Origin of the sequence: Turicimonas muris (genome assembly GCF_002221595.1) — a bacterium.
Taxonomy (GTDB): Bacteria; Pseudomonadota; Gammaproteobacteria; order Burkholderiales; family Burkholderiaceae_F; genus Turicimonas; species Turicimonas muris.
The window spans coordinates 1-57,553 of record NZ_NHMP01000005.1; the positions used below are offsets into that span (position 1 = coordinate 1).

The following is a 57,553-nucleotide window of genomic DNA, read 5'->3' on the forward strand; positions in this document are numbered from 1 at the left end:
GGATGGGATGGGCGAAGCCCTCGGGAAGGCAGTTCGCTTGTTCCACTACGTTCCACAAGCGAACTGCCTTCCCGGGAAAACAAACTACATTATGAAATTGGGACAGACACAAAATTTCGGACACTCCCAGAATAACAGGAGTGCAGGTGTTTAGTGCCCCTGTTATTGAATGCCTTCCAGCTCGAATCTTCTTGACAAAGATACAAAAAAATCACCTTCCCCCTCCTGTTTTTCCGGCAAACGGAGAGCGTCTCTCCTTCGCTGCTTTTCTTAGAATGACCATAGTTCTTAACTTGGGTTATCCTTTTGGATAACCTATTAAGGAAATTAGTCATGCGAACAACAACGACAGTGAGAAAACCCAGAGGATCTGCAATTACGACCCTTCCTCCTTTCATAAGTAATTTTTTGAAAGTAGAAATTGGAGACGAACTTTCCTGGGAAATTAGGACTGGTGAGGTCATCCTTACATCATCAAAGACAAGAAGAAAGAGAACGAAGTTGAATGACTTGTTAGACAAATTTGGAGCAACCCAAAACACACAAAGCCTGGAAGACGAACAATGGCTTAACTCCGCTCCTCAGGGAAGAGAACTAGTGTGAAAATTTCTGCTGAGGAGATCTTCGTACGCTCCTCCTCTTTGTGAACAAACAAGACTCCTACCGCTACTACCAAAGCCGTAGCTTGTTATCGCAGAAGGTTCCGGTCGATTCCTGCTGACAACGGCCTTACTGCACCGTTCATTTTGCCGGCTAATCGAGTGCATCGTGCACTTAATGCATTTACAGTTCCCAAAACATCGACATTTTGGAGCCAAAAATCAAACTCTCCGCCTGTTTTTCCACCAAACGGAGAGTTTTTCTTTATTTTCCGAACGGTTAAGTTCTGGTTTTCGCCTCTATACCAATGTGTTCATCTGTCCTGCATAGAGAATAAACAAACGCAGGCACATCATGCCGCCGATGGCGCAAAGACCGGCAAAATAGAATGACATCTTGGATTCCGGTTTAGATCCGGCCACAATGGAAGCCAGTAATGGCACGCCGAAACCGACACACACCGCACCGACCCAGAATACAACAGCCCAGACGCCTTCAGTAAAGGCACTGAATGCCAACTTGGCAGATTCGTTGCCGCTCAGAAGAGCAATCGCAATCATGAACAAACAGAAAGCTTCCGTTGCCATGACCGGCCACTCTGCCTGATGCATTGCGTGCATGTCAGGATCAGTTTCTTTGGCTCCGAAGAACCAAGCCGCCAAAATCTTCGTCGCAGCCATCCCGGCAGAAATACCGGAGGCAACGAACAAGGCAGGCAGCACGGCTGTATTGATAAGAGGGAAACGAATAAGTGCGGAAATCAGGAAACCTGTATAGGCGCAGATCGCAAGGGCTAAAACCATAACAATCGAGTTAATCCAAGTTTTCCACGCTTCCAGCTCTTCGCACACAGGCTTGATCCAACCCAACAGCGGCCAAGTGCTGAATGTATCTGCAAAGCACATAACAAACAACACGGCAACCAGAGGTATGTAGAAAAGCAGCAGCATGACGCCGATACTCATAACGCTTGTCGGGTTGTAATAGACCAAAATTCTCCAGAAATACAGAGGATTTGTCAGGTCAAGGACCAAACAAAGCATACCTAAGAGAATGGTAGCCAAACCAATGATGCTGGCTGACTTCAGGATCGGAGTGACGTCGCTTTTATGCTTAAAGAAATTAAGCATCAAAGCAACTGCCACAGCTCCCCCGGAAATGCCTGCTAGGAACAGATAAACCGCGATTGGCCAAGGCCAAGCAATCCCCTCGGATAAACCGGTCGTAAAAGTAATAGTACCGTCCATTTAGATGCTCTCCTTTGTAACGGGGATGTATCTCACGCTTGGATTTGTTCCAAGATGAGGTTTTACACGGACAGTGTCCTTGACGTTAAGGAGCTTGCTGACATAAGAATTCGGATCGTTGACGTCACCGAATGCCAGAGCGCCGTAACGGCATTTAGAAACACAGGCCGGATCTTCACCGTTAGCCAATTTAGTTTGAAGACAAAAGTCACAGTTTTCAGCGACTTTTGTCGTCGGATTAATGAAGCGGACGTTGTAGGGGCAAGCCGCAATGCAGTATTTGCAACCCACACATCTGTCCGGATCCATCGTAACGATATTCGTGACTTCATCTCTATGTGCAGCCTGTGTCGGACAGACACGAACGCAAGGTGCATCCAGACACTGCTGGCAAGAAACGCGGACGTAAACTCGTTCACAATCACACGGTTCAATCTTTCCGCAATACGGACAGGCTGTTCCGGGAACTCTCGTATTTTGTCTTTCAAGAACCATACGATGAACACCCGGAGGCAGTTTATTAACTTCGCTACACGCTTCTACACATTCACCGCATCCAACGCACTTGTTCTGGTTGAACACCAAAACATAATGAGGATTGGAAGCTGCGTTTTTTTGTGCAGAGCCGGCTGCAGGTTGTCCTTTCGTCTTATCAGCCTCAGCAGCTTTTTGAGATTTATCTCCGGACTTCTGAGGTGTTTCTGATTTTGGAGAACAACCGGCAAGCGTGAGAACGAACAGAGAACCGGCGCCAGCGCCTCTCAAAATTGTTCTTCTGTTTAAAGTACTCACAATGTACCTCCTTGGCGGTTTTAACCGCTTAATCTTCATAAGGGAGAGGTTGGTTCGGGATATGTCCCGAACCGTCCCAACCTTACTTGGCTACGACTTTGGTGTAACCGCCCTTGTCGATGATTTGCTGTGCCTTGGCAATGTAAGCTTTGGCAGTCTGAACGCGGTCAAGCAGGTAATTCTGTGCATGAACGCCCCAAGATCCGTCTTTCTGAATCATTGCTGCAATATCATCAGCCTTGTCCAGCAGCAAACGAGCTTCGGTCTGATCAGCCGGACTTAAGCGGGTAACTTCAAGAAGTTTTCTGATGCGCGGAATGGCGCCTGCAACTTCTTCGTAACCTTCTTTGATCGGAGTCTGCCACTTCATCACTTCGCCGTAGACTTCTTTCTGATCTTGGTAAACGAGACCTTGATCTAGTTTAGAAGTGGCTTCGTTGTGGCATCCCTTCCCTTCGAAGACGGTGTAGTCGGCAGGAGAATTTCTTGCGCAGCTCCACATCAAATCCACAAAGGCGTTGCCGTCTTCATTCTTAGCAAGAACGTAGGCCTTGACTTTGCCTTTTGGTGTGTCGACTTCTTCCTGAACCATTGTGGAAGCGGCCGGATCAACATTGATCTTGTATGTATGCAGGCGTTTGAGAGCCTTTGGGCCAGCAGCCTTTTGATCGGTTGAGTAGTCATCGGCAGAGGCCATATTCGGCATATGGCAAGCGATGCAGTCGATCTTGTCATGAGTATCGGTATGCGCAAAGACTTCGGCTTGAACGGTATGGCAGTCTTGGCAGCTCTGACGAATTGCCGGCTTAGAAACAACGGCCATCCAAGCAACGCCTTGTTTGCCCTTCGGATCGTGACAAGAAACACAGCTCACGCCTTTCTGAGAGTGCACTGTCATAAAGTGCTGATCGGCTTTTTCTTGATAAGCCTGCTGAGTCAGCAATGTCTTTTCTTTCTTAGTCAGCTTAGGCTGCGCATCTTTGGCAATGCCTAAGGACTGCATGAATTCCGGTTTTTCAGGAATATTAATCTGTTCAACTTTGTAGCCGCCTTCCTGGGCAAATACGGCAGAAACTCCAAACGCTGCCAAACAAGAAAGAGCTATAGTGGTTAATTTCGTAAGCATGGTATTTTCGCACCTATGTTGCGGAGCCTGAAATCTCAAAACTCCGGCATTCTTTACTAGAGCATTTCTGCTTCGCCCTGATCCATTTCCTCGGCCAAGAAGTCCGCGTAGGCATCTTCCAAGTAATCGGAAGAATAGAGATACAGAGAGCCGGCTGAGGTTTCGGCAACTCGTATATCCTTTGCCTTCGGGTCCTTAGCGACCTTATCCAAAACATCTTGGATGACTTTCGGGTCGAGGTTGAACGGAGCAAACTCAAAGGAAAAAATTCCAACCGGTCTCGGATACAGCTGCGAGCTTTCACGAACCGTATTCAATATCAGCTGATAAGGATTGTTCTGAGCAGACATGAGTCTTGCGAAAGAACTGGAAAGAAGCGGCAGGAAATGTACATACCGTTTTCCGTCCCAGCTTTCGAATTCCTCAATATTGTTCGGACCTTTCAGAGCTTCAGCGTAGACCTCGTCGAAATATTCCGGAGTGACTTCTCTAAGTTCTTCGGGTTCGCCTTCTTGTTTTTCCAGATCTCTTACGCTCAGCTCTCCGTTAAACAGAGAGTGAAGCATTCTTCTTCTGGAAATCAGTCTGCGGCGTTCCTTTCCTTCCGGACTGTCGTCAGCAGAATTGCGCAGTTCTTTTTCCTTATAAGGAATAGTGTCAATTTCAGTCTTCGCTTCCTCTTCGGTCAGCATTTTCTGATTCGGAGCCCGTTCGAGAAACTCTGCCCGGAGCTCTTCAACAGTGACAAGTTGAACCTTGGAACTGTGTTCTGTGACTAAGTCAACAAGAAATACGATGTCAGATTTGAACTGGCTGGTATTTGTTGAGAGTTTGTTTTCAGGACAATTCATACTATTGCTCTACTTTCCAGGCATTAAACCTTCTTTTTGCATGACAGGGACAACGAAGTCGAGCTGCATTTCTTTGTAGGCCTTTTCAGTCGGGGCACCGGTCTTCGGATCCCAGCCAACCATTTCAAAGAAAATATCAAAGCTCTTTTCGATATCGTCTTTATCCATTCTGATCGTGCCTTTCGTAAATGCAGGACGATTCTTCGGATCTGTGAAAATCCAGTTCGGATAGAAGTCGTGTTTCTTGCGCATATTCAGCTCATTCATCTGACGCATTGTGTAAGCGCGGTGAAGAGTAAATGCTCTGAAACCGGCGTTGTCTAACTGTTGAGCAGTGTCCTTTCTGCCTGTTAAAGCACGATAGACCTTGCCTTCCATGTCATCGTCTCCGATGTAGTTGTCAGACTTGTTCGGAGAAACAACCCACGGAGCCATCCAAGAGCAAAGACCCAACATATCGTGAAGTTCTTTTCTGCAGATAACCCAGCGGAGGCGGCGCATCTTAGCTTCGTTTGTCGGAGTGTAGTCGCCGATCTCATCGACGGCATCTCCGCTACCCCAGAAGCGTTCGGCAATTGTCTTCTTAACGCCGATTGGCAAGCCGCTTCTTGTGAAGTTAACGGTACCGTGGCTCATCGGGTCGCGGTTGTACAGGCAGTTCAAAACAGTTCCGACCTGTCCGTCATCTTCATTAGCATGATGTTTCGGATGGCTCAAAGCCCAGTAGTTCGTAGACTTATCATTTCTCCAATCATCTTCAGGGATGCCGAAGTGATCAAGCATATAAGCGGTACTTTCTCCGAGCCACTTGCCCATTTCGCCTTGTCTGTAAGCGATACGGGTGAAGAGATCCATTAAGAAAGAGGCGTCGCAGTCTTCAATCTTCTGCCATGGAATGGAGTTGTATTCCTTCTCCGGCAGGACCTTCTTCCAACGCCCTTCTACGTACATCTTCTTGAAGTCGCGGTGCAGCTGACCGTAGTTGCACCAAACACCAAGGTCATCCATCACCTGAATACCTACCATGGAAGCTTGGCGGGCTGCCGGCAAATCGCGTTTAGCGGCAATCTTCGGAAAGATCACGCGGCCGAAATACAGAGACATGCAGGTCTGTTCGGTCATCTTATTGATGTGATAGCGGGCAGCAGCTTCATCATCTTCAACGATAGCGTAGCAACGGAGCGGGCAGCCGTAACAGCCGTTATTTCTAACCTTAATCTTCAAACCTTGCGGTTTGCCAAGGAAGAACTGGCTGGCGCACCAACGATAAGAAATGCGGTTAGGACTGCGCATATCTTCAGAAAGAATAATAGGCGGATTAGCCTTCTGCCATACATTACCCGGCATACCGTTCCAACGGCTTCCCGGTGCATAGAACTCAAACAGCGGATTAGGAGCAGACGGAACCACGTGCTGGTTCAAAGAACCGAACAGTTCGATATTTCTTTCGTTGATCTTCTGCCACTCTTGTTTATCGGCGTGAATGTGAATCGGCTGGTCGCCGTTAACTACTACACCTTTGAGCTTCTTAGAACCGAAAATGCTGCCGATACCGCCGCCGGAGTGCTGGCGTGCGCTGATAAGTACAGACATTGGAACGAGGTTTTCACCGGCCGGTCCGATAACGGCTACAGAGGCCGTCGGCTTCGTCTGATTGGCGAGCATCTGTTGTGCGCGGCGTGTGCCTTGGCCCCAAATGCCTTTAGCGTCTCTAATTTCAACTTCGTCGTTGTCGATATAGAGATATACAGGTTTGTCAGATTTTCCTTCAATGATAATGAAGTCATATCCGGCCAACTTCAACTTAGCTGCCAAATCACCGCCGATGTGGGCGCTGGCGATCATCGGAATCGGGTAGATAGTCGGATAGATGGTAGTGATAGAAGTACGGCTGGAGCAAAGAGCACCTGATCCGGAGAATGGTCCGGGAGCAATAACCAATTTATTAGCTTCGTCTAAAGGCTGTGTCTTCGGAGGAACTTCATCCCAAAATACGCGGTAACCGATAGCTGTTCCGCCGATTTCATCTTTGAAACGCGGGAATGTCGGCTCCTTGGTAATCTGGCCGGTTGTTAAATTAACGCGGAGGCCCTGACCGGTATAGCCATATCTTTTTTGTGTGTTGTCCATTTCAGTTCCTTTCAGTTAATTAACCGTGGCAAACAGAACACTGTTTGGTGTTTTCTTCCGGCAGATAACCGTGAACAGGGCGCTTGCCTGGTTCGCCGGAACGATCTTTCCAAGGCAGATAAACGAGAGCAGCGGCCGGACAGGCTTTCACGCACTTCGGATCACCGTCGCATAAGAAGCACTTACTGGCTTTTTCCGCTTCGCGGTCAAAAGTCATCATGTCCCAAGGACAGGCTTTCTGACATAAACCGCAGCCGATGCACTGGTCTTCGACAACGAATCTTGCACCGGTTTCCGGATTAACTTGAATGGCGCCTTGAGGACAGGCATTGGCGCAAGGAACCGGGTGAGCACACTGGCGGCAGGTATCCTGGACGACAGTGGAGTTGCCCCAAACACCCTGCAGAGGACGGTAACCGGAGTTGCCCGGGCCGTACCAAATATTGCGGCCGATCTTAATTCTGGCTAAAACGGGGTCGTTTTTGCCGTCGTTATATTCGGTACAGGCCATTTCACAGCGCTGGCAATCAACACAGAGAGAGGGATCACCAACGATTAAACCTTCCGGTGCCTGCAAAATGATGTAAGGACGTGTTCCGGTTTGGGCTCGTACTTGGTTCATCGCAGCCAATGTAGCAGTCACGGATGCGACCTCGAGGAAACCGCGTCGGGTAATGTCATGGGGTAAATTGACCTTGGACATCAAGTCTTTTAGATCAAACATAATTATTTTTCTCCTGGTGGAGGGACGAAAAACCGTAGTAATCCGTCATAGGGAGAGCTTCTAAAACTCGAGCTTGTGCCGCTTTTTAGAAACTTACTGGCTTTAAGAGTGGCAAAGATTATTTGCTTTGGAGGGACCAGCCGTTGCTGCCGACAGGCTTAATAGTCCATCTTGTGCGTAAGGAAGGGGTAATAAAGGAAAGAACAACAGAACAATCACGCTCGGAGGCGATGCATTGAATTTCCGAATTGTGATTGGTTCTTATGGAACTCATTTTATTTCTCCGCAACAATTAACTGTTGCCGTCTTGGGGAGTACTGCTGAAAACCTTTACATTTGTATGAAACGTAACAGAATGTTAGGAATTTTAACAAATAGAAATAAATAGTGAAAAGGTTTTAAGCTCCTTTTAACAATTTTCCCAGTTAAAAAAATCATTAAATTTATATAATTTATCGACTATGTTTGCATATTAATTAAAATATTTATATTAATTTCAAGTAATTATTTACTCATTTATTTTTTAAATTATTTTTCATGTAACTCAAAAATTATGAGTTGTAAATTTACAAATATCATCCTTTCGGATTAGCTTTATTCGCAATATCGAAAATTTGAATCCGATACAGGGTTCTTAGCGATGCTCCGGAACGAGCGTTCCGCCTGCACGTATAAAGGCCAAAACATCAACAGTGTCAAAGGATATAAATGAATAACAGAGCAAAATCACATTTTCTGTGGAACTCGGTTTTGTCAGTTTTGTACGCTTTACAACTTACATCCTCAAGCACTAGCCTTCATTGGTCTTGTGTACTAACTCTTGCGAACCGTGTCTTGAATTTGGGCACTGATAACTACATCTTTCCTGCGTCCAAAAACTTCAATCAGGAAGGACATCTGAAGAGAGTATCCTCTAGTCTGCATATTTATCTCCTGGGGAACGATTCTTTTTTACTGAGACAATTTTCTGCCAGATAACTGCTCGAGTAGTTTGATATAGATCAAACTTTGGTCACTTTTTTAAGTCAATGAGGAAACAGAGAAGACGACACAGCCAAGAACTTCAAGTTGTATCAGCTCATATTTGCTGATTACTTCACAGATTTATCTGTGTCTCGGCCTAAAATAACGGTTTTAGGTTTATTGCGTCCAAGTCATGAACGGAAATTTTGTACTCTATCCTTTCAGCCGTCCGCCGTTGCCATTTGAAAAAGTCAAAATCACTTCTCCTTTGGCAAATAGTTTTGGTCTTGAACTGGCGGAAGACGTTATCAGCCAAGAAAATATTCCACCCTATGATGTGGCAACCAGAGACGGCTGGGCTATTGCAACCGAAGATAAGCACTATCCGCTTAAATCTCCGGCAATCGTTAACGGCGAAGGGCCGAAGTACTTGGAAGTCGATTCATACTGCTGGATCAACACCGGAGGATATTTACCGGAGAGGGCCGACGCCGTTGTTTCTAACAAAGAGCCGTCCGATCCTGAATTCGGTCTCGACACATATCCACTTGAAAATGTCTTGCCGAAAGGCAGCGAATGGCAAAGAGGCGAGTTAATTCTCAAAGCCGGGACGGTGCTGGCTGCTGCGCAGCAGGCCCTTTTGTTTGAAGCGGGGATTCAAGAAGTAACCGTATACAAACGCCCTTCCGTTGCAATTTTAGCCACGGGACACGAAATTGTTGAAGCAGGTTCGGAGTCAATAGTCAAAAGAGGACGGCATTCGAGCAATGCCACTTATCTCTCTAATCTGCTGAATGGTCTGGGACTAACCGACACAGCCGTCTTTTTTGCAAAAGACTCTGCGGTAGAACTTACCTCGAGGCTCATTTCGTTGGGTCAATATTTTGACTTTATCATTACCGTCGGCGGCACAGGTCAAGGCAAGAGCGATTTGTTGCGCAAAGCTATCAAAATGTCCGGCGGTTCTCTTATCAAGGACGGCACCCGGTTATCCAGTTCCCTTCCGTTTGTATATGGAAAGATGAACAAATCGATTCTTATCGGCCTACCTGGCAATCCGCTCGGCTTTATTTGTCTAGCTCAGCGATTTGTCCTTCCTCAGATTTGGTCTTCCTTCATGACTACACCTTTTCCTGTGAAGAAAGTAGAAGCGATCATGGGCTTCAATTTCCAAGGAAAAGCCGGAGATATCTGTGTTCAGCTTGCTCCTTTGGGTGATCATCTTATTGCCCTTCCGCTGCAAAAAGGAAGCGGTCGTTCTGCGTCATTCAGAGATGCACAGGCCATTATTAAGAATCCAAAAGGACACCACTTAGAAGCAAACCAGCAAGTAGAAGCTGAGCTCTTCTTCAACGGCCTTCACTTTTAGGCTGCAGCTGTCTTCGCAGATAAGAAGAAAAATAGATCTCGGGTGATGAACCTACCGATTTTGATCAAAGAGAGAGCGGTCTCATTCGGCTGTAAACAGCCTGAGCAGCGCAGCTCCCTTCAATAACGAAAGGACGGCAGTTTCAATAGATCTGACCGTCCTTGTGCTGAATTAGATTAAAGAACTAACCTCTGGCTTTTTCTTTAGCGACATTTTCGCCCGCGATCCTGCCAAAGACGAAGCAGTCAAGAAGAGCATTACCGCCGACTCGGTTGGTTCCATGGATACCGCCGGTAATTTCGCCGGCTGCATATAAGCGAGGAATCGGAGTTCCGGTGCAGTCCAGAACTTGAGCCTTGGTGTTGGTATTCAATCCGCCCATCGTATGGTGAACGGTCATGCCTGTGTAGCAAGCCCAGAAAGGTCCTTTTTCAATCTTTCTTGTGAGATTGCGCGGTGCCTTATAGAAGTCAGGATCTTCCTTGTTTTTGATAATAACGTTGTTATATCTGTCTACCGTCTTCTGCAAACCTTCAGGATCCACGCCCATCTTCACAGCCAGTTCTTTAATAGTCGGAGCTGTCCATGCTTCGTTGATTTCAATGCCTCTTTGAACTGCATCATGTACGGCACTGTTGTATGACTCATACTGATTATTATCAACCACTGTATAGCCATAGCGTTCCGGTGTGCCTAATACTGCATCACGGATATGATCGCGCCGTGCGCCTTCATCAACGATACGATTGCCTCGTTTATCTACATAGATGGAACCGTCCACATTGGTATTCAAGATGATCTTCATCTTCTTACCGGCCGGTGCTCCCGGAGTGGACTGGATGAAGTCCATACCAATCAAATATCCGCCGATTCGATTTGCAGCCATCATTACATCACCGGTATGGCCGGGAAGATTGTCAGTGCCGAGGCCGGCAGTTCTCGGATCATGCAGTTCTCTTAAATACTGATTGCCGGAGAATCCGCCGCTGGCCAAAACTACGCCTTTCTTGGCTTCGATATTTAAGACTTGTCCTTTGCTGTTTTGAACTTTTACGCCTAGGACATCGCCGCTCCATGGCTGTTCGCGGTAAATTTCAACGACGGAGAAACCGGTCTTGAAAGGAACGTTTTCTTTCTTCAGGGCTTTAGACAAAACACCTGTATAACCGATGCCTTTCGGAACTGCAGGAGAGTGAGCGCGAGGATAGAGACCGCCGAACATTTGATGAACTGTAGGCTTGAATTCCATTCCTAAGCCTTCAAGCCATGTGATTACGCTATAGGCATTATCACAAAGGACTTTGACGCGGGCAGGATCGCCTCTGAAATCGCCGGCAGCTAAGGTTTGAGCGGCATGCTTTTCAGGAGAATCTTCAATATTTTGCTTCGGTTGACGGACCGGGTCTGCTGCATTAATTTGGCCTTGAGCTGCCATTGTATTACCGCCGGCAAAAAGCAATTTTTCAATAATTACTACTTTTGCTCCGTTTTGTGCAGCCAACAATGCAGCAGCCATGCCAGCTCCGCCGCCGCCAACTACAACAACATCATAGGATTCGTCCCACTTCTGAGGAACGTACGGATTTGCAGGATTTGAGGTCTGGGCAAGAACAGCTCCGGAACCAAAAGCAAGAACACCTGCACCGGCTGTCTTGAAAAGATTTCTTCTGCTAATGTTGGACATAATAAACTCCTTGAAGATTTTGAGAAAAAACTTCCCCTGAGAGGACCTTTTCAGTCCCCTGTGAATTGAATTAACTGTTTAAAAAACTATTGAGAAATAAAGCGTTACGCCTCTATATGCGACATAAACTCTCTTAGTTGTATTAGGTCTCTGACACCGACTTTGTTATAGGCATTGAAGCGATGAGTTTCTACGGTTCTCTCACTCAATCCTAACCTTTGAGCAATCTGGTAGTTCATCAATCCGGCATTAACCAACTTCAATACTTCCTTTTCTCGTTGAGTTAAAGCGTCGTAGAACTCCTGATACCTGACCATTCGATAATCCTTATGCCGTTCTTCATTATCAGTCTTCACGGCTCTTTCAACAGCTTCAAGCAGAACTTCAGCTGACACAGGCTTTTTCAGAATATCAACGGCGCCTTTTCTAAAAGCGGTAATGGCCATGTCTACATCCGCATGAGCTGTAAGAAAGATGATAGGCTGAGAATAACCTTCATGCGCCAGCATTTCCTGAAACTCCAAACCATTCACCAAAGGCATTTGGTAATCCAAAATGATGCAGCCGGGAACTTCCGGATCGTCCTTTTTCAAAAACGAAGCGGTGTCAGAATAAAAAGTGACAAGCCAGCCTTCAGTCTTGAGGATGAAACGGATTGCGTCTCCGAATCCTTCGTCATCATCAACAATACGAACGATTGAATTTTCCTGAAGTTTGCGGTCGATCACTTTTTTCTCCCAAAAGACTAAAAGTTATGACACACACCGAACGCTGTTGTTAAACGAGTCGCCTTGCTTTCAGCATTCTTGAACATTCCTGTTCCTCTGGCATAGCTGCCTACTGCATAGAGCGAGGTTCGCTTGGACAATGGATAGAGGTACTTTAAAGAAGCGACCCAACGATCGCCGTCCCTGTCGGCATCTGTCTTCATGCTTTCACCCTGCCATTTTCCCATATTCCATTTGAAGGCGCCAAAGAGTTTTCCTCCGCCTACAGGATAGCTACCGCCGATAACAAAGGAGTCGGATCTAAAGCCTTTCCTGCTTTCTTTGACCTTAGCTGCGGTTCCAAAACCTAAATCTTTGGCATAAAAGGCATTAGGACCGCCGCTCAGGTTTCGAGAATTCCAAACATGTTGGTATCCGAGGTTTAGGCGAAACTGTCCGAACATCTTATATGCTGTCAAGAATAAGTTATAAGTCGGCTCCGAATCTGCCCCATTATTGGCTCCGGCTTTTCTGTAATCGATCACTGTAAAAACAGTTCCTACGCTAAAGTCAGCTTGTTTGTATTGGGCAGATAGACCATAGTAATGATTGTTTTTACTCCAAGTATCCTCATCAGAGGAGATGCCGTTTGAGTATTGCGCCGTCAAAGTAACTGAATTGGTTGGCTTTACTTGGTAAGTAACAGAATTGTTGAGCATTCCGGAATTAACCAGAGAACCAATAAGAGCAGCATCTAAGAAGTTGCTTGCCATTGGATTGGCACCCATCTTTGGAAACTGCCCAAAGTATCCGGTGGTGCCCATTAAAGAGCCCGAGCGGCCGAAACCAAGTTCGCCCCATTTCCCGCCGACGAGCAGTAAAGAATCTCTGTCGAAAAGCACACCGGCGGTTTGAGGAGCTCCGTTATTCACTTTGATGCCTTGTTCCAAGATGAACTTAACGTAATTCCCACTCCCGAGTTCTTCTTTTCCCGTCAGACCCCAACGACTGGCGGCATTTCCTCCCGAGACGGCTTGAACACTAGTCTGCTGACCTTTGCCTTTCATAACGCCGAAACCCGTATCCACAACACCGTAAACACTCACCGTGCTTTGAGCGTAAACAGTCGGGACCGCGCACAGCAAACAAAAGGTTAATATCTTGTTGGACAATCCTGACACCTTTTTCTCCTTTGTTTTGAGAACTTCCATGGCTCCAAGATAAAGAAACCATCACTTAGGATCCTGGTACCTAAGTACTAAAAAAGGTGAAAATCCTAATAGGCCGGTATGAGATCATAGAGGCAGTGATATGGAGATCTTTATGCCGAAAATTCTCTTGCTTTTATTGCTGCCTTTGGCTTTGTTATCGGGTCCGGCACAAGCCACTTACGTAGTTGGTCTCGGAACCGGTGCTATGTCGAGCAACGAGCAAGAATTCTTTGAAGCAACTAAAAATTATCTGGAACAGAAATTCGGCACGAATGAAATCCAATTCATGCAGCCGGTGTCTCTTACGCACTTAAAGAAACTGATAGAAGAAAAGAAAATCGAGTACTTCATTTCTTCGGCAGGCTTTGCTCGCTCTCTTTCACAAGACGGTGTTCGCGAGCTATTAATCTACGCTCCTACTAAAAAGGGAACAGATAGAAATGAATTAGGCTCGGTCTTTTTAACTCGGCAGGAGATGACCGTGCGCACGCTTGCCGATTTAAAAGGCAAACGCTTTACCTCCAACAATCCTGAGGCTTTTTTTAGCCACATTGTGCCGTTAGCAGAAATCAGTTATGCCGGATACGATCCTAAAAAATTCTTCTCCTCGGTATCTTTCCTCAATAAAAATCCCGAAGATCTTCTGCAGGCTTTAATTGACGGAAGAACCGATGTCGTAGCGCTCCCCGGCTGCTATTGGGAAACCTTGTCCGCACAAAATAAAGAAATTCGAGAGAAGGTAAATCCGGTGTTAGTCTCGAGTACGTCTCCTTGCACCAGCTCTACTCGAACCTTTCCGAATTGGACCTTATCTTCTACAAAAAACAGCGATGCGGCCTTCACACGAAAGTTAGTTACTGCACTTCTTGAGATGCCATTTTCGAAAGGAACCGCTTCATGGTCGGTTCAAATGGATCTCAGCTCAATTGATGGTCTTTTCAAGGAGCTGAAGATAGGCCACTTCTCTGACTACCGGCCTTGGACTCTCAAAGAAATGCTTCAAAAGTACAGTTTTGCAGTCCTTCTTTTTGCAGTTTTCCTTTTGGGCCTGCTTTCTCTGACGCTCTTCCTTTACCTGAAATTAAAAAGAAGGTCTGAACAGCTTGTAGCTACGTTAAGAGCCAAAATCAAAACCGATCGGGCTATGAAAGAGGCCGAAGCCCGTTTGATGGCGTTGCAAAAAATAAGCACCATCGATCATATGAGTTCAATGATTGCGCATGAACTACCTCAACCTTTAGGGGCCGTCCAAGCTTATGCCGAAGGTCTTTTGCGAGCACAAAACAAACAAGCACTTGACAGTCAAACTCTGACCGAGATGCTAATAAAAATAATTTTTCAGACCAAGAAAGTTGAAGATATCGTCAACTCGGTCCGAAATTACGCAAAAGAAAGAAAGTTAAAGAAAACACCATCGAAAGTTAACGGAACAGTAGCGGAAGCTATCCAAGATTTTCGCTTTGCCTTTCATTGTGATAATTTGGCAATCAATTTTTTCCGATCAAATGCTGAGCCGGTTTGCAGTTTGTCGCCTTTGGAATTTGAATTGGCAATCTACAATCTGCTTAAGAATGCCAAGGAGGCTCTCGAAGCTCAAAATGTTAAGAATCCGGAGATCACTCTTGCTGTTAACGAGGACAAAGATAGTTGCAGAATAGCCATTGCAGACAATGGGTCCAAGGTCTCAGATGATGAACTGCAAAGAATCCAAGTATCCATGTCCTCTCGCAAAAGTGCCGGGTTAGGAATTGGTCTTTCCATCGTGAGATCCATCATTCAGAATCACGGAGGAAAATTTTCAATCAAACGAACTGAACTTGGGTCAGGTATTACCTGCGAAATAACGCTTCCGCTTTTCAAAGCAGAGCATTCTCAGGAAATCAAACCTGACCGAACCATAGAGGCTCACACAAAATAACTTACAAGATTAAGCAGCCAGCTTGTAAAGACCAATAATCTGTGCGGAACCGACGATAAAACCGTCCATTTCTCGGAGAACTTCTTTTCTTTGAGGAGGACGTTCAAAAGACAATTCGGTATTAACTGCGTAAAGCTTAAAGAAATACCGATGTGTGCCGATTGGAGGACGAGGGCCGATATAGCCTACTGTACCTCTGTCGTTCAAACCTTCCTTTGCTCCGGGAATTTGTGAGATATCCTGGCCTGCCGCCAATTCCATAGACTGCGGAGGAAGGTTATAAACAATCCAATGGGTAAAAATTAATTTAGGATTTTCCGGATCAGGAGCATCCGGATCCTCCACGATGAGTACCAAAGATTTCGCAGCCTCAGGAATGTCAGAAATTACTAACGGAGGGGAGAGGTCTTCTCCTTCCTGTGTGTATTCGATTGGAATAAATCCTTTGTCAGCAAAAGCCGGAGAAGAAATCTTCATCTTTGGTACCTCAATTTTGACTACGGTCTTTGTGCAATCTCACGAGTCTTAGAGGATTTAACAGCTCGGACGATACTATCAAGCATTACTGAAAGTTCCTCTACGATATTAGAGGCTGTCACAATACCGCTAATCTTACCTTCCTCATCAACTACAGGGAGTCTTCTTATACCCTGTTCCCGCATTCTGGCCAGAGCATCGACCACACCTTCGGAGGAGTGAGCTACAGAAACCGGTGCAGACATAACTTCATCAACCACGAGAGTCTTAATGTCTTTTTCCAAGGCCACTACTTCGATCGTAATGTCTCGGTCTGTCAGCATACCGATCGGGCGTTCGTTCTCATCAACAACCACGAGACTTCCGACATGCAGTTCTCTCATTTCTTTTGCGCAATTAAGAAGCGACGTGCCGGAGGGTATTGTTGCAACCTTATGTACAGCCAAATCGCCGATCTTCATTGAGCGAGCTCTCATATTTACCTCTTACACTAAATAATCTTCGATTATCCGAATAGTCTACAAAAAATCTGTTGTTTTTTAAGCAGTTCCCGATAACTCAGCCGATAAATACCACACTAAATGTGGACACCTTGAGAGTTCCCGGGTCTCAGTTTCTGCAGAGCGAGCTTTGAAAAAATAATTAATTCTGTTCCTTTTCTTCTTGCGGTTGAGCCTTCAAATTAACGAAATCAAAAACTTCCTCATCCATCAGATGAGAAGGTGCTACGCGTCCTAAACTCTTAAAAATATTTTCCACTCGGCCCGGGTGCTCTTTGTCCATTTTCTCAATCAGTTCTTTCATTTCTCGACGGCATTTGTCATCGGCTCCGCAAAGCTTCGGAATGATGTCGTAGTTTTGAACTTTGCACCAGCGCTTCAAGTCCTTTTCGCGAATATAGATCATCGGCCGGATAACAATATGCTCCTTGGCATCGCTCAAAAGTTTCGGCGGCATCGACTTGAGGCGTCCGCCGTAATACATGTTTAGAAGCAGCGTAGAAACCACATCGTCCATGTGGTGTCCAAGGGCAATTTTTGTAACCTTCTGCTCTTTGGCAATACGGTAGACAATGCCTCTTCTCAAACGAGAACATAGGGAACAAAAGTTTCTTGGATCTTGATACTTGGATTTAACAATACTGAAAGTATCCTGATCTTCGATGAGGTATGGAACGCCGATCTTCTCGAGATGATTAACCAATTTATCCAACGGGAAATTGGGGAGATGCTGATTCAGACAAAAAGCAAGAAGTTCAAACTTCACGTTGCTTCTTCCCTGCAGTCTCACCAAAGCATCTAAAAGCGCATACGAGTCTTTGCCCCCGGATACGCAGACCATGACCTTGTCGCCGTCTTCAATGAGATTGAAGTCGATAATGGCCTTTGCGCAAAGTCTGACGATTCTTTTTTCAAGTTTTCTATTCTCAAAAGAAAGTCGCTGACGTGTCACCAAATTTTTTTTATCTTTCGCAGGCTCCATTTCTTCCGCCGAGGTTTCGTCCGACGGCTCTTCGGCCATCAAAGAAAGTACTTTCTCTTTTTCTTGGAGAGAATCTACCGCTTTAATTTTGATCATGCTGTTCAACAAATATCTCTATTCCAAAGGATGCACTGTCTGTCAGAACATCCAATTTTTCTGTCTTAACTTTTACCGCCTTTACCATGGGATTTGAGAGGACCTGTTTAGCCACCGATGCAGCAAGAGTTTCCTGCAGATCAATGTGACCTTTTGAAAGGACTTCTTTTATAGAACCGATGATTTCTTCGTAGTTGTATACATTGGATAAATCATCCTCGACCGGAAGATTTTCAACCCATGCTTCAACATTAAATCTGACAGATTGTTTTCCTTTTCTTTCCGAGTCATAAGCACCTATCGCAACATCTAGGACATAATCTGTCAAATGTATTTTGCGGTATTTGCCGGAACACAGAAGAAAATCTTCTATCCGCATTTATCGTTTTCCTTCGCTGAGTAACATCACTGCATTGATTTATGCCACAATCTAATGCATGCGATGGATTCTTACTATTTTTATAGCTCTCTGTATTCTGTCGTCTGCAATTCCTTGGCTTCAAAAGCTCGGAATCGGACGACTTCCGGGAGATATTAACTTCAAAATCTTCGGAAAAGAGATAAACATTCCGATTGCGAGCACTATTCTCATCGGAACTGTAATTCTTTTGATCGGCAAGTTACTTTGAGAACTTTTCAATTAACAAGCACCTTGCCTCGTCTACCATTTTCGGCACATCCTTTTTATCTTTAACTTTTGCGACAATTTCCTTCAAGTCTAATTGTCTGACAGCGTCAGCAAGTTGTTCCCAATAGTCTCGCTCATCTTTTGAAAGATCTGTCTCATAGCAGTCAAGCAATTGTTTGAATCTTTCAGGCCTTCTGAGCGAATCTGTTTTTTTCAAGAAGAGCAATTTTTCAGAGGAAGATGATGAAACTTTTGGAACCTTCTTTTCATAAGTTTTGGCCAAGACCGCCAGTTCAGAGTACTCTTTCGGCAGTCTAAGAGCTTTCAAAATCTTATTCAGATCTTGAACCGGAACCTCTTCTAAGCTCGCGACAAATCTTTTGAGTCTTGGATCCTTACTTTTAACCTCATCGACTTTTGCTAAAACGGATGGAGAAAGCTTCCAGGCCGGGAACGCCCTCTCCAGGTATCCGGTTTCTCTCAAGACTTCAAAGAATCTGGAAGGCTTAGACTCTTCAAGCGCTCGCAAAAATTCTTGAGTAACTCTTTCTTGGACTAAGTTATCGGACTCTCCCGACGAGACGATAGTCTGCAAAAGAGTCATCGTTTCCGGGGCAATAGAAAATTCCGAGAGTCTTGCAGAGAATCTGGCCACTCTCAGCAATCGAACAGGATCCTCGGCAAAAGCGTCGCTGATATGTCTCAATACTCGATTTTTTAAATCTTCTTTTCCGCCATAGCAATCGATTAGAGAGCCGTCTTCATCAAAAGCCATGGCGTTAATAGTCAAGTCTCGTCTTAGAAGATCCTCTTCTAACGTGACGGAAGGGTCGGCATGAAAGACAAAACCGTGATAGCCCTTCCCGCTTTTTCTTTCCGTGCGGGCGAGCGCCAACTCTTCTCCATTCTTGGGATCGATAAAAACCGGAAAGTCTGCGCCTACGGGAATAAAACCACGCTTAACCATTTCTTCCGGACTGGCACCGACTACGACCCAGTCCTTATCCTGAGGAGCGATATCAAAACCCTCTTCTTTTAAAAGAGTATCTCTGACCCAACCTCCAACTATGTATCTTTTCATAGCTCCAACGATTCTTGAAATCTTTTGAATTTTTGAGAAATAATACATAACCGCCTTGTTAACAAACGAATTCTGAACTGAAAATGCAATCTTCGCTCTTCAAAACCAGTCTCCGAAAAAAGCTCAAACAACTTCGCGATGAGCGTCCCATCGACCATTGTGTATCTGCTGCAGTTATTGATAATTTAAGTAGCTGGATTTCAGAGCAAAGTTACTTCACCGTTGGTTTTTATCTTCCGATTTTTCACGAAGTTGATTTAGTACCGTTCATGACTTCATGGCTTGAAAGAAATCCGGGAAAAAAAGCTGCAATACCGATCATTGAAAACAACCAGATGTTTTTTGCCGAATGGTCTCCGGAAACAAAACTGACCAAAGGCATTTTCAATACTTTGGTTCCGCAAACCATCCGAAAAATTGCTCCAGATCTCTTGCTTGTTCCCTGCCTGGGCTTCGATAACTCAAATTACAGGCTCGGTTATGGAGGCGGGTGGTATGACCGTTATTTATCTCAGACAAATCCCCGGCCATTTACTGTTGGAATAGCGTACTCTCAGTGCAGAATTGAAACTATTGAGCCAGAAGAAACTGATATTCCACTCGGCTTAATAATCACAGATGAGAGCAAAAGCTATAGTAAAGGACGAATTTAATACTGATACAGTAACAGAAAGAGTGAAATGTTATACGAGTACATCAGAAATAAAATTAACCTACCTTTCGTAGACGGCACCATTCGAGAACTGCAGAAACAGGCCAAGAGCATTTATAAGGTCAGAGATAATCCTGTCGAATTAGCAAGCGATAGTATGATATGGGCCCTGGTAGCTCTTGCGGATTCAGTTCCTACAAATAGAAGAAAAGAAATCATAGAAATGTTGGTTGAATTCATCAGAACACATCTTACTTGGAACTATATGGTGGGAGATTTTGATAAACATTTAGAATTAATAGGGCAGAATTTCATAGCCGACGAAATGGAATGGGACGTTTTTCGAGCTGTTCCGCAGGATTTTAGTTATCAAAAATTTTTAAGACAAGAATGGTCAGAAACAATCGTAGTAAAGGACAGAGTTGAGCGGGCGGAATACTTGTTAAATATGATTCTTATCCATATTGCCGAGCTCCTAAGTTATTTACGTGAATTTGATGACGCTAAGAAGATGAACCTTGGCTTTATCGGCTCTTTAATGACTGTGAGTTGTTCTTTAGAAGGTTTGGTTGGTAGTTTTACAGAACTTTTTTATGAACCCAAAAACTAATCATGTTGAAAACAGTATCTCAATACACAAAACTGTCGATTGATAATCCCAGTAACATCTTCTCGAAGGCGTCACTGTAAAAAGAGATCTTGTTCTCAGACAAATATTCATGAATTTCCAATAACGCAGCTTCGTTTAAACTTGTCGCTTAAGAATCTATTAGAGAACTTAAACAAAAATTAGTACCGTATTTTGAGCGTTTCATTCAGCAAAATAACATCCTTCGGCAATTATGTTCTTTTAAGTGTTTTGAAGCACTCTTTCTGTTACGGTATCAGCATTAAATTTTGCCGTTTGCTATAGAGAACTTTCCGGACTTTGACTGTCCCGTAAGAGGCTACATTTCCTCGTGATAATGAAGAAGTCGGAACGTCTTTGACCAGTGTATTTGAACAGCCTCCTACATCCTTATTCGCTATGGGGAAAAACATTCCTCCGTGACACACTGCCACAACACCGATCGCGACATCGTCTGACAGCTCAACAGTCGCGACGACGATTCCTCGGGAATTAGAAAGTTCAACTTTTTCACCGCTCTGTAAGCCGAGTTTTTCCCCGTCTTCTCGATTGATCCTGACTTTTTCGGACACTTTCGGGCCGTCAAAAGTTGCATCCAGATTATGGAGTTGACCATGCAGGCGATCTGAGGCTTTGAGGCTTACCAGAAAGAATTCGTTTTCAGCGGCCCGCAACTCTTCAGGTCTGAAATACATGGGATATCCGCGGCAATCCTCATAGCCGAATGAATCAATGGTCGGACTGAAAAGCTGGAACTTGCCGCTTTCAGTTTTTAGAGGAGTGCCTTCCGGAGAATTTATAAAATCTGCAAAAGCAACATACTCTCCTTCTTCAGGATCCTCCGGATACAACACGTATCCTTGCGTCCAAAATTCTTCAAAAGCCGGAAGCTCAACGCCAATCTTCTTATTAGGCGCCAATGTATCGTTGTAAATTTTTCTGATCCAGCCGGCTTCATCGAGACCCTCGGTGAAAGCTTCTTTCAGTCCCAGCTTTTCTGCCAAAAGCGTATAGATTTCATAGTCTGATTTTGCTTCTCCTGGAGCCTCAACGGCTTTATGCATAGCGACTATGCCATCATTGGTGTAGGTACCTATTCCTACAATGTCGTTTCTTTCAAGTGTGGTTGAGGCTGGCAGAACGAGATCAGCATGTCTTGCCGTCGCACTCCAGACATGGTCAGATACAACCACAGTCTCCGGAATGCTCCATGCTTTCTTAAGCCGGTTAGTTTCGGGCTGATGAGAGAATGGATTACCGCCAGTCCACATCACCATTTTGACTTCAGGATACTTAACTTTTTTGCCGTTGAAATCAATAACCTTTCCAGGATTCAAGAAACAATCCACGAAAGATGCCACCGGTATCTTCTGAGAAAATTCTCCAGGCTTTTTGTAAGGCCAAACCGGAGCAACTTTGGAAGAAATTCCTCTCGGTTGTTTTCCTTTTCGAACAGGAACTCCTCCGTCGGAGTAATGGTAATTTGATCCTATCCCTCCTCCGGGCAAACCAATTTGTCCGAGAACACAGGCCAATGCGTATGCCATCCATGGAAATTGCTCGCCATAACGTGCTCTCTGAGGCCCCCAGCCAATCATCAGCATCGTCCGATGAGTTGCCAAATCTTGGGCAAGATTGCGAATGACAGAAGCTTGAATGCCGGTTTCTTTCTCGGCCCATTCGGCGTTTTTCTCGACACCGTCTGTTGAGCACAAAATGTAGTTTTTCAGTGCATCGAAACCGAACGTATATTTATCCAGGAAACTCTTATTAGCCATGCCGGCTGCAATGAGCTCATGCATCAATGCAAGCATCAGTGCGGTATCAGTACCGGGCTTTGGGGCTATCCAATCATTCTCAAGAAACTTTGAAGTCTCAGGACGAACAGGATTTATGCTGTAGGTCTTGATGGAGGAAGATTTAAGTTGATCTAAATATTTCTGTGCTCGGTGAAGCGGAGCAATCCAATCGATATCTCCGGTCACCAAAGGGTCGCAGCCCCAAAAAACAATTCGTTCACTGTGTTTGAGGATATTCGGCCACGCCGTACTTTTCAGTTCGGAGCTGCCGGTAACGTAAGGAAGAATGGTCGCAATGGCACCTGTCGAATAGCTGTTAGCGCATTCAACAAAACCTCCGCAAAGATTCAACAAACGTTGCTGTAAGGTATGCGCGCTATGAACCAGGCCCGAAGACTTCCAACCATAAGAGCGCCCGAACATTGCCGCAGGTCCAAAGTTTTTATAAATTCTTTTGATCTCGCTGGCTACCAAGTCAAGAGCTTCATCCCAAGTGACCTGAATCCACTCATCCTTGCCTCTTTTTTCAGAACTTGCAGGACCTTTTTCTAAATATTCCTTGCGGACGTAAGGATGCAGAATTCTGTTCGAAGACGTTTGAAGTTTAACTAGCTTTTTAAGATTCTTTGATGGAGCAGAATCTTTCTCGAACGGCTGCACATCAACCACTCTGCCGTCTTGAACGATCGGATGAAAAATTCCCCAATGACTGGCTGATATCAATTGGTTACCACGTACGTCCAGTTGGTTTGTGTTCTTTCCCGCCGACTCCATCCTACCTTTCCTCCGAACAATTCAGCCCAACCAGATTTGATTCTGATTGGGCCGCTTCGAAAACTCTTATAAGTTATTCTTCTTCATGCATTGCCAAGCGAATAGCTTCAATCTGCTCTTCTGTTACTCCGTCAGAAAGCTTGCAGTAGCATTCTTGGAAGGCTTTAAGTCCGTTTGCCTTGAAGCAGCAAAGAAGCTTACCTAAATCTCTGCCGTTCTCTAAACAACCTCCTGTCATAAGAACGTTGCCTTTTTCGTCTTGAAGGTTGAAATAGAACATTCCGTCCTTTTCACGATACTGTTTGAATTTAGGGCAGCTCTTCTTCTTGGCTTTCTTCTGTTCAGCTTTTTCTTGGACCGGCTTGAATCTTCTTAAGCCGACGGCATTTCTGACTTCTTCAATCAATGCCTGACTCATTGGTCTCAAGCGAGCGGCGCCTTCCATAAGAATATCTTCCACAACCTGTGGGTTTCTCATGAGTTCTTCGTATTTAGCGCGTTTCGGACCAATTTCTGCGTTGATTTGCTTGAATACGATTCCTTTTGCCTCGCCCCAGCCGAGACCGTCTCTCAATTTATTAGCAAACTCTTCTTTTTCTGTCGGAGTGGCGAATGCATCATAAAGCTGAGTAAGAGAGGTAGAACAAGGATCCTTTGGCTCTCCCGGTTCTTTACAGTCTGTCACCACCTTGAGAATAGCTGCTTTAAGGGCTTTTTCTCCGCCTTCAAAAAGCGGTATGACGTTGTCGTAGCTCTTGCTCATCTTTCTGCCGTCCAGTCCCGGCAACACAGCTACTTCTTCATCAATAAAAGCTTCCGGCAGCGTGAAGATTTCTTTTCCGTAGAGCTGATTGAAACGCTGAGCAATATCTCTGCACATTTCGACGTGTTGGATCTGGTCCCTACCAACCGGAATATAGTTGGCATTAAACATCAGAATGTCGGCAGCCATCAAAATCGGATAGCAATAAAGGCCCATAGACACATTGTTGTCAGGATCTTCCCCTGCGGCAACATTGTCGTCTACTTTTGCCTTATATGCATGAGCTCTGTTCATCAATCCTTTAGAAGTGATGCAATTAAGAATCCAATTTAATTCAGGGACTTCTAAGATGTCGCTTTGGCGGTAGAAATGAACATGATTAGGATCTAACCCGCAAGCAAGCCAGGTGGCAGCAATTTGCATACGGCTCTTTTCAATTCTGTCAGGATCTCTAGTCTTGATGAGAGCATGATAATCAGAGATGAAATAGAAGCTCTCAGTATTGGGGAGCTTTGCTTTTTCAATCGCTGGCCTGATACATCCAACATAGTTACCCAGGTGAAGGGTACCGCTGGGAGTTATTCCTGTTAAAAATCTTGTTTTCATAATTCAGCCAATTCTTCTTAATACACCGTTGAGGAATTCTATATCGAAAAATCTACCTCAGTAACGACGAAGGTCCTCTCTTCTCCGTTAACCTTCCTCAGTATCATTCTCAAGTTGGAAGAAGCAAGAAAAATAACGGTGTTTTCTGTTCCTGGAATGGACTCTTTCCATCTACCCAGAGCATCTTTCCGCTAAGTACTGTATTAACATTCTGAGTCCAACCGGTAGAGAAACCTCGTCTTGGATTGTGAAGTCTGTTTTATGGTGGCCGTGGTGGTTACAGCCGAATAAGAAGTATCCGGCCTTTCCGCCTCTGTCACGTACTCGCTTAATGAGCCAAGTACAATCCTCAGAAGCTGCTATATCGTTGTAATAGGCCACTCGTTCAACTGACTCAACCTGCTCGGCAATTTTTTGAAGTCGGACAGAGATCTCGTGATCCGTTTCCAAATTAACCGCCGACCCGACCGTCTCAATTCTGGCCTTCACATCAAAAGCTTCTGCGGCAGAATTTACGATCCTGCAGACATGATTGACCATGTACTGATCGAGTTCTCCCGTCTCTCCTCTGGTTTCAATTTCCATTGCTGCGTGTGCAGGAATGACATTTCTACTTTCGCCTGCAATAAGCTTGCCCACGCAAACACGAGTCAAGCCTTTGCTATGCCGTGGAATCCCTGAGATGAGTGTTGCGGCATTACAGGCTGCCAAGAGTGCGCTTTTACCAGCTTCCGGATTTGAACCCGCATGAGCAGGAACACCTTCAAATGTTACGTTCAGTTTCGATGTCGCCAAAAAGCCTTTCTCGCATATCCCGACCTCACCTAACTTACATTTAGTGCCGATATGGAAACACAGCAGCACATCAGCATCGTCCAAAAAACCTCCGTTTGCTACGGCCAAGCCACCACGGACTCCTTCCTCTGAAGGTTGGAACACAAATTTGAATTTCCCGCAAAGATTATCTTGATTTTCAACTATCCATTCAGCGACTGCCAACAAAATAGCGGTATGTGCATCATGACCGCAGGAGTGCATCACCATTGGTATTTCGGAGCAATAGCCTCCCATGACAGACTCATGTGCTTCATCTTGACTTTCTTGGACCGGAACCGCATCAATATCTGCTCGTATTGCAATGGTTGGACCTGGTCTGCCGGTATCAAAAATTCCTGCAACACCCGTGTAACCTTGAGTCTTCTTGATGAAAGTTTTTGGGACTCCATGCTCGAGCGCTCTTTGTATTGCTGTTCGTACTTCCTGCTCATCGCGTCCGTGAACAGAAGCCCGATCCAAAAAATCACCGCCTAATTGAAATTCAATCTGAAGTTTTTCCAATCGCTTCGCGATGAAGTAGGTGGTTTCAAACTCTGTCCAACCTAATTCCGGCCGTTTGTGGATTGTCCTGCGATCCGCAATCATCTGTGTAACAAGCTGAAGAGGCAATTCTTGCATGGTGTTCTTTCCGTCACGAGGTTCAAAGTATTTAGCATAATCTTTTAAATACTCTGGAGTTCAGGGCATTCGGGTTATTCCTTCACTGAAAGAGTGTTTTGGAGAGCTTTGAAAAATTGTCTGAGACAAGTTTTTATTAGGTGAGGAGATCGTAAGAACTTGATCGCAAAAAATCCCATCCTTTTGTTGAGGAATGGGATTTTTTGATTGGTGAGAAAAAATTACTTATCGAGTCCGGCAGCCTTTCTCAATTCTGCAGCCTTGTCGGTACGTTCCCATGTGAATTCCGGTTCTTCTCTTCCAAAGTGGCCATATGCAGCTGTTTTGCTGTAAATCGGGCGCTGCAGATCAAGCATTTTGATGATGCCGGCAGGGCGAAGATCAAAATGTTCACGAACTAATTCAGCGATTTTTTCATCAGGAATGACACCTGTGCCTTCAGTGTAGACCGTAATATTGACAGGTTTAGCAACACCGATAGCATAAGCAACTTGAATTTGGCACTGACGTGCAAGTCCAGCAGCGACAATGTTCTTAGCAACGTAACGGCAAGCATAAGCAGCAGAGCGGTCAACCTTAGTCGGATCTTTGCCGGAGAAAGCACCGCCGCCGTGCGGACAAGCACCGCCGTATGTATCAACGATGATCTTACGGCCGGTTAAACCGCAGTCGCCCTGCGGACCGCCGATAACGAAACGGCCTGTCGGGTTGATCAAGAACTTGGTGTCCTTGAGCATTTCAGGCGGGAATACCGGACGAATAATTTTGTCAATAACTGCCTGAACAAATTCAGGCTTCATTTTTTCTCCGTCGCTCATCTCTGGAGCATGCTGAGTAGACAGAACAACGGTTTCAACGGAATCCGGTTTGCCGTCAACATAGCGCATTGTGACCTGGCTCTTAGCGTCAGGACGCAGATAAGGCATTTCACCGCTGCGGCGCATTAAAGACTGCTGTTCAACAAGTCTATGGGCGTAGTAAATCGGAGCCGGCATCAATGCATCTGTTTCATCGCAGGCATAACCAAACATCAAACCTTGGTCGCCGGCGCCTTTTTCCAAAGGATCGTCCTGAGCGTTGTTGACGCCCTGAGCAATGTCAGGAGATTGTTTATCGTAAGCCACTAATACGGCGCAGCCTTTGTGGTCAATACCGTAGCTGCTGTCGTCATAGCCGATTCTCTTTAAAGTAGCGCGAACGATGTCAGTGTAATTGACGTTGGCTGTCGTGGAAATTTCACCGGCCAGCATAACGGTGCCGGTTGTACACAAAGTCTCGGCTGCGACTCTGGCGGTTGGATCTTGTTCGAGAATGGCATCAAGAATTGCGTCGGAAATCTGGTCTGCCACCTTGTCCGGATGGCCTTCTGAGACGGACTCAGAAGTAAATAAGTATTCGTTTTTAGACATTTGCTGTCACCTAAAAAAATATTTAACACAAAGGAGACAGCGTCATTGAAGAGCTTCTTCAAGACGCTTTAGCGGTTATTTAGCCTTCCGGCAGCGCTCCGCAAGTTGTCCTTTAACTCAGCGCCCGAGAACTATAATCTTTCGCAATGCGAAATACAATCCTAGTTCTTACGTAGAATTGGACTTTAACAGAAAAATATTTCAAAGAACTTAAAAATGGCGAAGAAAAAATCTGCTTTAAACCGTTTCTTTTCTCGGTGTGCTATTGCCATGATGAAGTCAACCTCCGGGTGGAAACAGTCCTCTCGCACCAGAGTTGCTAACTGGCTTGCAGCCGTAGCATGGCATGTCATCCCGAAAAGAAGAAAAGTTACGCTCCGCAACCTGGAACTGTGCTTTCCGGACTGGCCGGCAGAAAAAAGAGAAGAAATCGCAAAAGGCGTATTCAGAAATCTCTTGAGAGCAGCCATTGACCATAGCGTCCTCATTAAGGGTACGCGTGAAGAAGTTCAAAATTACGTTAAGTTTGAAGGGAAAGAAGAGTTTCTAAAACTGACTCAAGAACACCCGGTCATCGTGGTCACTCCCCACTTTGTAGGCTTAGACCAGGGAGGAATCGGCATCAATACGTTCTATCGCGGCTGCTCTCTTTATCAGCCGCAGTCCAATCCGCTTTGGGATAAGGTTTTCTACGATGCTAGAAAAAGATTTTCCGACCCTGTCCTAATCCCGAAATCCAATTCCGCCATGAAGGAAGTAATTCGAGCCATTCGTTCCGGTTTATCTTTTTACTACCTCCCGGATATGGATCACGGCAAAAGAAACTCCATCTTTGTTCCTTTTTTCGGCGTCCCGGCCGCTACCCTACCCATGGTTTCAAAGCTGGCTAAATTGACAAAAGCCAAAGTCATTTGGGGAATTGCTGAAACTACACCGGACGGCTACACTATGCATCTATCGGCTCCTTTGGAGAATTTTCCCACGGATGACGCTGAGGCTGATACGCTTCGAATAACTCAAGAATTGGAAAAATTTATTCTGAAACACCCCGATCAATATCTTTGGTCGCACAGAAGATTCAAAACTAGACCGGACGGTGAACCGTCAGTTTACGAAAACCTATGAAGAACCGCGTCCAAGGCCTTAAAATAGTTGTTTAACTCCCGACTTTTCTAAGAGGTCTTCGTGAAGATTAAGTTTTCAAAAATGCAGGGGGCCGGCAACGATTTTGTCGTTATCGACTCGACTAAAGAACAATTCAGCTTATCGCCGGAAAATATTAGATTTTTAGCCGACAGGCACTTCGGAGTCGGTGCTGACCAAGTCCTAGTCATCGAGAAAACCGAACTTCCAGACGTTGACTTCAAGTACAGAATTTTCAACCACGACGGCGGAGAAGTTGAACAGTGCGGCAACGGCGCAAGGTGTTTTGCACGATATGTTCACAACAAAGGCCTCACGGATAAGAAGAAAATCAAGGTAGAAACCGTCAAAGAAATCATTGAACCGGAGCTATTGGACGATGGCTCCGTTAGAGTCATGATGAATACTCCTTCTTTCCGTCCTTCTGATCTGCCGTTTAATCCTAAAGGTCTTCCCGAGAGAGAAATCAACGGAGAAAAGCAGTGGGCAGTGTCCTTTCAAGGAAAACTTTGGTGGTTCTCGATCTCCTCCATCGGAAACCCCCACGTCACTATTCAAGTTGAAAATTTAGACGAGACTCCGATTAAAGAGCTTGGTTCTTTCATTGAAAACCACCCGGCCTTTCCTGCCCGTGTAAATGTCGGCTTTCTTCAAATCCAAGATCCTCATCACGGCAAATTCGCCGTATGGGAAAGAGGAGCCGGACAGACTTTAGCTTGCGGAACGGGAAACTGTGCCGCTGCGGCTACAGCTATCAAAAACGAGGCGATGGAAAGTCCTGTGGCGCTGGAAAATCTTGGCGGTACCTTAACCCTCGAATGGGAAGGCGAAGGAATGAACATTTACCTTCGCGGTCCTGCCGAAATGGTGTTTGACAGTGAAATCGAAATATAGATGAGGCGCTATGGCAGACGATATTGAACTTCCTGAAGGATTGAATCCTGCTCAGTTTGTCAAAGATTATCTGTTGAAAAATCCGGAATATTTCCGTACTCATTCAGATGTTTTTTGCAGACTGGTACCTCCGCGTCAAAATCGAGAAGGGACTCGAAGCATTATTGAATGCCAAAATGAAGTTCTAAGGGCAAGTCTCACGACTTATGAGCTGCGTGAGGAAGAAATCGCAGCGCGTGAAAGAGAGCTGGAAAGGAAACAAGCCGGCCTGTCAAAGTCTCTCCTTGAAATGGCGGTAGCCCTCGTCTCTGCCACTAAAGACTACGAGATTCCCGCAATCTTGTTGGAGCAATTCAAAAAGTTCTTCAAGGTTCAGAACGGTATCCTTCGTCTTTGGCTTTACCGCACGGAATTCGAAGGGCAGCCCTTTACTAAGCGCTTTTCCGAAGAGGTTGAGTCAGAGATCTCCGAAATGCCTGAAATGTTTATCGGAGAAAATTCAGGTTCAGAAATTGCTTCATGGTTTGGAGTACCAATCTCCGAAACCAAAGGAGTCATTCTCATTCCAATTAAAGCGCCAAATGGAATGACATTCGGTGCAATTTGTCTAGCTTCGTCTGACGTTTCTACATTCAAGGCCTCTGACGTTCAAGATTTCCTGTCAGGTGCGCTGCCGCTTGCTGAGGCAGCCTTGCTGCGTTTAACCAGATAACTCATATGAAAACTAATATTCCTACTTTAATTCTTAAACCCGGAAAAGAGCGTGCTCTTCTCAGAAGACATCCTTGGGTTTATTCCACCGGCGTAGCTAATGTAAAAGGAAAACCTCAGAGCGGCGACACCATCAAAATCGTTGACAACAAAGGCAACTTTTTAGCGTGGGGAGCTTATTCTCCGGAATCAGCCTTACGCGCCCGCTGCTGGTCGTTTAACGAAAAAGATATCATCAATGAAGAATGGATTCGTGCACGCGTATTTGAGGCGATTCGCTCCCGAGATGATCTTAAGAGCCGTACCAATGCCATTCGCTTGATCTTTGGCGAGGCCGATTTCTTGCCGGGGCTTATCGTCGACCAATACGACACACAGTTGGTCACCCAATTTCAGGCTGCAGGTGTCGAAAAATGGCGTTCTGAAATCGGAAAGGCATTGACCGATGCAACCGGCCTCACACAGGTTTTCGACAGATCTGATGCAGCTACACGCGCCCGCGAAGGACTCCCAGAGAGAAAAGAAGTTCTTGAGGGAGAAGAACCTCCGGAAAAAATTCAAATCGATGAAGACGGAATTCTTTACGGCGTTGATGTCCGTATGGGCCATAAGACCGGTTTCTATGTTGACCAGAGGGACAACCGCCGCCTTGCACGCCAATTAGCTGAAACCTTCCGAAAAGTTCACGGCAGAGGCATGCGTGCTTTGAATTGCTTCTGCTATACCGGCGGCTTCTCTCTTGCCTTAGCGAAAGGCGGCGCTGAAGAAGTCATTTCTATTGATTCTTCTGCCGATGCACTTGAAATGGCCAAGTCCAACGCCAAACTCAACGAATTTAACGAATCTCAGATGAAATGGGTTGAGGCTAACGTCTTCGAGCAGCTCAGAAAATATAGAGATGCCGGAGAAAAATTTGATTTGGTGATTTTGGATCCGCCGAAGTTCGCATCCAGCCACCATCATGTAGAAAAAGCCGCCAGAGCATATAAAGATATCAACCTTAATGGTTTGAGACTCTTAAACGAAGGCGGTCAGCTTCTGACTTTCTCCTGCTCAGGTGCAATAGATGTCGACTTGTTCCAAAAAATCGTCGCAGGTGCGGTAATCGATGCAAAGACCGATGCATGGATGATTTCAAGACTAGGGGCAGGATCTGACCATCCTCTCTTAATGACTCATCCGGAAGGCGAATATCTGAAAGGACTTCATTTAGTCAGCCGCGGCGCCAATACCGCCGGTTAACAAAAGCCGACAAAGAAACGGGAGCTGCAAAGCCCCTTTTTCTTGTGTCCGAACTAGAAATAGCGAATCGGGCTGCTCAAATTCTTCAGCAAAGCCAAAACACTTAAGGCCGCAGACACGCTGGACTTCGGATTAGCTTTATCAGGCTTGCTTTCAAAACTCAATGTGGCATTTAGAGTCTCGGACCGCACGCGGATAATATGTTCATTACTGGCACGGCCAGGCTCAGAAACCAAATTTGCCTGAATCTGCTCAGACTCAGACGCTAATTGAGTAGCAATAGCAACATTGACGTTCTTCAGAAAACCTTTAATAGCTTCTTGAGCCGTACCGTCAAATGCAATTTCTCTTTCCGTCTTCGATAGAAGTTTTCCGTGTAGTCCCGGCGAACCTTCGAGTCCTTTCGGATTTTTGCAAGTTTCGATTGAGACTGAATACGGATAATCAGAAAAACTCAAAGTCTGTAGAAAATCCAGGCCGCCGATTGCACCGTTAGCGACATACAAAGCAGCTCCCGACAGCTCAGCCTCAGCTTTGACTTGTTCAAGGGAATGACTATCAGCAAGTGCACCAATAGAAATACAAACGTAGTTTTTGCCGTTCTTTAGGACAGGAATACAAGTTTCTTTGACCGCACCGGCTCCTGCCAGCTCAACGACATATTCGCCGGAGCAGGCAAGAAAATCTTCAAAATCGGTTTTTACTTTGAGGCCAAAACGTTCTTCAAAAGCACTTTTGCTTTTTCCTTCTCTGCCGTAGACGCTGACAAGCTTCCATTCATTGCCGAGCTTCCCAAAATTTTGTACAAAAATCGAAGCTAAGGCGCCGCATCCGATAAGAGAAACAGTTCCCATAATATTTCCTTTAGGTTTTACGGTTAATCTTATTGAAAAAGAAGCTCATCTGAAAAAGTTGTACTTAGAGGTGAGTTAAGAAGAGCTTAGCTTTATAAGGCTAAGGACAAATCAGGTAAAATATGTAACCATTTGCAATCTAGGTTATGCCCGCCCTGCGGGTTCTCACTCAATTTGAGAAGCTGGATTTGTTAAGAGGAAGACGTATTTTTACCTTTAATCTCTTGACAGAGGTAATAGAATTGCTTGCTTGGAGAAGATGTCATTATTTCCTTCAGAAGATATTTATAGGAGAAAATCAAAGGCATCCTTCTTATTGGAGGTTTAGAAATGGACAAGATGATTCCTGTTACTATCATTACAGGTTTTCTTGGAGCTGGTAAAACAACTCTGTTAAACCGCATTCTCAAAGAAGAACACGGTCAGAAAATCGCCGTTATTGAAAACGAGTTCGGTGAAGCAGCTATCGACAGCGATCTGCTCGTCACTAATGAAGACGAAGAAATTATCACCATGAGCAACGGGTGCATTTGCTGCACTATTCGAGGTGACCTCGCAGAAAATCTAATCAAACTCGCTGAAAGAAGAGAAAGAGGCGAAGCCAACTTTGACCGAGTCATCATTGAAACTACCGGCGTAGCCGATCCTGGTCCGGTTGCTCAAACCTTCTTTATGGATGAAGCTGTCAGCGAAAAATACATGGTTGACGGCATCATTACCGTCGTTGATGCAATCAACGGTACAAGAACACTCAACGAATCTGAAGAAGCGCAGTCCCAAGTTGGCTTTGCCGACAGACTGCTTCTCTCTAAAGTAGACATTGCCGACAAAGAAGTCGTCCAAGATTTGACTGATAGGCTACACCATATCAACCCGAGAGCTCCGATTATTGAATGCAACATGGGCAACATTGATATAAACGAAGTACTCGATATCCATGGATTTAATCTTGATGCAGCTCTCGAGCTCGACCCGGATTTCTTAAAAGAAGAAGCACCGGAATGCTGCGAACATGATCACCACGATCATGAAGAAGGATGCTGCTGCGGCCATCACCATGATCATCACCACAATGATGATCATTGCACCTGCGGTCATCACCACGGCGAACACGATGAAGGCTGCTCCTGCCATGACCATCACGATCATCATGCGCACAGCACAAAAGCTCGCTACGATGATGAAATTTCAGCCTTCATGTTCCATTCAGACAAACCGTTTGACCCGGCTCGTTTGGACAGCTATATGAGATCCCTGACAGGAGTCTATGGTCCTGACATGCTTAGATATAAAGGCGTCCTTTACATGGCCGGAACAAACCGCAAGATGATTTTCCAAGGCGTACATATGCTTATGGCCGCCGACTTAGGAAAGCCGTGGGGAGACGAAAAGCCATCTTCCAAGATTGTCTTTATCGGACGCCGCTTGCCTAAGAAATCAATCATTCAGGGCTTAGAAACCTGCTTAGCAGAATAATTTATTAGTAAACATTAGTTATAGGGAAAATAACATGGCAACAAAACGTAGCGCCACAGTTAAAAAAACCGCTGCAGCTGAATCCAGCGTTAAAAAGACGTCTACACAAAAAGCCTTTGAAGACGCTGCCGAAATTGCTCCTTTAGTTCAGACACACAAGTCCAACGGCGGAAACGTCGTCGATGAAAAAGAAGCTCAGAAAGCAGCTGAATTCTTAATGGACTCTATGGCCAATAAGACTCAGGGCGGCATTATTGTTGACGGAATCGAAATCCCGACACTGGCTGAACTCTTAAGCATGCCGGAAGAAGACTACATGAACGAAAGACAGGTCGCCTTCTTCAAGCACCTTCTCAGAGAAAGAGAAGCTCAGCTGAAGGAAAATGCAGGTCAGACCACAGAAAACCTTCGTGAAAACACAATTATTCCGGATCCTTCCGACCGCGCCACTGTTGAAGAAGAACATGCTTTGGAACTCCGCACCCGTGATCGTGAAAGAAAACTTCTGAAGAAAGTTCAAGAAGCGCTTAAGCGTTTGGACAAGGGTGAATACGGCTGGTGCGAAGAAACCGGCGATCCAATCGGTATTCCACGTCTTTTAGCTCGCCCGACTGCAACTCTCTCTTTGGAAGCTCAGCAAAGAAGAGAAATGCGTCAGAAGCTCTACGGGGATTAATCCACGCTTTGCTCTTCGCTGAAGCCAGTCTATCTGTGCTTCAGCAGAAACTGACACAAATGGCTTATTGCCGGCAGGCAATAAGCCATTTTGCTTAAAAGTCGTGGAATAGGACCGTACGGCGGTAACAGCCAGAAAAAATCACTCTTTAAGCACAGAGTCTCAGCCTCAAAAGCGAAAGCTCAAAAACAGCGGAACTATTTCACACATTAATGCAAGATGGTTCACAAGAATTCCAAACCAGACTGTTATTCATCCGGTGTCTTATTAATCATCATCGTGGTGATGATGATGTTTTTTGAAATGCTTCTTGAAGTGTTTCTCCATTTTCTTGTGGTGCTTCCACTCCTTCTCCATATGCTTGTAATAATGTTCATCGTGTCTTGGATGATAGCGAGGACCGTACTCCTGCTCGTACCACGAGTTCTTCACAAAGAAAACAGGACGTTCGCAGGCACCGTATCGTCCACAATACTTCCTCCAAGACTTCCGCTGAAAATTAGGCACCCGCAGATAAATAGGTTCTGCTGCGACAACAACCGGCCCGACGGCAATTACCGGCTGAACATTCCATAACTGAGGGACCATGCCGGAAACCATAGGAATCGGTCCGAAATATCCGGGTGCTCCTACATTCACATTTAAGTCAAAGTGCACGCCGGCGGTTGCATTAAATGCAAGCAGCCAAGAGGCACAGAACAAACTGAACCAGCCGCAAATCTTTCCTAGAACTTTCCTCATTTTGTCCTCTTGGAAAAGTTATCTTGAAACGAGGATATCAAAGAAAATGTTGCTAAGTAAGTGATTATACCTATATGGAGACTAACTTATGCTCAAATTAAGTGACTTCTATCCGGTCAAAATCATTTAAGAAAAAGAAACAAAACCTTCATCCAGGCTAACGAAATGAGGACCTTCCTGTAGAAGAGCGACTTTTTTCCCTTAAATTCGTTTAAATACCAAACTTTGATCTAAAGTTAAGAATAATATTTCATAACTTAGCAAGTTAGTATTTACATTCCCAAGAAGAAAATGTTCGCACAAAATTTTTTGGTTGCCTTCCCTTTGTTTGCTCTGATAGGGCTCGGATTTTTGTGTACTAAACTAAACCTTCTTACGGATTCTGTTGGCACAGGTCTTTCTAAGTATGCCTTTGTCATTGCTCTGCCGATGCTGCTATTTAATGTCATGAGCAATATCACGCACTTGCCTCCTCCGAACTGGTTTATTGCAATTGCTTTTTTTGGGTCTTGCTTCATCGTTTTTGTAATAGGAAGAGTCATCGGCGACAGGTTCTTAAAATTAAATGGAGAAGGGCAAACGATCTTTGGGATGGCTGGAGTCTTCTCAAATAATGTCCAGCTTGGAATTCCTATTGCTATCTCTCTTCTCGGCCAGGAGGCCCTGCCATCGATTGCCGTTATTTTCTCTTTGAACGGTTTCCTGATGTGGACACTGGCCACAATCGCCATTGAAATTAGCAGAAATAAGAGTCCTTCTATTAAAAAAACGATTATTAAAGGGACTTGGTCTACTCTCAAAAATCCGATTGTGGTTGGTATTCTTGCCGGTACGTTATGGGGTTTCACAGGACTTACACTGCCCACCCCCGTTCAAACCGCCGCTAACTTGCTTGGCAACTCAGCATCTACCGTCGCATTATTTGCTGTCGGGATTGGACTGGCCAAGTACAAGCTATCGACCAACTTAGGCTTTTCTCTTTGGATTACCTTATTAAAACTCGGCGTGCAGCCGTTGATTGTTTTGGTTCTCTGCCAACTAATTGGGTTAGGGCCGCTAGAAACAAAAGCCACGTGTCTCATGGCTTGCTTGCCTGTCGGCGTCAACGTCTACATCATGTCTCAAGAATTTAACGTTTTACAAGGCGCAACCGCAAATGCTTTGCTCATCACAACTACTCTGGCCTGTCTCACTGTACCGCTGACTTTGGCGGTATTCGGCCTCATGTAAACTCAAAGAACTCCTCCGGTCCTTGATTCAAGCCTCCGGCATCGGTGCGTAGTGATATTTGTCAGTGATACATAACTGTCTGTGGTATTCAACCGGCTCATCATTTACCGTGTAAGCAATTCTGCGGATTTCTATAACCGGGGTAGGAGACGGCATTGAAAACATGTAGCAAAGATTAGGTGGTAAAAGAGCAGCCTTAATCGTTTCTTCACATCGACCGATAGAGACTCCTAGTTCGGTTTGGTAGAAAGAATATAGAAGCTTTTCTTTGTGATTGAGAAGGTTCTCTTGTGTCAGCTTCTCGAACTCTTTGCCCCTTGCCCAAATTTCATCAAAAGTCACTAAACCGGAAGAAGCCATCAGAGCACGGGCCGTATGGACCACCAAGTCCTCGGATGTCTGCTTCAAAATCGTTTGGATTTCTAAAGGAGCGACAACACGATCGAAGAATAGAAGTTTAGTTGCAGTCGGAACACATTCATCTTTTTCCGGATCATCGGGAACCAGCTTGATGTAGCGCTTTTGAAAGTGCGCCTCATTAGCTCGCATCTCCGCCACAAAAGTTCCTTTGCCTTGACGGCGAATAAGGGCGCCTTTGTCAACCAAAAGATTTAAAGCCCGCCTCATCGTTCCTTGACTAACATTAAAAGAATGGGCTAGCTCGATTTCATTGGGAAGCATCTCTCCGGGGGCCCATTTGCCATGACAGATCATTTCGGCAAGAGTCTTACTTACTTGCTCAAACAGAGTCAATCTTTGCGGAAAAACAAAATCGCTTTCAATCAAAGAGAAATTGTCCATTTGAGCAGCTCCCGAAGAAATTCTTAGTTATTATGTAGGGCAGTTCGTCTTGCTTCCCAGATCTGATTTTACTAATTTGGCAACTTATTAACCACCTGAGCTATACCCTTATAGATCTCAAAGGCATTAGGCAAACTTTGTTCGTCTTGAATATCAAAATTCGAACGGTGATGGCCTTTGTGATTGCAGCCGTAAAGAATAAATGCTGCTTTTCCGCCATTCTTAATTACTCTGCTTAAGAATAAGGCACAGTCCTCAGAGCCTGATGGACAATGGATCCTTGGAACCAGTTTAACGTTTGGGATCTTCGCCATCACCTCTTCGACGGTGTCGAAGAATTCCGGACATGGAGTCAGGGTTATAGATTCACCAGCTAGCTCGACCTTTGACTTAACTCGATAAGACTTATCTATACCGGCGAAAATGTCATAGACAAAATTCTTCATGAAGTCGTTAACCTCTTTAGTCTCCCCTCTGACTTCCATTTGAATCTTGGCATGAGCCGGAACTACATTTCTGCCTTCACCGGCGTGAAGAGTTCCAACAGAAACCCTCGTTGCTCCGTCTCCATGTCTCGGAATTCCTTGCAGCATCATGGATGCAGCGCAAGCTGCCATCAAGGCATTGTTGCCAAGCTGTGGACAGTTTCCGGCATGGGCGGCTTTGCCCTCAATTGTTACATCAAACTTGGAAGAAGCCAGAAATCCTCCGTCCATTACCGCCACTTCACCTAAACCGATGACGCCGCCGACATGCCCTCCCACAAAGTAGTCAACATCATCAACTATTCCGGCTTCTACCATGGCTCGTGCGCCGCGAACACCCTCTTCTGCCGGTTGGAAAATTAATTTGAATTTTCCGCTGAGGTTGTCTTTGTTATCCCAAATCCAATGTGCCAAAGCAAGTCCGACGGCACTATGACCATCATGTCCGCAGGCGTGCATGAAGCCCGGTCTTTCCGAAGCAAAGCCTAATTTATTAGGAAGATGATCCGGGTCCTTAGATTCACGAACCAGCACGCAGTCGATATCGCTTCTGAAAGCTGTTGTAGGGCCGGGCCGACCGGTATCAATCACTGCAACCGCTCCCGTATATCCCGCACATTCATCAATAAAAGCTTGAGGAACACCATGATTTACCGCTCTGGTTATTGCGTCTTCAACGAGCTGAGGATCTCTTCCGAGGACTTCCTTTTCGTTGATGTTAGCTTTTCCAACAGTAACCGGGATACCCATTTTCCTGAGTTGATCGACAATGTAGTAAGTCGTCTCAAATTCGGTCCATCCTTCTTCGGGACGTTTGTGCAGATGGCGGCGATGAGCAACCATTTCATTGACGTAAACAGAGTTCATGATTTTCTCCAAAGTTATTTAAGGCTGAGTGATCTTTTTTTCAAGTACAGATAGAAACAAGCAAAGGCGATTCCAATAACACTGGCGCTCATGCAGATCCAGTAAGCGAGATCGTTAGAGCCGGACTCTTGAGCCCACTTAATGAGTGCCGGACCGGCAAAGCCGCCGACGCTATAGCCCAAGAACATGAGGGAAAGATTGACGCTGTTGTGCTTGCTGCCGAATTCATCGGCTACCAGACTGGGATAGGTGCCGATAAACGCCCCGTAGCAAAGGCCAATTAAAACGATTCCAATGAAGAAGGAACTCACTTTAGACGCGTTGGCCTGAGTCAGCAAAACAAAGCCCACAAGTGCAAGCACAAGCATCACGATCAAGGTTTGGACTCTGCCGAATTTGTCAGAAACCGCACCGGAAATAAAACGTCCGAACGTATTTGCCACAGAAATCACGGATACAGCAGTAGCTGCTGCGCCCAAACCTAAACCGATTTGATTCTGAGCAATCCCGGCGAGACTGGAAATAAGCATCAAACCCATTGTTGAGCCGGTAATAAACAAAGCAAACAGAGGAATGAACAAGGGGGACTTCAACATTCCAACCCAGTTAGTTTCAATGCCGGTACATTTGGAACCGGATGACAGAGCGGCGAAGCTATCTGCAAAATGTTCCGGGCACTTATCGGTGAAAGCGGCGCAAACGGGGATGAATATTCCGGAGAAAATTCCGAAATAGAGGCAAGTCGAAGAAATACCGGACACTTCAATTAATCTATTGATTGCAAACGGAAGCAATGCAGCGCCAATACCCAAAGAAGCCGTCACCAAACCGCCGGCAAATCCTTTTTTGTCTGGGAAAAATTTAACTGCACTGTTGATGGTGCAGCCGTTAACCATTCCGGTACCAATACCGACACAAAGACCGTAGCCGATATAAAGCATGTTCAATGAAGATGAGAAACCGCAGATGATGTATCCGAGACCTATCATCACACCGCCTGCAATTACGACCAACTTTGGTCCGAGGCGATCGTTAATAAATCCGCCGGCCAGCATTAGAAAAGGTGTTACACCGGCAGCCAAGCCAAATACCTGTCCAAGATCCGATGCTGTAAAAGAACTTCCGCTGAGCTCATTTAGGCGAACTGCTAAAGGACCGGCAAAAACACTCCAAATATAAAGAGCACCGGTACAGAAATTAATGGCACAAAAGAGGAAGAGAAATAACCAACGTTTTTTCTTTAAGTCGTTCCAATCGTTCATAGAGATTCCTTATCTGTTCTGAGGGAAAGTCTAGAGGAATGTCTAAACTTAACAATAGAATATTTACTTAAATATCAATTGGTTATTCAATATCCGATATCAGATATCCGACATAAGTTGTAAAACAAAAAACGTACCGATTTTCCGAATGGGCCTGCAAGAGAGCCATTCCTAGACTTGTAAATATCTTCACAACCAATCCCATCAACTACAATTCAGAGGTTTACATGTCACTCAATATTGGCTTTGCTCTTCTGACGGTTCTCGTTACGATTTATGCATTAATAAAGCGCTATGAAACCCGCTTTGTTCTGCTTGCTGCCGGTTTTGCCATGGCTATCTTCTCTCTTAAGCCCATGATTGCGTTCCAGCAGTTTGATGCATCGATGACAAAATCATCTTTAATCATTGCGATCTGCTCCGCAATGGGTTTTGCCGCCACTATCTCTTTAACTAAGTGCGATGTTCATTTAGTCGCTCTACTGACCAGACCACTCCGCAAGCTCGGCGTATTTCTTCTCCCTGCCTGCATGGTCGTGACAAGTTTCTGTGCCGTTGCGATCCCTTCTACAGCTGGTCTTTGCGCTGCTGTCGGGCCGTCTTTGATTCCAATCTTGATTCGTGCCGGTTTTAAACCTGCTATCGCAGCCGCAGCTATCGTTTGCTCCACTACCCCAGCCCTTTTCAACCCCGGCGTAGCCCACAACGTCTTTGTTGCGAAACTTGCCGATATGGAAGTTATGGCATTCATCACCAAGTTCTTCATGCCTTTAGCAGGTTTCTCCATTGCTATTATTGTCGGCTTAACTGTCATCTGTTTCCTTTACCGCGATTACAAAAAGCCGGTAAATACAGGTACTAAAGTTGTCCAAGAAAAAGAAGTCAGCAATCTTCCTGCTAAAGTTAACCTCTTCTATGCCATTGCCCCGCTGGTTCCTGTTGCTATTCTTCTCTACGTCTCTTTGTACACCACAATGAAGATGAGCGTTGCAACAGCCATGCTTATTGGTACAGCTTATGCTCTGGTAATTACGCGCTCCAACCCTGCCGAAGTCACTAAAAAATTCTTTGACGGTATGGGTAAAGGCTACGGGAACATTCTAGGCATCATCATTGCTGCAGGCGTCTTCGCAGCCGGTTTGAAAGCTGCAGGCGTCGTTGACATGCTCGTTGAAGCTCTGACTTCTGCCAATCATCTTGCCAGAATCGGCGGTGCCTTCGGTCCTTACCTCATGGGTGTCCTGACAGGTTCAGGCGACGCTGCGGCGTTTGCCTTCAACGAAGCTGTTACCCCAAACGCTGCTAAATTCGGTCTGCAAATTGCTGACTTAGGCTGGCTCGCCGTCATCTGCGGTTCATTCGGACGACTTTCTTCTCCACTTGCCGGCGGCGTCATTCTAGTTGCAGGTATGGCAGGCGTTAATCCAATGGAAATCGTTAAACGGAGCGCTCCTGTAATGCTCTGTGTCTTATTCGCCGCCTACTTCCTTCTCTAATTATTGAAATCAACCACTATCAGGAACCAATCATGAACTTACATCATTACGCTGCTTCTGCCGGCTTTGCCTTACTTGCTATCTCTACAGCCATGGCATCTTCCGTAACCATTTACGGCAGAATAGACACAGGTGTCGTATACAACAACTACGGCGGCGACACTCATAAACCTTCTACTGTCTCAATGGAATCCGGATTGAATACTGCATCCCGTATCGGCATCAGAGGAATCGAAGAAATCAACTCAGACATATCTGTCCAATTCCGTCTCGAAAACCGTTTTGCTTCTGATACCGGCGCTTTGAAAGGAGGCTCTAAAGGAGACAAAATCTTTGAAGGATGCTCCTACCTTGGCTTGACCAGCAAATCTTTGGGAGAGGTCTCAATGGGCCGTATCTCAGGAATCGTCTCCGGCTCCGGTGCCTATGACTTGGAATTCTTCATGGATTCCTTTGGAGGCGGCACTTACGGGACAGGCCTAACTCCGGTTAAGTCCTCCCGAATCGATAACATGATCACCTATCGCTCACCCACGTTTGCAGGGTTCCAGACAACTCTCCAATACTCCATGAAAACTGACGGCAATGAAGAAGGCAATGAGAATACATCCGCTGTTAACCGTTTCTATGCCGGCGGCATCCGCTATAACCTCAATAAATTAAATCTAGTTGCTGCCTATGAAGAAACTGACTGGGGAAGAAATACTACTGCCAAGGCTTCCACTAGCAAAAAAGTTGCAACCTTAGGCGGAAGCTACCGCTTTGACCCCGTCACGATCTACCTTCAAGGACAATACTTCAACGGCGTCAATAAACTAGATGGCTTCTCAGAGGCCAAAAACATTAAAGGCTTTGGTATCTACGGTGGCACTCAATTCTGGTTCGGACTTTCTTCCTGGCAATCCATGGTTTACTACCGCAATTACAAAGTTGACACCATCAACGGCATTAACCATCATCGAGCTTCTTTGATTGGCGTAGCTACTAAATACTTGTACCGTCCGTCCAAGAGCATCGATATGTATATCGGTGCAGGGTTCTCCCGCTGGGACGGCCAAAACAGTAAAACTAAGAAGTTTACAAAAGACCACAACATTAACGTATTTACTGGTATTACAAAGTATTTCTAAAGTACTTTGAATGGAGGAGGATGCTGTGCAGGCACCTCCCAGCTCCAAGCGATATTTCCATTTCTCCTGATTGAAGGTTGACCTGACTTTTGAGAGCCAAAGTCAGGTCTTTTTTGCTTGCAACGGTCAAAGGAAACTCTACCCTTGAAAAAAATGAAAATTGTTTTAATTACAGAATTAAAATTAACTAAATTAATCAAACGGCTTTCCAGGCCATACTTTTAGCAAATAAGTTTGGTAATTGAGGAATACCCCCATGGAAATCACAGAGCTCAGAACCCCGTGCCTAATTTTGGATGAAAAGAAATTCAGGGACCATTGCAACTGGATGAAAGATAAATGTAAACGTCTCGGCGTTAATCTTCGCCCTCACTTGAAAACGGGAAAAAGCAGAGAAGTAGCCCTTTGCCAAATGATTAGCCAGGAAGGCCCAGCCACCGTTTCTACCTTGTTGGAAGCAGAAAATTTCTTCAGTTGGGGAGTCAGAGATCTAATTTATGCGGTCGGCATCTCGCCGAGTAAATTCAGCCGCGCCGCTGAGCTAATCAAAAAAGGCTGCAGGCTTAAAGTCATTCTAGACAACGTCGAAACAGCCAAAGCCTTAAGCAACTTCTGCGAAAAAAGTCATATTGAAATCCCTGTGCTGATTGAAATTGATTGCGACGGCCATCGTTCAGGTGTGAAACCGGTTTCTCCCGACCTCATTGGAATTGCCAGCGCCCTAACAGACGGTGCAAAACTTGTCGGCGTCCTCACTCATGCCGGAGACTCCTACGGATGTGTGGGAAGCAAGGCATGCAGAAAAGCCGCAGAGAACGAACGCGACTCTATTGTTTTAGCCGCAAACCGTCTGAAAGAAGCAGGGTTCAATATCGAAATTATCAGTGTAGGCTCCACTCCCACTGCCACTTTTGCTGAGAATTGGGCTGGCTGCACTGAGGTTCGATGCGGTGTTTACTGTATCGGCGATTTGGTCATGGCAGGTGTCGGCGTTTACAAGCTTGAAGATTTAGCTTTATCTCTGCTCGTCGAAGTCATCGGGCACCAAAAAGAAAAAGGATGGGTCATTACCGATGGCGGATGGATGGCTCTCTCAAGAGACCGAGGAACCGCCTCCCAGGCTGTTGATTATGGATACGGTGCGGTTTGTGATGTAAACGGCAAGATTCTTGACAATCTCTATGTCAAGCTTGCAAATCAAGAGCATGGAGTTATCGTTAACAGAACCGGAGAGGCAATCTCTCCCGAAGACTTTCCGGTGGGCACCAAACTTCGGATATTGCCGAATCACGCTTGCGCTATGGCAGCCCAGCATCACAGCTACCATGTAGTTAACGATGGAAAGGTTATTGCCGAATGGCCTAGATTCTGCGGCTGGTAATCAGTGAGGTGAACGGTGGACAGGATCTCCGATCTCGAATTTTTTCAAGCACTTTGCCGTTTTGATTCTTTCAAAAGCGCAGCACAATTTTTAGGAATTACGCCTCCGGCCGTCAGCCAGCGCTTGGCAGCTTTAGAACAGAGGCTAGGTGTCAGTCTCATCCGCCGTTCTACCCGCAGCCTGCGGATTACTGAAGAAGGAAAGTATTACCTCGAGAAAGGTTCAGCTCTTCTTGACGATCTATCTAAAATCGAACAACGTATCTCCTCTCTAGGTGATTCTCTTCAAGGCACCATCCGCATCAACGGACCTTTCGGCTACGGCAGAAAGGTCCTTGCCGCCCAGCTCGTTGAATTTAAAAAACTGTATCCGCATATCAAACTTGACCTAATTCTGTCCGATACACATTTGGATATCATCAAAGGTGGTTTCGATGTCGCCATCCGTGTCGGTACTCTTAAAGACAGCCGATTAATCGCGCGTCTTATCAAGCGAAACAAACAGCATTTATGCTGCTCCCCCGACTACCTTCAAAAACATCCCATTACTTGTTTTTTAGACTTATCCGATGTCGACGGGATCATCATTTTGGAAGATGATCTAACCAGCGGGACATGGAGACTCAGCAACGGCTCCCGCCAGGAGCTAGTTAAACCTAAAACCTCGATGCAGACTAATAACGGAGAAGTGGCATTGAACTGGGCATTGAACGGTCTTGGCGTTGTGCTTCGTTCCGACTGGGACATCGAACCTTACTTGAAGACCGGTCAACTAGTCAAAGTTCTTCCTCAATGGTCAGTTACCGCAGACGTTTATGCTGTTTTCGCTTCCGATCAAAGTGCCGCTTATAGAACTCAGCTAGTCATTAACTTTTTAAAAAGCCAAGAGGAGAATAGTAATCCTTGAGTATTCAATAGGAACTTTCTCTTACTAGGACCTTGATCCGGTTAACTCTGAATTAAGTTGAACTTAATTCATATAAAGATTTTTAATAAATACTTACAAAAGCTCAAATCTTAATAACAAAGGAGTTAACTATGATAGGTGTCGTCGTTACGCTATTGGCTATCGGTCTTCTTGCCTACTTCGTCCTCAAGAATTACTATCCTCCGATTATCCTTTTAATCATTGGCTTAGTCCTTTTACTCGTCGGCGGCATGCTCGGCAATGCTCCGGTCGCAGCAAAAGCCTCAACCGGCTTCTTCGGTTTTGACATTGCCCAAGCTTTTACCAATCTAGTCAAAGGCCGTTTACCGGGTTTAGGCTTGAATATCATGGCTATCGCCGGCTTTGCTGTTTATATGGACAGGATAGGTGCCAGCAAGTCTCTGGTTAAGCTTTGCGTCAAACCTCTTCAGGCTATCCGTTCCCCATATGTTTTGTTAGCTATCACCTACGTAGTCGGTCAATTCATCGCCTTGTTTGTTAACTCCGCTGTCGGACTCGGTCTTTTGTTGATGGCTTCCATCTATCCTCTGCTTGTCGCCCTCGGTGTTTCCAGAACTTCCGCCGCGGCCGTTATCGCAACAACATGCTGCTTGGACTTAGGACCTTCTTCTTCAAACGCCATGCGTGCCGCTGATCTTTGCGGGATCGACGTTGTCACATACTTCATCCAAGGTCAAGGCCCAGTCGCTCTCTGCACAATAGCTTCCGTGGCTATCGGGCACTTCTTTGTCCAGCGCTGGTTCGACAAACGCGAAGGCGCCAAAGCTAATAATGTTAATGAAAAAGCTGACGAGCTCGATGTTGATAAAGCTCTCGCCGGTGCCGGCCCCGCTTACTATGCCATCCTTCCGATGCTCCCGCTGTTCCTCTTAATCATCTTCTCCCCGTTGGTCTACAAAGGAATCAAACTCTCTTTGGTCACAGCGATCATTGTTTCTTTGATCGTTGCATTGGTTGTTGATATTCTTACAAGACGAGAGTTCAAGCTCTGCTGCAAAGACTCCCAGGCTATTTTTGAGGGCATGGGCAAAGTCTTTACATCAACCGTCAGCTTGATTGTGTGCGCTGAATTGTTCGCTCTCGGCTTGAACAAAGTCGGCGGTATTACCACAATGATTCAGGCTGCCGCTTCCATGCAAAACGCCGGTTTGTTCGTCATGCTGTTCGTCATGCTCTGCATCATGATTATCGCCACTATCGTTACCGGCTCCGGCAACGCTGCGTTCTTCGCATTCTCCCCGCTTCTTCCTGAAGCCGCCGCTTCCGTCGGCATCCCTACTTTAGCTCTGGCCGTCCCGGTTCAGCTCTCTGCCGGCATTGCCCGTACAATGAGCCCGATTGCAGGCGTTATCATCGCTGTATCCGGTATTACGGGCCTGACTCCTATAGCTCTTATCCGCCGGACAATTCCTGTGATGATCATCGCAATGATTGTTTCTGTAACATCAAGTTTGATTTTCATCTAATTCCTTAAGGAGAATCTAATGCCCCTGCTTATTAAAAATGCTCACGTCTACAGTCCTGACGATCTTGGAATCAAAGATATTCTCATAGTCAACGATAAGGTAGCCACCATCGGAGAAAACTTACAAGTCTGCCTGCCGGAACTTGAAACTCTGGATGCCAAGGGAACGATTTTGACACCGGGCTTTATTGACCAGCACATCCACGTCACCGGCGGCGGCGGAGAAGGCGGTCCGAAAACCCGTACTCCTGAGATTATGCTCAGCGAGTTAATCGAATGCGGTACAACAAGTTTGGTCGGCGTATCCGGAACAGACAGCGTTACTCGTTCCATCGAAAACCTGCTCGCCAAGGTAAGAGCCTTGACGGCTGAAGGAGTCACCGCCTGGATGTACACAAGCAACTATTCTTTCCCGCCAACAACCTTAACAGGCAGCGTCAAAGGCGATCTGTTTATGGTTCCGGAAGTGCTCGGAGTTAAGATTGCTTTGGGTGATCACCGCTCTTCCTTTCCAACTGTCGAACAAGTTCTCCATCTGCTGACAGACATTCGCGTCGGCGGCATGATTGCAGGAAAGATTGGTGTTCTTCACATTCACACCGGTAATGTCCGCGGTGCTTTCGAAATGTATGAAGAAATCATTAAACGTGGCTTCCCGATCCGCCACATTCGCCCCACACACTGCGCCCGCGACAAATACGTCTTTGAAAAGGCTTTGGAATTTGCGAGAGCCGGAGGCCGCATTGATATCACCACAGGCGGCTCTTGCTGCTTCGAAAGCCCCGCTGACGCTGTTGAAGCTGCTTGGGAGGCAGGAATCGAACCGAGCCTTATCACGATGAGTTCGGACGGTCACGGATCCGTTCCGCGCTTTAACGATAAAGGAGAAATGATCGGATTAGGTGTAGGCGGTGTAGCCTGCAACTTAAGAGACCTCAAGAAACTTATTGAACGAGGACACTCTCCCGAAAAAGTTCTTCCTCTCTTAACGAAAAACGTTGCCCGCGGTCTCGAACTGACCGGCAAAGGCGAAATTTACGGCGGCTGTAGCGCCGACCTGTGTTTATTCGATCAAGATTGGAATTTGAAGCATGTCCTAAGCAAAGGCCAGATGATGATGAAGGACAGAGAGCTCCTTGTAAAAGGAACTTTTGAAATCTAGCCGCAAACTAGCTAAAAACCTCGCCTCTGTGAATAGAGGCGAGTTTTTTTTGGCTTCAAAAAATTGAAATTAATTCAGAGCCACGGCTTTGTAATCACCGACTTCGGCAAGAGCTTTATTAACCTTCTCTAAGCTAACGGGTTCTTTAACGGTCAAAACAGCCAGTGCCGGTGACAAAGTAACTTCAACACTTTCTGCAAGCGGCTCAAGAGCCTTCTTGACTCTTGCAACGCAGTGCATACAATTTACACCTGACAACTCGAAACTTTGTTTCATTGGTAATGTCCTCAAATGAATACCTGTATGAGTTTATTCTAACGTTCCTGAATGGTAGTATTCACGGTTATTAATTTCGTGTTCCCATTTTGCTTGAAGACTATGAGTAACCTTAGCAATGCATATGTTCCTCCTCAGCTGAAGGCGGAAATCTTATCGGACGCCTTGCCATACATCCAGAAGTTTCATGGCAAAACGATCGTGGTTAAATACGGCGGCAATGCCATGACCGATGAAAAACTTCAACGCGCTTTCGCACGTGATGTCGTTCTTCTGAAGTTAGTAGGCATGAATCCCGTTATCGTGCATGGAGGCGGCCCGCAAATTGGGAAGGCCCTGAAGAAAGTCGGTAAAGAAAGCGAGTTTATTCAAGGAATGCGGGTGACCGATGCTGAAACCATGGAAGTTGTTGAGTGGGTACTCTGCGGTCAGGTCCAGGGAGACTTGGTCACATTGATTAATAGCTTCGGCGGTCAAGCCGTCGGCCTAAACGGCAAAGACGGCTGCTTAATTAAAGCCAAGCGTCTGAGGCTTCGTGACTATCAGAATCCTGACAAATTTTATGATGTCGGACAGGTTGGTGAAATTGAATCCATCAATCCGGCTGTCGTAAAAGCTCTTCAGGACGATGCGTTCATTCCGGTCATCTCTCCGGTAGGTTTAGGAGAAGATGAGCTTGCCTACAACATCAATGCTGATGTTGTCGCAGGTAAGATGGCGGAAGTTTTAAAAGCTGAAAAGCTCGTGATGCTCACTAATACACCGGGAGTGTTAGACAAAGAAGGAAATTTGATTACCGGATTAACCTCCAAGGAAATCGATGCCTTATTTGAAGACGGTACCATTTCCGGAGGCATGTATCCGAAAATCTCTTCCGCTTTGGAAGCTGCAAAAAACGGAGTGAAAGCCGTACATATCATTGACGGCCGCGTTGACCACTGCCTGCTGTTGGAAATCCTGACTCCTGAAGGCGTGGGAACGATGATTAAATCGGAATAAGAATGGAAGAAGAAATCCAAAAACCAAAAACAAGAAAAGCGAAACCGGGGGAAAGAAAACTGGATATTCTGAAGGCCCTTGTGGACCTTCTCCAGAGTTCTAAACAAAAACACATTACAACGAAGGTCCTGGCCGCTCACCTCGGCCTGTCCGAGGCTGCTCTGTACCGGCATTTTGCCAGCAAAGCTCAAATGTATGATGCTCTAATCGCCTATGTTGAAAGCGCCGTCTTTACAGCGGTTAATCAGATTCAACAGTCCAATCCTTCGGGAATGCACCAGGCGCGCATGATTGCCACAACTTTGATTAGCTTGACGCGCACCAATCCCGGCATGGTAATTCTGATGTGCGGCGATTTTCTGACTCAAGAGGATGAAAGACTTCAGCATAGACTCAATCTCCTGTTCAGCAAGTTGCGTACACAGCTCAAGCAGTCTTTGAGTCTTGCCGTTGCACAGATGGAAATCTTTTCCGACTACGATGTACAGGTTAGAAGCGAACTGCTGTTCTCCCTTATTCTCGGACAGTGGGTTTCTTTCTCTAAAGGCATCCAACGGACAAATACCGAACCGAATTCAGTAGACAAACTTATCTGTACGGCTTTAGGCATCCGTTCTTAGAATCGGTTCTGCTTTCAAGACAGCAACACCTCCTTTCTTGTTTTCACGCAAGGAGGTGTTTCCTTGAGAATCAATACTGCTATTTCTTCGGTTGGTTGATAGGCTCAATCCGCTCTTTAATGCGGGAATTTTTAGCAGGTTTTGTACCATTCGGCTTTTCTTTCAGATACTTGACTGCCTGCTGGAGTTGGTAATCGTCCGGCTCCCCATACTTATAGAACTTGGGAGCAGGTTTCTTTTCTTCTCCCTTCTCATCGACAACCTTCTCCTTAATCTGTCCTGCCGACTTCTGCTTGCCTGCGTCCACGGGAACAGGCTTCGGAGCTGAAGTATCTTCAACCTCCAAGTGGTTAGCTAGGTCAGCTTCGCGGATATCGAAGTCTAAGAAATTTCCTTCCGCCGTATCTTTTACTTCAACGTCAGGAACAATTCCTTTAGCCTGAATACTGCGTCCTGTAGGCGTAAAGTATCTTGCCGTTGTCAGTTTGATGGCCATGTTCTTCGCATCGCCTCTCAATGGGATGACAGTCTGAACTGACCCCTTCCCGAAAGTCTTGGTTCCTAAGATGGCAGCGCGCTTATGATCCTGCAGGGCACCGGCCACGATTTCACTGGCGCTGGCAGAAGCTCCGTTAACGAGGACAACCAACGGGATGTTCTTAATTGCCGGCGGCAGACGCTCAATAAGATCATCTTCTTTAGTTGTCCTATAGTCGGCAGGAACCGTCAAATAATCTTTTTTAGCTTCTTCAACCTGCCCTTTTGTGGAAACGACTTTGACTCCCTTCGGCAAAAATACCGCAGAAACTCCGACAGCAGCATTGAGCAAACCACCCGGGTCGTTGCGCAAGTCTAAAACTAAGCCGTTTTTCAAATTGTCTGTCTTAGCCAGTTCATTGATGGCTTTAGCCAGTTCCGAATTCGTTCTTTCTTGGAACTGAGAAATACGCACATATCCCATATGGTCGGGAAGGGCTTTAAATTTGACAGATTTCACCTTGATGATGGCTCGTGTCAGTTTGATGTTCAAAGGCGCCTTCTCTCCTTTTCTAAGAATAGAAAGATCAATCTGCGTATTCGGCTTGCCTCGCATCATCTTAACTGCATCATTCAGAGGAACGTCACGTATAAGCTTGCCGTCAATTTTGTAAATAACGTCACCTGCACGGACATTGGCATTGGCTGCCGGAGTATCGTCAATCGGAGAAACTACCTTAACACCCGCCGGATCAGAGGTAACTTCGATACCGAGTCCTCCGAATTCGCCCATTGTTCCTTCCTGAAGCTCTTTAAAAGATTCTTCGTCAAGGAAAGCGGAGTGCGGATCCAGCCCATGAAGCATTCCCGAAATAGCTTCCTTCATCAGTTTTTTGTCTGAGACGGGCTCGACGTAGAATTGTTTTACAGCACCATAGATATCGGTGAACTGTCTGATTTCACTTAAGGGAAGAGTCGTTTTTTTATTAGCAACCGGCTCGGCCGTAACGGCGCCGATCACTGCACCTGCAATCATCCCTACGCTGACCAAGATGATGCCGCGGATTCCACTTTTCATAATATTTTTTTAGTTAGCTTCTAGAAAATTATTCAAGATTATCAAAGTTTTAGCCACTTATTCGGATTAATTGGTTTCCCATTGTGACGCAACTCGAAGTATAAAACCGAGAGATCGCTTTCTTTTGAACCAACATGAGAAATAATTTCTCCGGCCTCTACCAAATCCCCTATATCTTTTTCCATCGAAGAGTTGTTACCGTAAACCGTAAAATAGCCCCGTCCATGGTCAATAACCAATAAGTTTCCATAACCTTTTAGATAATCGGCAAAGACCACTTTTCCGGCACGGACGGCTTTAACCGGCTGCTCTTCATTGACGCTGAATACTACGCCTTTCCAATTGCCCATGTTCTTATCTGCTGCACGTTTTTGGCCATAAGATGCGGCGACTTTTCCAAGAACAGGAATACCGGAAGAGACGAGCACAAGTCCGCTCTGTGTCTTTGGTGCGGAAGCCGCAGCCGCTTTTTCTGTCGTGCCTTTCTTTACGACAGGAGGACGATAAGCAGTTTTCTTTTGATTTTGCAACTTCGTCACTAAGCTGGCGAGTCGTTTTTCGTCTTGCTCAAGTTTCTTGAGCGTGGTGGCCTTCATGGCCAGATCTTTTTCCAAACGAACAACCGTCCTTTGGCGTTCTCTTCTTTCGCTTACCAGTTTTTGCTGCTGCTGGCGTTCGCTGCTGACATTATTTCGCAGCTTTTCTCCGGAAACTCGAGATGCATACACAACTTTTTCGAGCTGTTTTTGCTGTTCTTCCAGTTTCTTATAAGAAGTCGCAGAACGCTCCCTTAAAAGTTCGAGCAAAGCCTCAGCCCTAGCTTTCTGATGGGGATCGCTTTTTCCAAGCCAGTCCGGTGCGTCTTGAAGGCTGATTTGTTCCAAGCGTTGTTTGTCGATTTCACTCAAGATTTTTCTTTCCTGAGCCATTGCGTCTTCGATCTTTTGTTTTTGGCGAAGCTGATTTCGAAGATCTCTTTCTACGACACGGCGCTCTTTCTGCAGATTTTGAAGGTTTTGCCGTACTTTGCCGATTTCTTTTTCTGATTTCTGCAGTTCTGCCTGAATATTTGTTCTGTTGGTCTGAGCTTCAGCCATTGAGGCCTGCAACTTCTCGATTCTTTGCTGCGTATTACTTCGTTGTTGTGAAACTTGACTGACAGAAACGTTCTTTGGTGCAGAAGAGGTTCTCTTTTTAGTTGTTTTTTGCTGAGAGGAACGCTTCGTCGCGGTTTGTTTTTTTGCGGTTGTTTTTTTAGCCGTCGTTTTCTTTTTAACGGCAGAATTCTTTTGGACGGCCTTTTTAACCGTTTTGGCTTTCTTTTGACTAGAAGATGACGCGGGTTCCGGACTCTGCGCCGCGAAACCTGTTGTCATCGTACTAAACGAGCATGCTGCCGCCAGCAATAAGACAGCAGCGGTTCTCAAAACAACCTGAGTTTTCAGTTTACTTTCCTGCCTTACCTTGTGCCGCCACTGCAGCCATTGCGTTTTTAATAGCTTCTTGGTCGCCGAGGTAGTAACTCTTGATTGGTTTCATGTTCTCATCTAATTCATAGACAAGAGGAGTTCCCGTCGGGATGTTCAAACCAACGATGTCCGCATCGCTGATGTTATCCAAATGTTTAATCAAAGCGCGCAAGGAGTTGCCGTGGGCTGTAATTAAGATTTGCTTGCCTTCGCGGATCTTCGGAACGATTTCATTTTCCCAATAAGGAACAACTCTTTTCACAGTATCTTTGAGGCATTCCGTCAAAGGCATCAGTTCCGGATCTTCTAAGCGATAACGAGACTGATTAGCCGGCCACATCGGGCTTTCCTTGGACAATGCCGGAGGCGGAACGTCGTAAGAGCGGCGCCAAATCATGACTTGTTCGTTGCCGAACTTTTCGGCCGTTTCTTTCTTGTTAAGTCCTTGAAGAGCACCGTAGTGTCTTTCGTTCAATCTCCAATCTTTGATAACAGGAAGATAGAGTTGGTCGAGCTCGTCTAAAGCAATGCAAAGTGTTCTGATAGCTCTCTTGAGCACAGAGGTGTAGCAAAGATCAAAGACAAATCCTTGTTTCTTTAACAGCTGTCCGGCCAATGCGGCTTCTTTACGGCCTTTTTCGGTCAAATCAACGTCTACCCAGCCTGTGAAACGGTTTTCGAGATTCCACTGGCTTTCGCCGTGTCTCATCAAAACGATTTTGTACATATAGTTTTCCGAAGGAAATTGAAAAATGAACTTCCATTTTACCAGTGCTTGAACTCAAGCCTAGTATTTACAGTCATCTCAATCTTCCCAAAAGTAGAAGTTCTTCTCCTTCTCAAGAGATAGGCCATTAGAAACTACGCAGATTTGGAAATTTCTTCTCTATTTCTCTCGCTTGTTAATTGTCTTGAGCCAAGCCTCGGCTTGATTTGGCGAATATACGCTCTGAGTAATCGGATCGGCTTTAAATGAATCATCCTTGGAAATGATCATGGTCAGTGCTTCGGTAGCTAGCTGTGCCATGGTAACGTACCAAAATTGACCGGCAACTGTCGGGCTATAGAGGTCACCGGATTTCTCTAAGAGGCCAGCTTTAATCCATTGATCCATCACCGGTTTCAAAGGTTTTTCGATGTCAACGTTGAAATTGCCTCCAATCTCACACAAGTTGAAAGGTCCTGATTCCACACTGCTTGCCAATGTCCGCATTAACGTCCAATGTTCTTGAGGCTTCATCATGACAAAAACAGGCTTCAGTCCTTTGTCGACCATATCGCTCCACTTCGCTAGTTTGCGTTCCTGCATCCAGCTGTATCCAAATAATTTTCCGCCGGCACCGCAGCCAAACGGAAGGCAGTCGGAAGGCCCTTTGGCCAGGCGATTATAGAGATTACGTTCCAGTGGCGTTTTGGCCCAATGCGTATTGGTCAAACGATGCCAATCCGGATGAGAAGAAAATTTTTCAACACTTTCTGCATACATGTCAGCGGCTTCTGCCAAAGTAGCTGCAGGTTCGCATAGTCCGGATTTGATGCGGGTGTTCAAAGGAGATTTTTCAAAAACGTTCAGTTGATAACAATCAACCCCGTCAATCGGTAACTCAGCTGCAATTCTCAAATCCTTTGTCCACACCTTTCCTTTCTGTCCGGGAAAGCCGAAGAGAAGATCGATAACCACTGCAAGATTGTCGTGTTCACCGAGTTCTTCTAAACGATGAATAATAAATTCAGGAGAATCCAGACGCTGCATTTCACGGCGGATCTCCGGATTAAATGTCTGGACGCCGATGGATAGACGATTTACGCCTCCTTCCAAGCAAGCCTCAAGTTTTTCATCAGAAAAGCCATGTACACGGCCTTCAAAGGTAATCTCGCAATCTTTTGCAAGCGGTAAGTTTTTACGCGCTGCGCCAAGGATCTTTCTGATATCGGAGGCTTCGAGAGCTGTTGGTGTTCCGCCTCCGAAATACAGAGCCTTGATAGGTGCGGAATTTTGTGCAGCTCGGCCGTTCCAGAGTTCGAATTCTTTTATGAGAGTATTTGTGTACGCATTTGACGCTTCTTTCGAGTAAGGATTCTGGTAAAACATACAGAAAAGGCATCGGCTTTCGCAAAAAGGAGTATGCACATAAGCAATTCCTTCTGTTTTTCTTGGTTCAAAAGACTTCTTCTCCAGAAAGTTTCGTGCCGAGTTCCATAACATAGGAATCCCGAACGGACCTGCATGAACCGTTGCTTTTGCTGGAAAAGCTTTGTGTAAGGCATCGCTTTCATCTGCAAAGAAAGCTGAGTAGCTCTTCTTCTTAATAAGCATGTTTTTCAGAAGTTGCACACCCATCTCAAATGAAGCCATGAAGTTCTCCTTGGTTATTTTGGCAGTCTTTCGGAACTAGGATGATATCGAGAATTATTCGCAATTACGTTTTCCTCTCTTCATTTTTCTCATCTTCCAATTCCGGGTATCCTCAGAGCATAGAAGCCAGTATCCGTCATCAGGCCTCGACCTCGTGGTCTTTCCTAATTTCTTCTTCTAAAAATTCCCAAAAGTGCTCGGCTATCTTGGGCAGAGACTTATTCCTTTTCCGAATCAGGACATGACCTGAAGTCATTTCCGGCTCGATCGGCACAAAGCGCAATCCCGGACAGCCGCGATTGGTGAAACTGCCTTCGATGCATAGAGATGAACCCAGACCGTTTTGAACCATGGCTGTTGCATTAGATAGAAGATTATGCAAGGCAACAATCTTCAGGTCTTTCTCCGAAACTCCAAGCCATTCACAAATCTCCTCAATAACAATGTCTCTCGACGGCAGGATTAATTCCAGAGATGCCGCTTCTTTTTTGGAAAAAGCGAGTCGTTCCTGTTCAACAGAGTCTTCTCTCACTACCACACCCCACCGCTCTTTTATATCTAACGGAACACTTTTATATTTAGCGACCTCCACTGGTTCTATCAGGACGGCAAGATCCAGTTTATCTGCATCAATTTTTTTTCTTAGTTCTTCTCCGGTTGCAGAATGAATATGAAATTTAATTCGAGAATATTTTTCCCGGAACTTCTTTATTTTTCTCGAAAGATATTCCATCACGGAACTTTCAACTACACCTAGCACGATAGTACCGCCAAGTTCGCCTTGCTGCGAAAGTTCGCGTTTTGCCCGTGCACTCAGTTCAAGAATCTCTTGGGCTCTTAACTAAAACAAATAGCCGCTTTCCGTAAGAGAAAGACTTCGAGTATGGCGATTCAAAAGTTTGCAGCCGAGTTCCTCTTCCAAATCTTGAATTTGTCGAGATAGAGCCGGCTGCGACAAATAAATTTCTTCAGCTGCTTTTGTTATGTTGCCTGTCTTGCAAACAGTCAAAAATGCTTTTAAAACTTTGAGGTCCATAGACTTTAGATTATTTATGAATTTTATGCATTATTTTCATTATAAATTCTCATTGGAAATAATTAGATATTTTTCTTAGACTAATCATATGGTTAGACACACATCCCTATCAATAATCTTTAAGCAGAAAACAAGGAGTTCAAGATGCCAAAATTTTTTAGACGTCATCTCTTACTTGCATCAGTTGTCGGAACAACAGGATCCTTGGCTTCATCGGCTCCGCTTTCTGAAACTTTAATTTCTCCCGACGAAGACCTCCTTAAAATTAAAAATCGCCTTCTCTCTTTGAACTCTCGAGGAAGCACGCTCACTGTTGAAGAGAAATTCATCTCGCTGCTTGCTGTATGTGCTGCCCAAGCTCTTGAAGCTCAAGCCCGCGAAATTGCTTCCGATGCTCTTAGAGCCGAAGTAGAACCACTTGTTATCAGGGAGGCCGTATACCAAACCGCACCTTATGTTGGAATTGGACGAGTGGAACAAACGATGCGAGGTGTCAATGCAGCATTTAAAGAACATCACATTGAACTTCCTCTGCCGTCTCAGACCTCTGTCAATGACGACAACCGACTCGAAAAAGGTATTGAAGTCCAGACAGCAATTTTTGGCGATACCATTACTCAAATGCACAAAAATACATCCGACAACATGAAGCCGTTGATGATTAATGATTTATCAGGGTACTGCTTCGGCGATTTTTATACCCGAAGCGGCTTGAATATCAAAGAAAGAGAATTGGCCGTTTTCTCTTGCATTGCCGCTTTAGGTGCGTGTGAGCCTCAGTTAAAGGCCCATGGTGCAGCAAATCTGAAAGAAGGATACACAAAGCAAAATCTCGTTGATGCGTTACAGGTCGCTCTTCCTCTCAATGGCTTTCCGAGAACATTAAACGCTCTGGCCGTTGTTAACAGACTTTAGGAGCTTTTTATGAAAAAATCACTCCTCTTTCTCGCCATAGTTGTTGGTCTCCAAGGATCGATTGGATCTTCCTTCGCGCGCCCAATTCATTCCGACTTAAGTCCTGAGATGACTGTCGCAGTCAGCGCCCCGCTGTCTAATTTCTGGCTTCAGACACCACAAACGATAGAAGATTGGGAAAAAATTCAAAAAGGCTATGTTGCTTCGGCCACAGTGAATAACCTCAAACTTGCAAAATCACTGGGAGTACAAATCTTTGAAGAAAAGATGAATGGCATTCCTGTCTTCATTCTTCAGCCGAAACATACTAAAAAGAATGCAAAGAATAAGGTAATTCTTTATTTTCACGGAGGCGGCTACGTACTTGGACATGGACGTTCCGGACTTGGAGAGGCTATTTTAATGGCAGGCCTAGAAGGTTATAAGCTCGTTTGTGTTGACTACCGCATGGCACCCCAACACCCCTTTCCTGCCGCTATCGATGACGCTCTTACAGTCTATAAAGCTCTTCTCGCTCAATACGATCCACAAGACATCACGGTTTTTGGAACTTCAACCGGCGGCGGAATGGCTCTTGTTCTGCCCATCCAAGCTCATCAAAATAAACTGCCTATGCCTGCCGCAATTATCGCCGGTACGCCATGGTCTGAGCTTGGCAAGAAAGGCGACAGCTACTTCGTCAACGACAAGGTTGACAATATTCTCGGCACATACGACGGTATGATTGATGCAGCGGCTAAAGCCTATGCCAATGGTCATGCCTACCAATCTCCGTTGCTCTCTCCGGTTAATGCTTCCAATGACACGTTAAAAGCGTTTCCTCCAACCCTGCTGATTTCCGGAACACGTGACTTATTTTTAAGCAACACCGTCAGAATGCATCGCAACTTACTGAGAAACAAAGTCCCTACAGACCTGCTTGTCTATGAAGGCCTTTCGCATGCTCAATACTATTTAGTTCCCAAAGCGCCGGAAACGAAAGAGCACTACGAATTTATGGCTAACTTTTTAGACAAGGTTTGGACAACGAAACCTTAGAGGAAGTTCTCTGGGCTAAAAACGACTTACTTTCAGAGAAAGAAAATGAAACGCAGGAAACTTCTAAATAACCTTGGCATGCTGAGTCTTTTTAACTTTGGCAGTCATTTGGCCTCTGTCCTTCATGCTCAAGAAAACTTCTTAGCCGGCACG

Annotated in this window: 54 protein-coding genes (1 of these 54 cut by a window edge); 23 read left to right on the forward strand and 31 right to left on the reverse strand. The window is 45.5% G+C overall.

The features are described 5' to 3' along the window. Positions 1-899 precede the first annotated feature (899 nt). The 7 genes from nrfD to ADH67_RS13295 form a co-directional block, all read right to left on the reverse strand. Positions 900-1,847, reverse strand: coding sequence for an NrfD/PsrC family molybdoenzyme membrane anchor subunit (gene nrfD / locus ADH67_RS08595; protein ID WP_066594239.1), 948 nt, complete (start codon positions 1,845-1,847; stop codon positions 900-902). Further along, entirely contained in the window at positions 1,848-2,639 is a 792-nt protein-coding gene (locus ADH67_RS08600) for a 4Fe-4S dicluster domain-containing protein (RefSeq protein WP_066594241.1), read from the reverse strand. 82 nt (positions 2,640-2,721) lie between these two features. Continuing rightward, a complete protein-coding gene (locus ADH67_RS08605) occupies positions 2,722-3,765 on the reverse strand; it encodes a cytochrome c3 family protein (RefSeq protein WP_066594242.1) in 1,044 nt (347 codons plus the stop codon). Positions 3,766-3,821: 56 nt separating this feature from the next. Then, entirely contained in the window at positions 3,822-4,616 is a 795-nt protein-coding gene (locus ADH67_RS08610; RefSeq protein WP_066594245.1) for a hypothetical protein, read from the reverse strand. A gap of 9 nt (positions 4,617-4,625) precedes the next feature. Further along, positions 4,626-6,746 carry an aldehyde ferredoxin oxidoreductase N-terminal domain-containing protein gene (locus tag ADH67_RS08615; RefSeq protein WP_066594246.1) on the reverse strand — a complete coding sequence of 707 codons (2,121 nt, stop codon included), beginning with the start codon at positions 6,744-6,746 and terminating at the stop codon, positions 4,626-4,628. A 19-nt stretch (positions 6,747-6,765) separates the two neighbouring features. Continuing rightward, the gene (locus ADH67_RS08620) at positions 6,766-7,470 is read right to left on the reverse strand and encodes a 4Fe-4S dicluster domain-containing protein (RefSeq protein WP_066594247.1); all 705 of its coding nucleotides are present in this window, start codon (positions 7,468-7,470) and stop codon (positions 6,766-6,768) included. Between the two features lie 118 nt (positions 7,471-7,588). Continuing rightward, positions 7,589-7,744 (reverse strand): hypothetical protein, encoded by a 156-nt coding sequence (locus tag ADH67_RS13295; RefSeq protein ID WP_169711909.1) that lies wholly within the window; start codon positions 7,742-7,744, stop codon positions 7,589-7,591. Positions 7,745-8,626: 882 nt separating this feature from the next. On the opposite strand from ADH67_RS13295, the gene ADH67_RS08625 reads away from it, so the two are divergent. Next, positions 8,627-9,802: a molybdopterin-binding protein gene (locus ADH67_RS08625; protein WP_066594249.1), complete on the forward strand. Its 1,176-nt coding sequence runs from the start codon at positions 8,627-8,629 to the stop codon at positions 9,800-9,802. 184 nt (positions 9,803-9,986) lie between these two features. On the opposite strand, the gene ADH67_RS08630 is transcribed toward ADH67_RS08625, so the two are convergent. The 3 genes from ADH67_RS08630 to ADH67_RS08640 form a co-directional block, all read right to left on the reverse strand. Beyond that, positions 9,987-11,486: an FAD-dependent oxidoreductase gene (locus ADH67_RS08630; RefSeq protein WP_066594251.1), complete on the reverse strand. Its 1,500-nt coding sequence runs from the start codon at positions 11,484-11,486 to the stop codon at positions 9,987-9,989. A 104-nt stretch (positions 11,487-11,590) separates the two neighbouring features. Beyond that, positions 11,591-12,214 (reverse strand): response regulator transcription factor, encoded by a 624-nt coding sequence (locus tag ADH67_RS08635; RefSeq protein WP_084081529.1) that lies wholly within the window; start codon positions 12,212-12,214, stop codon positions 11,591-11,593. Between the two features lie 17 nt (positions 12,215-12,231). After that, complete coding sequence (locus ADH67_RS08640; RefSeq protein ID WP_158212633.1) at positions 12,232-13,374, reverse strand: porin; 1,143 nt, start codon at positions 13,372-13,374, stop codon at positions 12,232-12,234. A 142-nt stretch (positions 13,375-13,516) separates the two neighbouring features. Here ADH67_RS08640 and ADH67_RS08645 point away from each other — a divergent pair, with 142 nt between their 5' ends. Continuing rightward, positions 13,517-15,322, forward strand: coding sequence for a sensor histidine kinase (locus ADH67_RS08645; RefSeq protein ID WP_066594255.1), 1,806 nt, complete (start codon positions 13,517-13,519; stop codon positions 15,320-15,322). Positions 15,323-15,331: 9 nt separating this feature from the next. Here the strand turns inward: ADH67_RS08645 and ADH67_RS08650 are convergent, their stop codons facing one another. The 4 genes from ADH67_RS08650 to ADH67_RS08665 all read right to left on the reverse strand — a co-directional run bounded on the left by ADH67_RS08650 (position 15,332) and on the right by ADH67_RS08665 (position 17,756). Next, positions 15,332-15,799 (reverse strand): YbhB/YbcL family Raf kinase inhibitor-like protein, encoded by a 468-nt coding sequence (locus ADH67_RS08650; protein WP_066594256.1) that lies wholly within the window; start codon positions 15,797-15,799, stop codon positions 15,332-15,334. A gap of 20 nt (positions 15,800-15,819) precedes the next feature. Then, the gene (locus ADH67_RS08655) at positions 15,820-16,275 is read right to left on the reverse strand and encodes a CBS domain-containing protein (RefSeq protein WP_084081531.1); all 456 of its coding nucleotides are present in this window, start codon (positions 16,273-16,275) and stop codon (positions 15,820-15,822) included. Positions 16,276-16,441: 166 nt separating this feature from the next. Then, the gene (gene ttcA / locus ADH67_RS08660; RefSeq protein WP_236578570.1) at positions 16,442-17,377 is read right to left on the reverse strand and encodes a tRNA 2-thiocytidine(32) synthetase TtcA; all 936 of its coding nucleotides are present in this window, start codon (positions 17,375-17,377) and stop codon (positions 16,442-16,444) included. Further along, a complete protein-coding gene (locus ADH67_RS08665) occupies positions 17,364-17,756 on the reverse strand; it encodes a dihydroneopterin aldolase (protein ID WP_066594259.1) in 393 nt (130 codons plus the stop codon). Before ADH67_RS08665 ends, ttcA begins: the two co-directional genes overlap by 14 nt. 58 nt (positions 17,757-17,814) lie before the next feature. On the opposite strand from ADH67_RS08665, the gene ADH67_RS08670 reads away from it, so the two are divergent. Beyond that, positions 17,815-18,006 (forward strand): DUF2905 domain-containing protein, encoded by a 192-nt coding sequence (locus ADH67_RS08670; RefSeq protein ID WP_066594260.1) that lies wholly within the window; start codon positions 17,815-17,817, stop codon positions 18,004-18,006. Here ADH67_RS08670 and ADH67_RS08675 read toward each other — a convergent pair. Beyond that, positions 17,998-19,086: a tRNA nucleotidyltransferase/poly(A) polymerase-related protein gene (locus tag ADH67_RS08675; RefSeq protein ID WP_084081622.1), complete on the reverse strand. Its 1,089-nt coding sequence runs from the start codon at positions 19,084-19,086 to the stop codon at positions 17,998-18,000. The two genes, ADH67_RS08670 and ADH67_RS08675, sit on opposite strands and share 9 nt — an antisense overlap. An 83-nt stretch (positions 19,087-19,169) precedes the next feature. On the opposite strand from ADH67_RS08675, the gene ADH67_RS08680 reads away from it, so the two are divergent. Beyond that, complete coding sequence (locus ADH67_RS08680) at positions 19,170-19,739, forward strand: 5-formyltetrahydrofolate cyclo-ligase (protein ID WP_066594263.1); 570 nt, start codon at positions 19,170-19,172, stop codon at positions 19,737-19,739. 27 nt (positions 19,740-19,766) lie between these two features. Continuing rightward, on the forward strand, positions 19,767-20,348 hold the full coding sequence (locus ADH67_RS08685) for a hypothetical protein (protein ID WP_066594264.1): 582 nt from the start codon (positions 19,767-19,769) through the stop codon (positions 20,346-20,348). Positions 20,349-20,614: 266 nt separating this feature from the next. Here ADH67_RS08685 and ADH67_RS08690 read toward each other — a convergent pair whose 3' ends face one another. From ADH67_RS08690 to metK, 4 genes are all read right to left on the reverse strand, one after another. After that, on the reverse strand, positions 20,615-22,939 hold the full coding sequence (locus ADH67_RS08690; RefSeq protein WP_066594266.1) for a molybdopterin-dependent oxidoreductase: 2,325 nt from the start codon (positions 22,937-22,939) through the stop codon (positions 20,615-20,617). Positions 22,940-23,012: 73 nt separating this feature from the next. After that, complete coding sequence (locus tag ADH67_RS08695; protein ID WP_066594267.1) at positions 23,013-24,308, reverse strand: tryptophan--tRNA ligase; 1,296 nt, start codon at positions 24,306-24,308, stop codon at positions 23,013-23,015. Positions 24,309-24,479: 171 nt separating this feature from the next. Next, positions 24,480-25,763 (reverse strand): amidohydrolase, encoded by a 1,284-nt coding sequence (locus tag ADH67_RS08700; protein WP_066594268.1) that lies wholly within the window; start codon positions 25,761-25,763, stop codon positions 24,480-24,482. A 221-nt stretch (positions 25,764-25,984) separates the two neighbouring features. Then, the gene (gene metK / locus ADH67_RS08705) at positions 25,985-27,172 is read right to left on the reverse strand and encodes a methionine adenosyltransferase (protein WP_066594269.1); all 1,188 of its coding nucleotides are present in this window, start codon (positions 27,170-27,172) and stop codon (positions 25,985-25,987) included. Positions 27,173-27,388: 216 nt separating this feature from the next. Here metK and ADH67_RS08710 point away from each other — a divergent pair, with 216 nt between their 5' ends. The 4 genes from ADH67_RS08710 to ADH67_RS08725 are packed head-to-tail and all read left to right on the forward strand — an operon-like array spanning position 27,389 to position 31,162. After that, positions 27,389-28,297, forward strand: coding sequence for a lysophospholipid acyltransferase family protein (locus tag ADH67_RS08710; RefSeq protein ID WP_066594270.1), 909 nt, complete (start codon positions 27,389-27,391; stop codon positions 28,295-28,297). Between the two features lie 60 nt (positions 28,298-28,357). Beyond that, positions 28,358-29,209: a diaminopimelate epimerase gene (gene dapF / locus ADH67_RS08715; protein WP_066594273.1), complete on the forward strand. Its 852-nt coding sequence runs from the start codon at positions 28,358-28,360 to the stop codon at positions 29,207-29,209. Between the two features lie 10 nt (positions 29,210-29,219). Further along, entirely contained in the window at positions 29,220-29,921 is a 702-nt protein-coding gene (locus tag ADH67_RS08720; protein WP_066594274.1) for a DUF484 family protein, read from the forward strand. A gap of 5 nt (positions 29,922-29,926) precedes the next feature. Then, positions 29,927-31,162, forward strand: a complete 1,236-nt coding sequence (locus tag ADH67_RS08725) for a class I SAM-dependent rRNA methyltransferase (RefSeq protein ID WP_066594275.1) — start codon at positions 29,927-29,929, stop codon at positions 31,160-31,162. Between the two features lie 53 nt (positions 31,163-31,215). Here the strand turns inward: ADH67_RS08725 and ADH67_RS08730 are convergent, their stop codons facing one another. Continuing rightward, the gene (locus tag ADH67_RS08730; protein ID WP_066594277.1) at positions 31,216-32,016 is read right to left on the reverse strand and encodes an aspartate dehydrogenase domain-containing protein; all 801 of its coding nucleotides are present in this window, start codon (positions 32,014-32,016) and stop codon (positions 31,216-31,218) included. Positions 32,017-32,346: 330 nt separating this feature from the next. Here ADH67_RS08730 and ADH67_RS08735 point away from each other — a divergent pair, with 330 nt between their 5' ends. Together ADH67_RS08735 and dksA are read left to right on the forward strand one after the other, a co-directional pair. After that, entirely contained in the window at positions 32,347-33,492 is a 1,146-nt protein-coding gene (locus tag ADH67_RS08735; RefSeq protein WP_066594279.1) for a CobW family GTP-binding protein, read from the forward strand. Between the two features lie 226 nt (positions 33,493-33,718). Continuing rightward, positions 33,719-34,168 carry an RNA polymerase-binding protein DksA gene (gene dksA, locus ADH67_RS08740; RefSeq protein ID WP_066595946.1) on the forward strand — a complete coding sequence of 150 codons (450 nt, stop codon included), beginning with the start codon at positions 33,719-33,721 and terminating at the stop codon, positions 34,166-34,168. Positions 34,169-34,435: 267 nt separating this feature from the next. Here dksA and ADH67_RS08745 read toward each other — a convergent pair whose 3' ends face one another. Then, positions 34,436-34,909 (reverse strand): hypothetical protein, encoded by a 474-nt coding sequence (locus ADH67_RS08745; protein ID WP_066594281.1) that lies wholly within the window; start codon positions 34,907-34,909, stop codon positions 34,436-34,438. Positions 34,910-35,200: 291 nt separating this feature from the next. Here ADH67_RS08745 and ADH67_RS08750 point away from each other — a divergent pair, with 291 nt between their 5' ends. After that, positions 35,201-36,139, forward strand: a complete 939-nt coding sequence (locus ADH67_RS08750; RefSeq protein ID WP_066594282.1) for an AEC family transporter — start codon at positions 35,201-35,203, stop codon at positions 36,137-36,139. 27 nt (positions 36,140-36,166) lie between these two features. Here ADH67_RS08750 and ADH67_RS08755 read toward each other — a convergent pair whose 3' ends face one another. The 3 genes from ADH67_RS08755 to ADH67_RS08765 all read right to left on the reverse strand — a co-directional run bounded on the left by ADH67_RS08755 (position 36,167) and on the right by ADH67_RS08765 (position 39,554). Beyond that, positions 36,167-36,940 (reverse strand): GntR family transcriptional regulator, encoded by a 774-nt coding sequence (locus ADH67_RS08755; RefSeq protein WP_066594284.1) that lies wholly within the window; start codon positions 36,938-36,940, stop codon positions 36,167-36,169. 71 nt (positions 36,941-37,011) lie between these two features. After that, the gene (locus tag ADH67_RS08760; protein ID WP_066594286.1) at positions 37,012-38,292 is read right to left on the reverse strand and encodes an amidohydrolase; all 1,281 of its coding nucleotides are present in this window, start codon (positions 38,290-38,292) and stop codon (positions 37,012-37,014) included. A gap of 14 nt (positions 38,293-38,306) precedes the next feature. After that, positions 38,307-39,554: an L-lactate MFS transporter gene (locus ADH67_RS08765; protein ID WP_066594287.1), complete on the reverse strand. Its 1,248-nt coding sequence runs from the start codon at positions 39,552-39,554 to the stop codon at positions 38,307-38,309. A 227-nt stretch (positions 39,555-39,781) separates the two neighbouring features. Here ADH67_RS08765 and dcuC (ADH67_RS08770) point away from each other — a divergent pair, with 227 nt between their 5' ends. The 6 genes from dcuC (ADH67_RS08770) (at position 39,782) to iadA (ending at position 47,136) form a co-directional block, all read left to right on the forward strand. Further along, the gene (dcuC, locus tag ADH67_RS08770) at positions 39,782-41,050 is read left to right on the forward strand and encodes a C4-dicarboxylate transporter DcuC (protein WP_066594289.1); all 1,269 of its coding nucleotides are present in this window, start codon (positions 39,782-39,784) and stop codon (positions 41,048-41,050) included. A gap of 32 nt (positions 41,051-41,082) precedes the next feature. Beyond that, positions 41,083-42,180 (forward strand): porin, encoded by a 1,098-nt coding sequence (locus ADH67_RS08775; RefSeq protein ID WP_066594291.1) that lies wholly within the window; start codon positions 41,083-41,085, stop codon positions 42,178-42,180. 256 nt (positions 42,181-42,436) lie between these two features. After that, positions 42,437-43,561 carry an alanine racemase gene (locus ADH67_RS08785; RefSeq protein WP_066594294.1) on the forward strand — a complete coding sequence of 375 codons (1,125 nt, stop codon included), beginning with the start codon at positions 42,437-42,439 and terminating at the stop codon, positions 43,559-43,561. Between the two features lie 15 nt (positions 43,562-43,576). After that, positions 43,577-44,467 (forward strand): LysR family transcriptional regulator, encoded by an 891-nt coding sequence (locus tag ADH67_RS08790; RefSeq protein WP_066594297.1) that lies wholly within the window; start codon positions 43,577-43,579, stop codon positions 44,465-44,467. 131 nt (positions 44,468-44,598) lie between these two features. Continuing rightward, the gene (gene dcuC / locus ADH67_RS08795) at positions 44,599-45,975 is read left to right on the forward strand and encodes a C4-dicarboxylate transporter DcuC (protein WP_066594299.1); all 1,377 of its coding nucleotides are present in this window, start codon (positions 44,599-44,601) and stop codon (positions 45,973-45,975) included. A gap of 18 nt (positions 45,976-45,993) precedes the next feature. Next, complete coding sequence (gene iadA, locus ADH67_RS08800) at positions 45,994-47,136, forward strand: beta-aspartyl-peptidase (RefSeq protein ID WP_066594300.1); 1,143 nt, start codon at positions 45,994-45,996, stop codon at positions 47,134-47,136. 69 nt (positions 47,137-47,205) lie between these two features. Here the strand turns inward: iadA and ADH67_RS08805 are convergent, their stop codons facing one another. Beyond that, on the reverse strand, positions 47,206-47,412 hold the full coding sequence (locus tag ADH67_RS08805; RefSeq protein ID WP_066594301.1) for a heavy-metal-associated domain-containing protein: 207 nt from the start codon (positions 47,410-47,412) through the stop codon (positions 47,206-47,208). Positions 47,413-47,514: 102 nt separating this feature from the next. Between ADH67_RS08805 and argB the strand changes: the two genes are divergently transcribed. Beyond that, positions 47,515-48,411 (forward strand): acetylglutamate kinase, encoded by an 897-nt coding sequence (gene argB, locus ADH67_RS08810; protein WP_066594303.1) that lies wholly within the window; start codon positions 47,515-47,517, stop codon positions 48,409-48,411. Between the two features lie 2 nt (positions 48,412-48,413). Next, positions 48,414-49,031, forward strand: a complete 618-nt coding sequence (gene slmA, locus ADH67_RS08815) for a nucleoid occlusion factor SlmA (protein WP_066594305.1) — start codon at positions 48,414-48,416, stop codon at positions 49,029-49,031. A gap of 79 nt (positions 49,032-49,110) precedes the next feature. On the opposite strand, the gene ADH67_RS08820 is transcribed toward slmA, so the two are convergent. From ADH67_RS08820 to ADH67_RS13505, 6 genes are all read right to left on the reverse strand, one after another. Next, positions 49,111-50,586: a S41 family peptidase gene (locus ADH67_RS08820; protein ID WP_066594310.1), complete on the reverse strand. Its 1,476-nt coding sequence runs from the start codon at positions 50,584-50,586 to the stop codon at positions 49,111-49,113. A 41-nt stretch (positions 50,587-50,627) separates the two neighbouring features. Next, the gene (locus ADH67_RS08825; RefSeq protein ID WP_143597737.1) at positions 50,628-52,013 is read right to left on the reverse strand and encodes a murein hydrolase activator EnvC family protein; all 1,386 of its coding nucleotides are present in this window, start codon (positions 52,011-52,013) and stop codon (positions 50,628-50,630) included. A 19-nt stretch (positions 52,014-52,032) separates the two neighbouring features. Further along, positions 52,033-52,782 (reverse strand): 2,3-diphosphoglycerate-dependent phosphoglycerate mutase, encoded by a 750-nt coding sequence (gene gpmA / locus ADH67_RS08830; protein ID WP_066594317.1) that lies wholly within the window; start codon positions 52,780-52,782, stop codon positions 52,033-52,035. Positions 52,783-52,941: 159 nt separating this feature from the next. Beyond that, positions 52,942-54,411 (reverse strand): heme anaerobic degradation radical SAM methyltransferase ChuW/HutW, encoded by a 1,470-nt coding sequence (gene hutW, locus ADH67_RS08835; RefSeq protein WP_084081533.1) that lies wholly within the window; start codon positions 54,409-54,411, stop codon positions 52,942-52,944. Between the two features lie 139 nt (positions 54,412-54,550). Beyond that, on the reverse strand, positions 54,551-55,237 hold the full coding sequence (locus tag ADH67_RS08840; RefSeq protein WP_336581122.1) for a LysR family transcriptional regulator substrate-binding protein: 687 nt from the start codon (positions 55,235-55,237) through the stop codon (positions 54,551-54,553). Positions 55,238-55,252: 15 nt separating this feature from the next. Then, positions 55,253-55,447 (reverse strand): LysR family transcriptional regulator, encoded by a 195-nt coding sequence (locus tag ADH67_RS13505; RefSeq protein ID WP_236578572.1) that lies wholly within the window; start codon positions 55,445-55,447, stop codon positions 55,253-55,255. A 144-nt stretch (positions 55,448-55,591) separates the two neighbouring features. Here ADH67_RS13505 and ADH67_RS08845 point away from each other — a divergent pair, with 144 nt between their 5' ends. The 3 genes in view from ADH67_RS08845 to ADH67_RS08855 are tightly spaced (at most 45 nt apart) and all read left to right on the forward strand, a layout consistent with a single transcriptional unit that may run on beyond the window. Then, positions 55,592-56,362, forward strand: coding sequence for a carboxymuconolactone decarboxylase family protein (locus ADH67_RS08845; RefSeq protein WP_066594318.1), 771 nt, complete (start codon positions 55,592-55,594; stop codon positions 56,360-56,362). A gap of 9 nt (positions 56,363-56,371) precedes the next feature. Then, entirely contained in the window at positions 56,372-57,400 is a 1,029-nt protein-coding gene (locus ADH67_RS08850; protein WP_066594319.1) for an alpha/beta hydrolase, read from the forward strand. Positions 57,401-57,445: 45 nt separating this feature from the next. Next, on the forward strand, positions 57,446-57,553 hold the 5' portion of the coding sequence (locus ADH67_RS08855) for a DUF362 domain-containing protein (RefSeq protein WP_066594320.1). 912 nt of this gene lie beyond the right edge of the window; 108 of the gene's 1,020 nt are visible here — the first part of the coding sequence; its start codon is at positions 57,446-57,448; its stop codon lies off the right edge, out of view.

Excerpts from the sequence above, each read along its gene's own strand:
- nrfD (WP_066594239.1), bottom strand. The coding sequence starts at position 1,847 with ATGGACGGTACTATTACTTTTACGACCGGTTTATCCGAGGGGATTGCT.
- ADH67_RS08605 (WP_066594242.1), bottom strand. The coding sequence starts at position 3,765 with ATGCTTACGAAATTAACCACTATAGCTCTTTCTTGTTTGGCAGCGTTT.
- ADH67_RS08610 (WP_066594245.1), bottom strand. The coding sequence starts at position 4,616 with ATGAATTGTCCTGAAAACAAACTCTCAACAAATACCAGCCAGTTCAAA.
- ADH67_RS08615 (WP_066594246.1), bottom strand. The coding sequence starts at position 6,746 with ATGGACAACACACAAAAAAGATATGGCTATACCGGTCAGGGCCTCCGC.
- ADH67_RS08620 (WP_066594247.1), bottom strand. The coding sequence starts at position 7,470 with ATGTTTGATCTAAAAGACTTGATGTCCAAGGTCAATTTACCCCATGAC.
- ADH67_RS13295 (WP_169711909.1), bottom strand. The coding sequence starts at position 7,744 with ATGAGTTCCATAAGAACCAATCACAATTCGGAAATTCAATGCATCGCC.
- ADH67_RS08625 (WP_066594249.1), top strand. The coding sequence starts at position 8,627 with ATGAACGGAAATTTTGTACTCTATCCTTTCAGCCGTCCGCCGTTGCCA.
- ADH67_RS08630 (WP_066594251.1), bottom strand. The coding sequence starts at position 11,486 with ATGTCCAACATTAGCAGAAGAAATCTTTTCAAGACAGCCGGTGCAGGT.
- ADH67_RS08645 (WP_066594255.1), top strand. The coding sequence starts at position 13,517 with ATGCCGAAAATTCTCTTGCTTTTATTGCTGCCTTTGGCTTTGTTATCG.
- ADH67_RS08650 (WP_066594256.1), bottom strand. The coding sequence starts at position 15,799 with ATGAAGATTTCTTCTCCGGCTTTTGCTGACAAAGGATTTATTCCAATC.
- ADH67_RS08655 (WP_084081531.1), bottom strand. The coding sequence starts at position 16,275 with ATGAGAGCTCGCTCAATGAAGATCGGCGATTTGGCTGTACATAAGGTT.
- ttcA (WP_236578570.1), bottom strand. The coding sequence starts at position 17,377 with ATGATCAAAATTAAAGCGGTAGATTCTCTCCAAGAAAAAGAGAAAGTA.
- ADH67_RS08665 (WP_066594259.1), bottom strand. The coding sequence starts at position 17,756 with ATGCGGATAGAAGATTTTCTTCTGTGTTCCGGCAAATACCGCAAAATA.
- ADH67_RS08670 (WP_066594260.1), top strand. The coding sequence starts at position 17,815 with ATGCGATGGATTCTTACTATTTTTATAGCTCTCTGTATTCTGTCGTCT.
- ADH67_RS08675 (WP_084081622.1), bottom strand. The coding sequence starts at position 19,086 with ATGAAAAGATACATAGTTGGAGGTTGGGTCAGAGATACTCTTTTAAAA.
- ADH67_RS08680 (WP_066594263.1), top strand. The coding sequence starts at position 19,170 with ATGCAATCTTCGCTCTTCAAAACCAGTCTCCGAAAAAAGCTCAAACAA.
- ADH67_RS08685 (WP_066594264.1), top strand. The coding sequence starts at position 19,767 with ATGTTATACGAGTACATCAGAAATAAAATTAACCTACCTTTCGTAGAC.
- ADH67_RS08690 (WP_066594266.1), bottom strand. The coding sequence starts at position 22,939 with ATGGAGTCGGCGGGAAAGAACACAAACCAACTGGACGTACGTGGTAAC.
- ADH67_RS08695 (WP_066594267.1), bottom strand. The coding sequence starts at position 24,308 with ATGAAAACAAGATTTTTAACAGGAATAACTCCCAGCGGTACCCTTCAC.
- ADH67_RS08700 (WP_066594268.1), bottom strand. The coding sequence starts at position 25,763 with ATGCAAGAATTGCCTCTTCAGCTTGTTACACAGATGATTGCGGATCGC.
- metK (WP_066594269.1), bottom strand. The coding sequence starts at position 27,172 with ATGTCTAAAAACGAATACTTATTTACTTCTGAGTCCGTCTCAGAAGGC.
- ADH67_RS08710 (WP_066594270.1), top strand. The coding sequence starts at position 27,389 with ATGGCGAAGAAAAAATCTGCTTTAAACCGTTTCTTTTCTCGGTGTGCT.
- ADH67_RS08720 (WP_066594274.1), top strand. The coding sequence starts at position 29,220 with ATGGCAGACGATATTGAACTTCCTGAAGGATTGAATCCTGCTCAGTTT.
- ADH67_RS08725 (WP_066594275.1), top strand. The coding sequence starts at position 29,927 with ATGAAAACTAATATTCCTACTTTAATTCTTAAACCCGGAAAAGAGCGT.
- ADH67_RS08730 (WP_066594277.1), bottom strand. The coding sequence starts at position 32,016 with ATGGGAACTGTTTCTCTTATCGGATGCGGCGCCTTAGCTTCGATTTTT.
- ADH67_RS08735 (WP_066594279.1), top strand. The coding sequence starts at position 32,347 with ATGGACAAGATGATTCCTGTTACTATCATTACAGGTTTTCTTGGAGCT.
- dksA (WP_066595946.1), top strand. The coding sequence starts at position 33,719 with ATGGCCAATAAGACTCAGGGCGGCATTATTGTTGACGGAATCGAAATC.
- ADH67_RS08745 (WP_066594281.1), bottom strand. The coding sequence starts at position 34,909 with ATGAGGAAAGTTCTAGGAAAGATTTGCGGCTGGTTCAGTTTGTTCTGT.
- ADH67_RS08750 (WP_066594282.1), top strand. The coding sequence starts at position 35,201 with ATGTTCGCACAAAATTTTTTGGTTGCCTTCCCTTTGTTTGCTCTGATA.
- ADH67_RS08755 (WP_066594284.1), bottom strand. The coding sequence starts at position 36,940 with ATGGACAATTTCTCTTTGATTGAAAGCGATTTTGTTTTTCCGCAAAGA.
- ADH67_RS08760 (WP_066594286.1), bottom strand. The coding sequence starts at position 38,292 with ATGAACTCTGTTTACGTCAATGAAATGGTTGCTCATCGCCGCCATCTG.
- ADH67_RS08765 (WP_066594287.1), bottom strand. The coding sequence starts at position 39,554 with ATGAACGATTGGAACGACTTAAAGAAAAAACGTTGGTTATTTCTCTTC.
- dcuC (WP_066594289.1), top strand. The coding sequence starts at position 39,782 with ATGTCACTCAATATTGGCTTTGCTCTTCTGACGGTTCTCGTTACGATT.
- ADH67_RS08775 (WP_066594291.1), top strand. The coding sequence starts at position 41,083 with ATGAACTTACATCATTACGCTGCTTCTGCCGGCTTTGCCTTACTTGCT.
- ADH67_RS08785 (WP_066594294.1), top strand. The coding sequence starts at position 42,437 with ATGGAAATCACAGAGCTCAGAACCCCGTGCCTAATTTTGGATGAAAAG.
- dcuC (WP_066594299.1), top strand. The coding sequence starts at position 44,599 with ATGATAGGTGTCGTCGTTACGCTATTGGCTATCGGTCTTCTTGCCTAC.
- iadA (WP_066594300.1), top strand. The coding sequence starts at position 45,994 with ATGCCCCTGCTTATTAAAAATGCTCACGTCTACAGTCCTGACGATCTT.
- ADH67_RS08805 (WP_066594301.1), bottom strand. The coding sequence starts at position 47,412 with ATGAAACAAAGTTTCGAGTTGTCAGGTGTAAATTGTATGCACTGCGTT.
- argB (WP_066594303.1), top strand. The coding sequence starts at position 47,515 with ATGAGTAACCTTAGCAATGCATATGTTCCTCCTCAGCTGAAGGCGGAA.
- slmA (WP_066594305.1), top strand. The coding sequence starts at position 48,414 with ATGGAAGAAGAAATCCAAAAACCAAAAACAAGAAAAGCGAAACCGGGG.
- ADH67_RS08820 (WP_066594310.1), bottom strand. The coding sequence starts at position 50,586 with ATGAAAAGTGGAATCCGCGGCATCATCTTGGTCAGCGTAGGGATGATT.
- gpmA (WP_066594317.1), bottom strand. The coding sequence starts at position 52,782 with ATGTACAAAATCGTTTTGATGAGACACGGCGAAAGCCAGTGGAATCTC.
- hutW (WP_084081533.1), bottom strand. The coding sequence starts at position 54,411 with ATGGCTTCATTTGAGATGGGTGTGCAACTTCTGAAAAACATGCTTATT.
- ADH67_RS13505 (WP_236578572.1), bottom strand. The coding sequence starts at position 55,447 with ATGGACCTCAAAGTTTTAAAAGCATTTTTGACTGTTTGCAAGACAGGC.
- ADH67_RS08845 (WP_066594318.1), top strand. The coding sequence starts at position 55,592 with ATGCCAAAATTTTTTAGACGTCATCTCTTACTTGCATCAGTTGTCGGA.
- ADH67_RS08850 (WP_066594319.1), top strand. The coding sequence starts at position 56,372 with ATGAAAAAATCACTCCTCTTTCTCGCCATAGTTGTTGGTCTCCAAGGA.